Source organism: Novosphingobium sp. SG707 (assembly GCF_012275515.1).
Lineage (GTDB): Bacteria > Pseudomonadota > Alphaproteobacteria > Sphingomonadales > Sphingomonadaceae > Novosphingobium.
This window is the reverse complement of sequence record NZ_JAAZQL010000005.1, coordinates 170,969-226,367: the sequence shown is the minus strand read 5'-3', so window position 1 is coordinate 226,367 and position 55,399 is coordinate 170,969. Positions and strand designations below refer to the sequence as shown.

The 55,399-nt window shown below is 64.5% G+C and carries 60 protein-coding genes (2 of these 60 cut by a window edge); 46 read left to right on the top strand and 14 right to left on the bottom strand.

Annotated elements, in window-relative coordinates; all coding sequences use genetic code 11:
- The 7 genes from FHW92_RS16205 to FHW92_RS16175 all read right to left on the bottom strand — a co-directional run.
- On the bottom strand, positions 1-318 hold the start of the coding sequence (locus tag FHW92_RS16205; RefSeq protein ID WP_168604313.1) for a flagellar biosynthesis protein FlhA. The gene continues 1,818 nt to the left of window position 1, outside the view; 318 of the gene's 2,136 nt are visible here — the first part of the coding sequence; its start codon is at positions 316-318; the stop codon falls past the left edge of the window.
- Between the two features lie 3 nt (positions 319-321).
- Positions 322-1,278 (bottom strand): transglycosylase SLT domain-containing protein, encoded by a 957-nt coding sequence (locus FHW92_RS16200; RefSeq protein ID WP_246870204.1) that lies wholly within the window; start codon positions 1,276-1,278, stop codon positions 322-324.
- 138 nt (positions 1,279-1,416) lie between these two features.
- Complete coding sequence (locus FHW92_RS16195; RefSeq protein WP_168604312.1) at positions 1,417-1,770, bottom strand: flagellar protein FlgN; 354 nt, start codon at positions 1,768-1,770, stop codon at positions 1,417-1,419.
- Between the two features lie 3 nt (positions 1,771-1,773).
- Positions 1,774-2,097, bottom strand: coding sequence for a flagellar biosynthesis anti-sigma factor FlgM (gene flgM, locus FHW92_RS16190; RefSeq protein WP_168604311.1), 324 nt, complete (start codon positions 2,095-2,097; stop codon positions 1,774-1,776).
- Positions 2,098-2,290: 193 nt separating this feature from the next.
- Positions 2,291-2,836: a flagella basal body P-ring formation protein FlgA gene (locus tag FHW92_RS16185; RefSeq protein ID WP_246870203.1), complete on the bottom strand. Its 546-nt coding sequence runs from the start codon at positions 2,834-2,836 to the stop codon at positions 2,291-2,293.
- Positions 2,837-2,916: 80 nt separating this feature from the next.
- Entirely contained in the window at positions 2,917-3,396 is a 480-nt protein-coding gene (locus FHW92_RS16180; protein ID WP_246870202.1) for a hypothetical protein, read from the bottom strand.
- Positions 3,393-4,070: a MotA/TolQ/ExbB proton channel family protein gene (locus FHW92_RS16175; protein ID WP_168604310.1), complete on the bottom strand. Its 678-nt coding sequence runs from the start codon at positions 4,068-4,070 to the stop codon at positions 3,393-3,395. The genes FHW92_RS16180 and FHW92_RS16175 overlap by 4 nt, the downstream gene beginning before the upstream one ends.
- A 258-nt stretch (positions 4,071-4,328) precedes the next feature.
- On the opposite strand from FHW92_RS16175, the gene flgB reads away from it, so the two are divergent.
- The 14 genes from flgB to FHW92_RS16105 all read left to right on the top strand — a co-directional run bounded on the left by flgB (position 4,329) and on the right by FHW92_RS16105 (position 16,586).
- On the top strand, positions 4,329-4,691 hold the full coding sequence (gene flgB, locus FHW92_RS16170) for a flagellar basal body rod protein FlgB (RefSeq protein WP_168604309.1): 363 nt from the start codon (positions 4,329-4,331) through the stop codon (positions 4,689-4,691).
- 2 nt (positions 4,692-4,693) lie between these two features.
- Complete coding sequence (flgC, locus tag FHW92_RS16165) at positions 4,694-5,101, top strand: flagellar basal body rod protein FlgC (RefSeq protein WP_168604308.1); 408 nt, start codon at positions 4,694-4,696, stop codon at positions 5,099-5,101.
- Entirely contained in the window at positions 5,101-5,451 is a 351-nt protein-coding gene (locus FHW92_RS16160) for a flagellar hook capping FlgD N-terminal domain-containing protein (RefSeq protein ID WP_168604307.1), read from the top strand. Before flgC ends, FHW92_RS16160 begins: the two co-directional genes overlap by 1 nt.
- Before the next feature lie 28 nt (positions 5,452-5,479).
- Entirely contained in the window at positions 5,480-6,292 is an 813-nt protein-coding gene (locus FHW92_RS16155; RefSeq protein WP_168604306.1) for a flagellar hook basal-body protein, read from the top strand.
- Between the two features lie 10 nt (positions 6,293-6,302).
- On the top strand, positions 6,303-7,049 hold the full coding sequence (flgF, locus tag FHW92_RS16150; RefSeq protein WP_168604305.1) for a flagellar basal body rod protein FlgF: 747 nt from the start codon (positions 6,303-6,305) through the stop codon (positions 7,047-7,049).
- A 29-nt stretch (positions 7,050-7,078) separates the two neighbouring features.
- Positions 7,079-7,867: a flagellar basal-body rod protein FlgG gene (gene flgG, locus FHW92_RS16145; RefSeq protein ID WP_168604304.1), complete on the top strand. Its 789-nt coding sequence runs from the start codon at positions 7,079-7,081 to the stop codon at positions 7,865-7,867.
- Positions 7,868-7,875: 8 nt separating this feature from the next.
- On the top strand, positions 7,876-8,535 hold the full coding sequence (locus FHW92_RS16140; protein WP_168604303.1) for a flagellar basal body L-ring protein FlgH: 660 nt from the start codon (positions 7,876-7,878) through the stop codon (positions 8,533-8,535).
- A 9-nt stretch (positions 8,536-8,544) separates the two neighbouring features.
- Entirely contained in the window at positions 8,545-9,636 is a 1,092-nt protein-coding gene (locus tag FHW92_RS16135; protein WP_168604302.1) for a flagellar basal body P-ring protein FlgI, read from the top strand.
- A complete protein-coding gene (locus tag FHW92_RS16130; protein WP_168604301.1) occupies positions 9,633-9,938 on the top strand; it encodes a rod-binding protein in 306 nt (101 codons plus the stop codon). The genes FHW92_RS16135 and FHW92_RS16130 overlap by 4 nt, the downstream gene beginning before the upstream one ends.
- A 4-nt stretch (positions 9,939-9,942) precedes the next feature.
- Complete coding sequence (flgK, locus tag FHW92_RS16125) at positions 9,943-11,292, top strand: flagellar hook-associated protein FlgK (protein ID WP_168604300.1); 1,350 nt, start codon at positions 9,943-9,945, stop codon at positions 11,290-11,292.
- 17 nt (positions 11,293-11,309) lie between these two features.
- A complete protein-coding gene (gene flgL, locus FHW92_RS16120; protein WP_168604299.1) occupies positions 11,310-12,233 on the top strand; it encodes a flagellar hook-associated protein FlgL in 924 nt (307 codons plus the stop codon).
- A gap of 75 nt (positions 12,234-12,308) precedes the next feature.
- Positions 12,309-13,172: a flagellar motor stator protein MotA gene (gene motA, locus FHW92_RS16115; RefSeq protein WP_168604298.1), complete on the top strand. Its 864-nt coding sequence runs from the start codon at positions 12,309-12,311 to the stop codon at positions 13,170-13,172.
- 14 nt (positions 13,173-13,186) lie between these two features.
- Positions 13,187-14,032, top strand: coding sequence for a flagellar motor protein MotB (locus FHW92_RS16110; protein WP_168604297.1), 846 nt, complete (start codon positions 13,187-13,189; stop codon positions 14,030-14,032).
- Between the two features lie 127 nt (positions 14,033-14,159).
- Positions 14,160-16,586: an HAD family hydrolase gene (locus FHW92_RS16105; protein WP_168604296.1), complete on the top strand. Its 2,427-nt coding sequence runs from the start codon at positions 14,160-14,162 to the stop codon at positions 16,584-16,586.
- A 161-nt stretch (positions 16,587-16,747) separates the two neighbouring features.
- Here the strand turns inward: FHW92_RS16105 and FHW92_RS16100 are convergent, their stop codons facing one another.
- Complete coding sequence (locus tag FHW92_RS16100) at positions 16,748-17,578, bottom strand: flagellin (protein WP_168604295.1); 831 nt, start codon at positions 17,576-17,578, stop codon at positions 16,748-16,750.
- Positions 17,579-17,983: 405 nt separating this feature from the next.
- Between FHW92_RS16100 and FHW92_RS16095 the strand changes: the two genes are divergently transcribed.
- The 19 genes from FHW92_RS16095 to FHW92_RS16005 all read left to right on the top strand — a co-directional run bounded on the left by FHW92_RS16095 (position 17,984) and on the right by FHW92_RS16005 (position 35,012).
- Entirely contained in the window at positions 17,984-19,327 is a 1,344-nt protein-coding gene (locus tag FHW92_RS16095) for a sigma 54-interacting transcriptional regulator (RefSeq protein ID WP_168604294.1), read from the top strand.
- Positions 19,324-19,704: a flagellar hook-basal body complex protein FliE gene (fliE, locus tag FHW92_RS16090; RefSeq protein WP_168604293.1), complete on the top strand. Its 381-nt coding sequence runs from the start codon at positions 19,324-19,326 to the stop codon at positions 19,702-19,704. The genes FHW92_RS16095 and fliE overlap by 4 nt, the downstream gene beginning before the upstream one ends.
- A 3-nt stretch (positions 19,705-19,707) precedes the next feature.
- Complete coding sequence (fliF, locus tag FHW92_RS16085) at positions 19,708-21,441, top strand: flagellar basal-body MS-ring/collar protein FliF (RefSeq protein ID WP_168604292.1); 1,734 nt, start codon at positions 19,708-19,710, stop codon at positions 21,439-21,441.
- Positions 21,438-22,484: a flagellar motor switch protein FliG gene (fliG, locus tag FHW92_RS16080; protein ID WP_246870201.1), complete on the top strand. Its 1,047-nt coding sequence runs from the start codon at positions 21,438-21,440 to the stop codon at positions 22,482-22,484. The genes fliF and fliG overlap by 4 nt, the downstream gene beginning before the upstream one ends.
- On the top strand, positions 22,477-23,160 hold the full coding sequence (locus FHW92_RS16075; RefSeq protein ID WP_168604291.1) for a FliH/SctL family protein: 684 nt from the start codon (positions 22,477-22,479) through the stop codon (positions 23,158-23,160). Before fliG ends, FHW92_RS16075 begins: the two co-directional genes overlap by 8 nt.
- Complete coding sequence (locus FHW92_RS16070; RefSeq protein ID WP_168604290.1) at positions 23,160-24,485, top strand: FliI/YscN family ATPase; 1,326 nt, start codon at positions 23,160-23,162, stop codon at positions 24,483-24,485. Before FHW92_RS16075 ends, FHW92_RS16070 begins: the two co-directional genes overlap by 1 nt.
- A 2-nt stretch (positions 24,486-24,487) precedes the next feature.
- Positions 24,488-24,922, top strand: a complete 435-nt coding sequence (locus FHW92_RS16065) for a hypothetical protein (RefSeq protein WP_210428542.1) — start codon at positions 24,488-24,490, stop codon at positions 24,920-24,922.
- A gap of 69 nt (positions 24,923-24,991) precedes the next feature.
- Positions 24,992-26,875: a hypothetical protein gene (locus FHW92_RS16060; RefSeq protein WP_168604289.1), complete on the top strand. Its 1,884-nt coding sequence runs from the start codon at positions 24,992-24,994 to the stop codon at positions 26,873-26,875.
- A 33-nt stretch (positions 26,876-26,908) separates the two neighbouring features.
- The gene (locus FHW92_RS16055; protein ID WP_168604288.1) at positions 26,909-27,514 is read left to right on the top strand and encodes a flagellar basal body-associated FliL family protein; all 606 of its coding nucleotides are present in this window, start codon (positions 26,909-26,911) and stop codon (positions 27,512-27,514) included.
- A gap of 28 nt (positions 27,515-27,542) precedes the next feature.
- A complete protein-coding gene (locus FHW92_RS16050; protein ID WP_168604287.1) occupies positions 27,543-28,481 on the top strand; it encodes a FliM/FliN family flagellar motor switch protein in 939 nt (312 codons plus the stop codon).
- Positions 28,478-28,807 carry a flagellar motor switch protein FliN gene (gene fliN, locus FHW92_RS16045; RefSeq protein ID WP_168604286.1) on the top strand — a complete coding sequence of 110 codons (330 nt, stop codon included), beginning with the start codon at positions 28,478-28,480 and terminating at the stop codon, positions 28,805-28,807. Before FHW92_RS16050 ends, fliN begins: the two co-directional genes overlap by 4 nt.
- Positions 28,807-29,133 carry a flagellar biosynthetic protein FliO gene (locus tag FHW92_RS16040; protein ID WP_168604285.1) on the top strand — a complete coding sequence of 109 codons (327 nt, stop codon included), beginning with the start codon at positions 28,807-28,809 and terminating at the stop codon, positions 29,131-29,133. The genes fliN and FHW92_RS16040 overlap by 1 nt, the downstream gene beginning before the upstream one ends.
- A gap of 32 nt (positions 29,134-29,165) precedes the next feature.
- On the top strand, positions 29,166-29,900 hold the full coding sequence (fliP, locus tag FHW92_RS16035; RefSeq protein ID WP_246870221.1) for a flagellar type III secretion system pore protein FliP: 735 nt from the start codon (positions 29,166-29,168) through the stop codon (positions 29,898-29,900).
- Complete coding sequence (locus FHW92_RS16030; RefSeq protein WP_168604284.1) at positions 29,900-30,184, top strand: flagellar biosynthetic protein FliQ; 285 nt, start codon at positions 29,900-29,902, stop codon at positions 30,182-30,184. Before fliP ends, FHW92_RS16030 begins: the two co-directional genes overlap by 1 nt.
- 15 nt (positions 30,185-30,199) lie before the next feature.
- On the top strand, positions 30,200-30,982 hold the full coding sequence (gene fliR / locus FHW92_RS16025) for a flagellar biosynthetic protein FliR (RefSeq protein WP_168604283.1): 783 nt from the start codon (positions 30,200-30,202) through the stop codon (positions 30,980-30,982).
- A 4-nt stretch (positions 30,983-30,986) separates the two neighbouring features.
- Positions 30,987-32,150 carry a flagellar type III secretion system protein FlhB gene (locus tag FHW92_RS16020; protein ID WP_168604282.1) on the top strand — a complete coding sequence of 388 codons (1,164 nt, stop codon included), beginning with the start codon at positions 30,987-30,989 and terminating at the stop codon, positions 32,148-32,150.
- A gap of 30 nt (positions 32,151-32,180) precedes the next feature.
- Positions 32,181-33,698, top strand: coding sequence for a flagellar filament capping protein FliD (fliD, locus tag FHW92_RS16015; RefSeq protein WP_168604281.1), 1,518 nt, complete (start codon positions 32,181-32,183; stop codon positions 33,696-33,698).
- 15 nt (positions 33,699-33,713) lie between these two features.
- On the top strand, positions 33,714-34,091 hold the full coding sequence (locus FHW92_RS16010) for a flagellar protein FliS (RefSeq protein WP_168604280.1): 378 nt from the start codon (positions 33,714-33,716) through the stop codon (positions 34,089-34,091).
- Between the two features lie 318 nt (positions 34,092-34,409).
- The gene (locus tag FHW92_RS16005; RefSeq protein WP_168604279.1) at positions 34,410-35,012 is read left to right on the top strand and encodes a LuxR C-terminal-related transcriptional regulator; all 603 of its coding nucleotides are present in this window, start codon (positions 34,410-34,412) and stop codon (positions 35,010-35,012) included.
- 416 nt (positions 35,013-35,428) lie between these two features.
- Here FHW92_RS16005 and FHW92_RS16000 read toward each other — a convergent pair whose 3' ends face one another.
- On the bottom strand, positions 35,429-36,460 hold the full coding sequence (locus FHW92_RS16000; protein ID WP_168604278.1) for a chemotaxis protein CheB: 1,032 nt from the start codon (positions 36,458-36,460) through the stop codon (positions 35,429-35,431).
- Positions 36,461-36,696: 236 nt separating this feature from the next.
- Between FHW92_RS16000 and FHW92_RS26095 the strand changes: the two genes are divergently transcribed.
- From FHW92_RS26095 to FHW92_RS15950, 10 genes are all read left to right on the top strand, one after another.
- Complete coding sequence (locus FHW92_RS26095) at positions 36,697-38,604, top strand: HAMP domain-containing methyl-accepting chemotaxis protein (protein WP_282599779.1); 1,908 nt, start codon at positions 36,697-36,699, stop codon at positions 38,602-38,604.
- A gap of 143 nt (positions 38,605-38,747) precedes the next feature.
- Entirely contained in the window at positions 38,748-40,241 is a 1,494-nt protein-coding gene (locus FHW92_RS15990) for a methyl-accepting chemotaxis protein (protein ID WP_168604277.1), read from the top strand.
- Between the two features lie 39 nt (positions 40,242-40,280).
- Entirely contained in the window at positions 40,281-40,544 is a 264-nt protein-coding gene (locus FHW92_RS15985; RefSeq protein ID WP_246870200.1) for an STAS domain-containing protein, read from the top strand.
- The gene (locus FHW92_RS15980) at positions 40,541-42,754 is read left to right on the top strand and encodes a chemotaxis protein CheA (RefSeq protein WP_168604276.1); all 2,214 of its coding nucleotides are present in this window, start codon (positions 40,541-40,543) and stop codon (positions 42,752-42,754) included. The genes FHW92_RS15985 and FHW92_RS15980 overlap by 4 nt, the downstream gene beginning before the upstream one ends.
- Positions 42,751-43,632, top strand: coding sequence for a protein-glutamate O-methyltransferase CheR (locus FHW92_RS15975; RefSeq protein ID WP_168604275.1), 882 nt, complete (start codon positions 42,751-42,753; stop codon positions 43,630-43,632). Before FHW92_RS15980 ends, FHW92_RS15975 begins: the two co-directional genes overlap by 4 nt.
- Positions 43,629-44,654, top strand: a complete 1,026-nt coding sequence (locus FHW92_RS15970) for a chemotaxis response regulator protein-glutamate methylesterase (RefSeq protein WP_168604274.1) — start codon at positions 43,629-43,631, stop codon at positions 44,652-44,654. The genes FHW92_RS15975 and FHW92_RS15970 overlap by 4 nt, the downstream gene beginning before the upstream one ends.
- A gap of 17 nt (positions 44,655-44,671) precedes the next feature.
- Complete coding sequence (locus FHW92_RS15965; RefSeq protein ID WP_168604273.1) at positions 44,672-45,223, top strand: chemotaxis protein CheD; 552 nt, start codon at positions 44,672-44,674, stop codon at positions 45,221-45,223.
- An 18-nt stretch (positions 45,224-45,241) separates the two neighbouring features.
- A complete protein-coding gene (locus FHW92_RS15960) occupies positions 45,242-45,613 on the top strand; it encodes a response regulator (protein ID WP_168604272.1) in 372 nt (123 codons plus the stop codon).
- Positions 45,614-45,633: 20 nt separating this feature from the next.
- Positions 45,634-46,074: a chemotaxis protein CheW gene (locus tag FHW92_RS15955; RefSeq protein WP_168604271.1), complete on the top strand. Its 441-nt coding sequence runs from the start codon at positions 45,634-45,636 to the stop codon at positions 46,072-46,074.
- A complete protein-coding gene (locus FHW92_RS15950; protein WP_246870199.1) occupies positions 46,071-46,361 on the top strand; it encodes a hypothetical protein in 291 nt (96 codons plus the stop codon). Before FHW92_RS15955 ends, FHW92_RS15950 begins: the two co-directional genes overlap by 4 nt.
- 30 nt (positions 46,362-46,391) lie before the next feature.
- Here the strand turns inward: FHW92_RS15950 and FHW92_RS15945 are convergent, their stop codons facing one another.
- Positions 46,392-46,943 (bottom strand): hypothetical protein, encoded by a 552-nt coding sequence (locus FHW92_RS15945; protein WP_168604270.1) that lies wholly within the window; start codon positions 46,941-46,943, stop codon positions 46,392-46,394.
- A 419-nt stretch (positions 46,944-47,362) separates the two neighbouring features.
- Between FHW92_RS15945 and FHW92_RS15940 the strand changes: the two genes are divergently transcribed.
- The gene (locus tag FHW92_RS15940; protein ID WP_168604269.1) at positions 47,363-47,533 is read left to right on the top strand and encodes a hypothetical protein; all 171 of its coding nucleotides are present in this window, start codon (positions 47,363-47,365) and stop codon (positions 47,531-47,533) included.
- 444 nt (positions 47,534-47,977) lie between these two features.
- On the opposite strand, the gene FHW92_RS15935 is transcribed toward FHW92_RS15940, so the two are convergent.
- A complete protein-coding gene (locus FHW92_RS15935; protein ID WP_168604268.1) occupies positions 47,978-50,641 on the bottom strand; it encodes a TonB-dependent receptor in 2,664 nt (887 codons plus the stop codon).
- Positions 50,642-50,674: 33 nt separating this feature from the next.
- On the opposite strand from FHW92_RS15935, the gene FHW92_RS15930 reads away from it, so the two are divergent.
- Together FHW92_RS15930 and FHW92_RS15925 are read left to right on the top strand one after the other, a co-directional pair.
- Entirely contained in the window at positions 50,675-50,935 is a 261-nt protein-coding gene (locus FHW92_RS15930; RefSeq protein ID WP_168604267.1) for a hypothetical protein, read from the top strand.
- Between the two features lie 16 nt (positions 50,936-50,951).
- Positions 50,952-51,476, top strand: coding sequence for a Rid family hydrolase (locus FHW92_RS15925; RefSeq protein ID WP_168604266.1), 525 nt, complete (start codon positions 50,952-50,954; stop codon positions 51,474-51,476).
- A 225-nt stretch (positions 51,477-51,701) separates the two neighbouring features.
- Here FHW92_RS15925 and FHW92_RS15920 read toward each other — a convergent pair whose 3' ends face one another.
- The 3 genes from FHW92_RS15920 to FHW92_RS15910 all read right to left on the bottom strand — a co-directional run.
- Positions 51,702-52,616 carry a DNA-binding response regulator gene (locus FHW92_RS15920; protein ID WP_168604265.1) on the bottom strand — a complete coding sequence of 305 codons (915 nt, stop codon included), beginning with the start codon at positions 52,614-52,616 and terminating at the stop codon, positions 51,702-51,704.
- Positions 52,617-52,620: 4 nt separating this feature from the next.
- Positions 52,621-54,318: an ATP-binding protein gene (locus tag FHW92_RS15915; protein ID WP_168604264.1), complete on the bottom strand. Its 1,698-nt coding sequence runs from the start codon at positions 54,316-54,318 to the stop codon at positions 52,621-52,623.
- A gap of 207 nt (positions 54,319-54,525) precedes the next feature.
- Positions 54,526-55,399: the 3' portion of an MFS transporter gene (locus FHW92_RS15910; protein ID WP_168604263.1), read on the bottom strand. The gene runs 395 nt beyond the window's last position; 874 of the gene's 1,269 nt are visible here — the last part of the coding sequence; its start codon lies beyond the right edge, outside the window — the gene reads right to left on this strand; the stop codon is at positions 54,526-54,528.

Genomic DNA, 55,399 nt, shown 5'->3' with positions numbered 1-55,399 from the left:
GCCGAAAGCCTCGATCACATGGCCCGCCGCCTCGGGCCCTTCATGGCCATGGACCAGCACCACGCGGGTGGAGGCCACATTGAGCGCCAGACGCAGCAGCGTGGCAAACAGCAGAACGGTGGGAAAGGAAGAGAAATCCAGCGGTTTTTCCGCATTCATCGAGGCCATCAGCACCGCCACCGACAGCGCGATGTTGAACACGAAAAACACGTCGAGCATAAAGGCCGGGATCGGCACCACCATCAATACGATGATGGTCAAAATGCCAAAGGGCAGCGCCAATTGGCGCGGGCTGGCGATGGTCAGCAGCTTGTCCATAGCCTACATCCCCAACGCGCGCAGGCGCCCATAGGCATTGCGCACAAATTCGGGGGTGGCGCCATTTTCGGCCCCCAGCCCAAAGGCCGATTGCAGCGTATCGGCCATCGAATGCGCGGATGCGGCGGGCGCGGCCGCCTGCATCGCATTGAATTCGCGTGAGAGCGGGCCGCCGGTCTGCGGCGGGGCCGAAGCGGCGCCGGTTGTGGCGGGATCGGAGGGCATGGCCCATGCCATACCCCCAACCCCCATTCCCTCACCGCCATAAGCCGCGCCGCTCGCCATCATCGCATCCGCGCTGATCCCTTCTGCGGCCAGCGCGCCTTCCATCCGCCCCCGGATCAGCCCCATGACCGCCGCCACGCTGCGCGGGTTTCCGGCATCATCGTAAAAGATCGAGCGATTGGCCGATGCCGCCTTGGGCAAGAGTCCCGCCGCCGGTTGATCCGGGCTGGAGCCAAGAGCCGAAAGGAATTTGGCCGCGCCATCCGCGCCCAGAAAATGCGCGACATACAATTCGCTGGCATCGGGCGCGCGGCCCAGAACGGCGGTCAAGGCATCGGCATTGTCGCTGGCCAGACTGGCCGCCATCATCGCCGAGGCATGGGGATCGCCGCGCAGGCCCAGCAGCGCCGTGCGCCGGGCCGGATCGGCCATCGCCGCCCCCGTATTGCCCAGCCCCAGCATATCGCCATGCTTTTGCAGCGTCTGCAGCCAGGTGCTGTTGGTGAACTGATAAAGGCCCGACGCGCTGGAGGCGCCGTTGCGGGCCGCCGGGTTCAACCCCGATTCCAGCCGCGCCTGCGCCGCCAGATAGGAGAAATCCACCCCCGTGGCGCCCGCCGCACGGGCAATCGCGGCGCGGACATTGCCGCCGGGCACGCCATTGGCCGCCCCGCGGGCGGACTGGATCTTGTCGAGGTTGGCCGCCCATGAGGGCGACATATCCGGCTGGCTCAAGCCCAACTCCCAAAGCAAAAGGTTCGGGAGCGGATTTTGCAAAAGCCGTGCCAATTGGAGCGAAAACCGCGCCCATCGGGCAAAGCGGTGCTTTATCGTGCCACAGCCGCGCCAGCGCAGGCCATGGCGGGCCACGCCCTACCCCCGGGCCGCCGCATAGGCATAGGCAGGCGCGTTGACCCGCGCGCGATAGACCGAGGAACCGCCGGTAAAGGCCTCAAGCCGCGCGGCCACGTTGGCTGCGATCAGGTTGCGCACCTGGCGATTGACTTCATTCATCTTTTTGGCCGCTTCGAGCAATCCGCGACATTCATCGTCGATCGCGCTGATCCCGGCCATGTCAATGGCATCGCACATCGTGCTCTTGGCCGAGGCCGAACCCATGATCCCGTCCAGATCGAGCCCGGCCAAGGCCTGCCGCTCCTCTTGCAGGACGGCAACCATTTGCCGCAGCGTGTCACGCAGATCGAAAGGGGAAAGGGCCTGGCTCATGGGTCAAACTCGCAGCATCATGCCAGCGGCGATCATCGCGTCGCTGATCTTGGTGGGGATGATGGGATAATTGCCGTCCGCGATGGCCTTGCGGATCGAGGCCACGCGATCGGTGTCCACAGGGGCATCGCCCGCGCTGATCGCGGTGGTGCTGACCACGGTGGCGCCATCGCCGTTGACGGGCGAACCGGCGGCCGCCTGACCGGCGCTGCGCGTTTCGGTGGAAACCGAAGGCGTGGCAGCCGAAGAGGTGGCGACGGGGCGCACCGCATTCACTTGTAATTTAGGCCCTGAACCAATGCCAGGGCCGGAACCGATGCTGGACATCGAACCGCTCCTTGCTTTCTACAAGGCCAAGAACGGAGAAGGTTTGCCGGTTTTAAGAGATGGCGGCAAAAATTTGCGCGATCTTGCCGGGCGGCGCGAACACGGGCGGCGCAACGTGGCGCCATCCATGACGGCCAAACATGAAAAAGCGCTTAAAACCGCGCATAAGGGGGAAAAAGACCGCATGGGCGCGTCATTCGCGCAATTCGACCTCAACCTCGCCGGGGCGGGTGATGCGCGCACGCACGGCGTCGGTTTGCGAATAGGAGCCCGCCCCGCTGCGCAGGGTCCGCACGCGGATCCAGTCGCCCACCGCGCCCGCATCCAGCGCCTCGCCGGGCTGCGAAACGGCAAAGCCTTCGCCCACCACGGCAATCGTCACCGCCTCGCCGCGGGCAATGGCCGAGGGGGCATTTTCGGCCATGCGGACCGGCACAAAGACGCGCCAGCTGCCCGGATCGGGGCATTGCACCAGCACCGCATCGCGGCGGGTGGTACGCCAGCTGAGCGCAAGGGGGGACATGCAGGCGTTAAGCCGCAGCCGCCGATCCACCGGCATCATCGCGCCGCCGCTCTGGCCGATCGCCTTGCCGGTGAATTCGGCCACCTCGCGGTCGATCGCAACCAGATCGACAAAAGGGCTGGCGGCGGCATGGGCCTGGGGCGGGCTGATCCAGACCAGACCGGCCGTCAGCAACGCCGCACGCAGGGTGAAAGGGGTGAAAGCCTTGTTTCGCATGATCGTCCTTGCCCGATACAATGGGGCCCGGCGCGAAAGGGCGCCGGATACAGGGGCGATCAAAGCATATTCTGTGCCAATCAGGCCGGGCCCTTGTCATAGGCCAGCGCCGCCAGCGCCTCGATGCCCGTAGCCTCCGCGATCGGTTCGATCACGATACGCGCCCGCGCGCCCTTGCCGCCCGCCGCCGCCGCCATTTGCGCGGCAAGGCGCAGCGCCTCGGCCTGTGCGGCAGGGGGATAGCGCAGGGTGATCGAAAGCAACTGGCGACTGTCCGCCTGTTGTTCGGCCAGCCATTGCGCCAGCGTGGGGCCTCCGGGCGCCGGGCGCCAGATGGCCAGAGGCTCGCTGATGGCGGGCGCGGTGGATGCAGGGGCAGCAGCGGGCCGGGATGTGCCTTTGCGATCAGGCACATCGGCCATCGCGGCGGCCGTCACCATGAACAGGATCAGCGACAGATCGGCCAGCATCGTCTGCCAGCCGACCGGCGAGCGGGGCACAAAGACGGCCCCCGCGCGCAGATGGTCGCCGGGGCGTTCGACGGGCCGTGAGCGGATCATGCCGCCACGCCGGGCTGGTGGTGATGGCCGCGTGCCTCATGCTGCGGCACCATGGCCGGGGCGATCTCGGCCTCGAACCACTGGGCCAGAGCATGGCGAGCCGCTTCCTCGGCGCGGGCGTGGCGTTCGACCACACGCGCCAGCGGGGCCAGCAGCAGATTGGCCAGCACCAGACCGTAAAGCGTGGCATGGACCGCCATGCCGATCGCGGCCAGATAGGCCCCGCGATCCACCCCCTGCGCGGGCATTTGCGACAAGGAAATCAGCGTTCCGGCCAGCCCGAAAACCGGGGCCAGTTCGGTGGCCTGCATCAGTGTACGGATGGCCGCCTCGACCGGACCCAACCGCTTTTCGCGCGCATCGGCCAGCGCATCGTCAAAGCGCGCCATCGAGCGATGCGCCAACAGCGCATGAAGCGCATCGTCAAATTCGCCATCGCCGGTGCTGCGCGGATTGGCGCGTAGCGGGCCGTTGCGCTGAAAATCCTGCGCCGCGCGGGCGAGAGAGGCGCGCACCACCTCGCCGTCAAAGCGGCTGGGTGCAAACATCTGGCGCGCGGCAACGCGGATCGTGGCCGCCACATCCGAGCGCCCGCAGCGCAGCACCGTGGCCAGCGCCGTGCCGCCCACAACGATTGCCAGCGTGGTGCCATCATAGAGGGCGGTAAGATCCATGCCTGCCGAAATCCTTTGACCCAAATCCTTTGCGATACACGGCCAAGAACGGCTGCCATCAGCGCAAATTCACCCCACGGCCAGCAATTGCCGCCCCCCGGCAAAGCCTTGCCGCCCAGCATGGGACGCTTGCCGTCCGGCCCCGGCCATCGGTGCTTTCCCAGTGTTTTGCGCATCTCGTCCCGCAATTGGCACGGGCTTTGCAATTCTCATGGTTCGGGCATCCCGCCCCCTCGTTTCAAACCGTGGAGCCACCTGATGAGCGATCCTGCCAGCAATACCGGACTGTTCGGGGTCCATGGCATGGCGCTGGAATTGCGGTCCCAGCGCATGGGGCTGATTGCCAGCAACATCGCCAATGCCGCCACGCCCAATTACAAGGCGCGCGACATTGATTTCAACACCGCGCTCAATGCCCGGATCAAGGGCGCCAGTCAGGATCAGGCCGCCGCGGCCGCCGTGCAATACCGCGTGCCGGTGATGCCCAGCCTGGATGGCAACACGGTGGAAATGGGCAATGAACAGGTCGCCTTTTCCCAGAATGCGGTGGGTTATGCCTCCACCCTCGCCTTCCTTTCCGACGATGTCGGCGAGGTCAAGCGCGCGATCAAGGGAGAATAAGGATGGCCGGAACCGACCTTAACATCTTTTCCGTCGCGGGCCGGGCCATGTCGGCCCAGCAGGTGCGGATGAACACCGCCGCCTCCAATCTGGCCAATGCCAGCGCGGTGTCCAGCAAGGAAGCCGATGCCTATCGCCCGATCAAGGCGGTGTTCGCAACCCAGATGGACAAGGCCACCGGGCTGGCCACCGTCAATGTCAGCAGCGTCGTGCGCGCCGATGCCACGCCCGTGCGCCAGCATGATCCGGGCAACCCCCTGGCCGATGAAAACGGCGATGTCTGGGCCGCGCCTGTCGATGAAAGCGCCGAGATGGTCGAGATGCTCGATTCCTCGCGCCAGTACCAAAACCTCGTCGAAACCCTCTCCACCGCCAAGCAGCTCATGCTCGACACCATAAGGATGAAGTGATGACCACTGTATCTGCAACCGGCACCACCGGCACAAACACCTCGTCTTCCAGCACGGTGTCCAGCAATGGCGCCTCCTCGCTCAGCTTCAAGGATTACATCAGCCTGCTGACCACGCAGCTGAAATATCAGGACCCGACCGCGCCCACCGACAACAGCCAGATGGTGGCCCAGATGGCGCAATTCTCGACCCTTTCGGGGATTTCGCAATTGAACACCACCTCCTCGGCCATTTCGGGCCAGCTTGGCTCGCTCTCGGATCTGGCCACCAGCGTCTCGAGCATCTCGACCAAGCTGGACACGCTGATTTCCGCCCAGAAGGCCGCCGGCACCGGCTCGACCACCGCCTGATCCCCCCTTTTGCCAGACAGGACTTACCATGGCTTTTTCCATCTCTCTTAACGGCCTCAAGAATGCCCAGACCGAACTGGACACGATCTCGAACAATCTGGCCAATGCCGAAACCACCGGCTTCAAAAAGAGCCGCGTGAACTTTTCGGATCTGGTGGCGGGTTCGGCCTATACCAATCCCAAGCTGGTCCACGGCATCGGCTCGATGGTAAAGAGCATCGACCAGAATTTCTCGACCGGCCCGATGCAGTCGACCGGTTCAGCGCTGGACATGGCGATCAATGGCGAAGGTTTCTTTGCCATGAAAAACCCGCTGACCGGCGACATGAGCTTTACCCGCAACGGCAAATTCAGCACCGATGTCAACGGCTATGTCGTCGATGCCAACAACAACCAACTGCAGGTGCTCGCCTATAATTCCACCACCGGCACCTATGCCACCACCCCTTCGAGCGGCCTGCTTGCCCCCACCAGCAGCTCGGGCGCGGCCTTTGCCGGGGTTCAGATCAAGACCGACGGCACTGTCGTGGCCGCCTATGGCGATGGCACGACCAGCACCGTGGGCAAGGTCGCGCTGGCCGCCTTCACCTCGCCCAGCGGCCTGCTGCAAACGGGCAATCAGAACTGGGCAGCCACCGGCCTGTCGGGCGCGCCGACCTATAACCAGCCCACCACCGCCGGTCTGGGCCAGATCCTGTCGGGCGAGCTGGAAGGCTCGAACGTCGACATGGCCGAGGAAATGGTCAGCCTGATTACCGCTCAGCGCTTTTTTCAGGCCAATTCCAAGGCGATCGACACGTCAACGGCGATTGCCGACGCTGTCATCAACCTGCGCTCCTAAGGGCTGAGGGATGGACCGGCTGATCTATACGGCGGTTTCGGGCATGTCCGATTCGATGGTGCGCGAACGCGTCATCGCCTCGAACATGGCCAATTCCAGCACCATCGGCTTCAAGGCCGAAAAGCTCTACACCACGCCCGTCACGCTCAAAGGCCCCGCGCTGGAAGCGCGCGCCATGGCCGAGGGCGAGGTCAAGAGCGCCGATATGTCAGCCGGCAATATCACCCAGACCGGACGCAAGCTGGATATCGCCCTGCTGGGCGATGCGATGATTGCGGTGCAATCGGCCGACGGCACCGAAAGCTATACCAGGCGCGGCGATCTGACGGTTTCCCCCACCGGCGTGCTGGAAAATGGCGACGGGCGCCCGGTGATCGGCAATGGCGGCCCGATCACTGTGCCTCTGGACGCGCAGATCACCATCGGGCCGGACGGCATGGTGCTGGTGGCCAATACGGAAAACCCCAATCTGCCGCCCCAGCCCACCGACCGGATCAAACTGGCCAGCACATCGGGCACCACCATCGCCAAAGGCCTGGACGGCCTGTTTCGCGTGGTGGGCGGAGGCGTCTTGCCCGCCGATGAAAATGCGCGGGCCATTCCGAGCAGTCTGGAACAGTCCAACGTCAACCCTTCGGAGGTTCTGACCCAGATGATCCAGGCCCAGCGCCTCTATGACATCCGCACCAAGCTGATCGCCACGGCCAAGGAGGTGGACCAGTCGGGCACCTCGCTGCTGCGTATCTCCGGCTCCTGACACTCCATCTTTAAAAAAGGAAGCGCCCGATGCCTTCAACCGCTCTTCAAGTCGCCCGCACCGGTCTGGACGCGCAGGACACAAGGATGCGCGTCATTGCCAACAATCTGGCCAATGTCAGCACCACCGCCTACAAGCGCGACCGCGCCAATTTTGCGACGCTCGCCTATCAGGACATGCGCGTGGCGGGTCAGGCCTCGTCGAACCAGACCAATTACGCCACGGGCCTGAACCTTGGCACGGGCGTTGGCGTGCAATCGACCACCCGCGTCGATGAGCAAGGCACGCTCAATTCCACCACCAATGCGCTGGATCTGGCGATTTCGGGCAATGGCTATTTCCAGATCCTGCTGCCCACCGGGCAATTGTCCTATACGCGGGCGGGCAATTTCACCCTCTCGGCCGAAGGGCAACTCGTCACCTCGCAAGGCTATGTGGTGCAGCCGGCGATCACCATCCCCAATGGCGCCACATCCATCACCATTGCCAAGGACGGCACGGTTTCGGCCATGCTGCCCGGCACCACGGCGGCAACGCAGGTGGGCCAGCTCACCATTGCCAGCTTCGTCAACCCGGCCGCGCTGCAGGCCAGCGGCGACAACCTCTATGCCGAAACGCTGGCCAGCGGCCCGGCCCAGATCGGCGCGGCGGGTACAGCCGGGCGCGGCGACATTTCGCAGGGCTATCTGGAAACCTCGAACGTCAACATCGTCACCGAACTGGTCGACATGATCGAATGCCAACGCGCCTATGAAATCAATTCCAAGATGATCTCGGCGGTCGATGACATGCTCAAGAACGCGAACCAGACACTGTGACGCACGCCATGATCCTGCGCCCCCTGCTGCCTGCGCTGGCTGCATCGCTGCTGCTTGCAACGCCCGCGCAGGCCGGACGCCGCCCCGCTCCCGGTTTCGACGCCACGCTGCCCACGCCTCCCGCCATGGCCCCCACCGAGGGCGCGATCTTTATCGCGGCGGCCGGTTATGCCCCGCTGGTGTCGGGCGCGCGGGCGCAAAGGGTGGGCGATGTGTTGACCATCATCCTGAATGAAAACACATCCACCGCGAAAACCAGCACCGCCAAGACCCAGCGCACCGGCAGCGCCAATATCACCCCGCCCACGCTTGGCCCGCTCTCCATGACATCGACGCCCCTTAATGCATCCTCCTCCGGGTCGTTCAATGGTCAGGGCAATGCCACGCAGACCAATTCCTTCAGCGGAATGATCTCTGTGACCATTGCCGAGGTACGCCCGAACGGCACCGCCTTGGTGCGAGGAGAGAAACGCATGCTGCTGGCACAGGGCAAGGAGTGGATCCAGTTTTCCGGCATCGTGCGCCTGGCCGATGTGGATGCGGCCAATCAGATCCAGTCGGGCCAGGTGGCCGATGCCCGGATCGAATATGCGGGCAACGGCACCGTGGCGCAAAGCGCGCGCGAAGGCTGGCTCTCAAAATTCTTCAGCTATATCAGCCCGTTCTGAGGAAGCCTCATGCGTATCATTTCTCTCCTTGCCGCCCTTCTGGCGCTTTGCGCGGCCCCGCTTCATGCCGAACGCGTGCGCGATATCGGCAGCTTTCAGGGCGTCCGCTCAAACCAGCTCACCGGCTATGGCATCGTGGTGGGGCTCGACGGCACGGGCGATGATACGCTCGACTATCTGACCCAGGCGATGAAGGGCGTGTCGGGCCGGATGGGCCTGCAATTGCCGCCGGGCGTCAATCCGGGGCTGAAAAACGCCGCCGCCGTGATGGTGATTGCCGACCTGCCCGCCTTTTCCAAGCCGGGCCAACGCATCGACATCACCGTTTCGGCCATCGGCAAGGCCAAGTCCCTGCGCGGCGGGGCGCTGATCCTGACGCCGATGTATGGCGCCGATGGCCAGATCTATGCGATGGCGCAGGGCAATCTGGCGGTGGGCGGCCTTGGCATTGCCGCGCGCGACGGGTCGCAATTGTCGGTCAATGTGCCCACCACCGGCCGCATTGCCGAAGGGGCCACGGTCGAACGCGCGGTCAGCACCGGTTTCGACAAGGCGCCGATCCTGCGCTACAATCTCAACACTGCCGATTTCCTGACCGCCCAGCGCGTGCGCGATGCGATCAACCTGCGCTATCCCGGCATGGCCAGCGCCGAGGACGCCGTGACCGTGGCGCTGCGCATGCCCGATGGCGCCGATACGCGCGCCTCGATGCTGGCCGCGATCGAGATGATCAATGTCAGCCCCGCCGAGGCCGCCGCCAAGGTCATCGTCAACAGCCGCACCGGCACCGTGGTCATCAACAGCGCGGTGCGCCTCTCGCCCGCCGCTGTCAGCCACGGCAAGCTGACCGTGCGGATCGACGAGAAATCCCGCGTGACCCAGCCCGCGCCCTTTTCCAATGGCCGCACCGCCGTCACGCCCAACAGCAACATCTCCGCCGAGGAGGAGAAGGCTCATGTCGCGCTGCTGAAAAACGGCGCCTCGCTGTCCAAGATCGTCGATGCACTCAATCTGCTGGGCGTCACGCCCTCGGATCTGGTGGCCATCCTCGAAGCGTTGAAAGAGGCAGGCGCCCTCAAGGCCGAGATGGTGGTGATATGAGCGATACGACCATCAGCAGCGCCTCGGCGCCCTCGGCCACCGGCGCTTCGCCCAAGCCCACCAAGGCCCAGATCCACGAGGCGGCGCAAAAGTTCGAGGCGCTGATGCTGCGGCAGATGCTGGCGCAGGCGCGCAAGGTCGATTTCGGCAACACGCTGTTCGACAACAAGGCAGCTGAGAATTTCCGCGACATGCAGGACAGCAAAATGGCCGACACCATGGCGCAGCGCGGCACTTTGGGCTTTGCGCGCATGATCGAGGCCCAACTGGCCCGCCAGAGCGGCGCGGGCAACGGAGAGTGAGCCGATGAGCGCCAACATGATCTCCATCGCGTCGAGCGGCCTGCGGGCCGCGCGCGCCGCGCTGGACGTGACATCGCAGAACATCGCCAATGCCGGCACCGAAGGCTATGTCCGGCGCAGCGTTTCGCAAAACGAATTGTCGGCCAGCAACCTGCACGCCAGCTATGGCGAGATTTCGCAGCTGGGCGTGCGGGTTGCGGGGATCACGCGCAATGTCTCGGGCTTTGATCAGGCCGAGGTGCGCCGCACCACATCGGACGCCACGCGCGCCGACACATTGGTCGACGGATTGACCCAATTGTCGGATACGGCGGACAATTCGGGCGTCTTTACCGCGATCACCAATTTTCAATCCGCCCTGTCGCAAATGACGGCCAGCCCGGCCAATTCCTCGCTGCGCGCCAATGTGGTCGAGGCCGCGCGCACGATGGCGCAAAGCTTCAATGCGGCCAATAACGGGCTGCAATCGGCCGTCACCGGCATGCAGAACGAGGCCGCCGCCGGGGTCAAGGATCTCAATGATCTGGCCACCAATCTGGCGCAGGTCAACATCCGCATCTCGGCCGACACCGACCCGGCCAGCAACAGCGCGGGCCTGCTGGATGAACGCGACACCATCCTGCAAAAGATGGCCGCGATCACCCATATCAACACCACGATCAATGCCGACAACACCGTCACCGTGCAACTGGGCACGGGCACCGGCACCACGCTGGTCGATCATGCTGCGGCGGGCAGCCTGACCATGACGACGGGCAGCGACGGCAACATCTCCTTCACGCTGGCCGACACGACGGGCGCGTCCACGGCGATCACTCCGGCGGGCGGCTCGCTGGCCGGACAGCAGCAGGCGATCAGCGCAGGCGTCACCGCCCTGTCGGGGCTGGACAGCGTGGCCAGCGCCATGATGAGCACCATCAACACCGCACAGGGCCATGGCGTCGATCAGACCGGGGCCATCGGCGCGGCGATGTTTACCGGCAATCGCGCGGCCGACATGACCATGGCGCTGACCAACCCCAACCAATTGGCCGCCGCATCGGCCGGATCGACCGTCAGCAGCCAGAACGGCAGCAATCTGAGCGCGATGATCAGTTCGCTTACCAGCGCCAATGTCTCGGGCCAGATGAATGACTATCTGTTCGGCCTGTCGAGCGCGGTGGCCAGCAACACCACAATGCGCGACGCCTTCGACACGATCGCCACCAATGCCAAGACCTCGCTGGCCGCCGCATCGGGGGTCGATCTCGATACCGAGGCGGCCAATCTGGTACGATACCAACAGGCCTATCAGGCTTCGAGCAAGGTTATTCAGGTAGCATCGACCCTCTTCGACCAATTGCTGAATCTGTAACGGAAAGGCCAAGCACCATGACCAATGTCAGCACCAGCGCCTTTTACCAGAACGCGATCGCGTCGATGACGGATCTGCGCAAGCAGACCGAAAAGCTGCAGGCCCAGATCGACACCGGCAGCACGATCCAGCATTCGCGCGACAATCCGCTGGCCGCGGCCCAGATGCGCGCACTGCAGGCCGCCGACACGCTGGCGAGCGCCGACAAGGCCAATACCAGCGCGGCCAAGACGCAGCTGACCCAGACCGACGACACGCTCAGCCAGTTCACCGACATCCTCTCGCAGATCACCACGCTGACCACGCAGGCCGCCTCTTCGACGCTGAGTGACAGCCAGCGCGCCTCGGTGGGCCAGCAGATCGGCGCCTATTATGACAGCCTGGCCAATCTGGCCAACACCAAGGACGCGCAGGGCAACCCGCTGTTTGGCGGACAGGCCACCGGCAACGCCTATACGTTCGACCCCACCACCGGGGCTCCCACCTATAATGGCACCACCACCGCCTCCACCCTCTCGCTGGGGCCGGGGCTGTCGGTGACCACCGGGGTGACGGGGCCGGAATTTCTGGATTTCCAGTCGGGCGGCGTGTCGAAAAACCTGCTGACCACGGTCAAGACGCTGGCCAACACGCTGCAAAATCCGTCCTCGACGGCGGCGGCCGTGTCGGCGGCGAAAAACGCGCTCGACGATCTGGGCGCGGCCACCGCGTCGGTGTCGGCCAGCCAGACCGTGGTGGGCGCGCGGCTGGACTGGATCATCACCACCACCAATATGCAGACCCAGACCGCCGCCCAGCGCGCCACGCGCGAGGCCGATGTGGGTGGCACCGATCTGGCCGCCACCATCGCCAAGCTCAGCCAGCAGATGACCGTGCTGCAGGCGGCGCAGTCCAGTTTTGTGAAAGTGGCCAATCTTTCGCTCTTTTCGATGCTGAACTGATTGGCGGACCTGAATTTTTTCCGCGTCATGCCGTTCTATGGCCGGGCCCTTTTTGACTGACAAAGGACGTTAACCATGTTTGCCGGTATCGGTATCGTCGTGCTGTTTGCCATGGTGTTTGGCGGCTTTGCCATCACCGGGGGCGCGCTTGGCCCCGTGATGGAGGCGATCCCGCATGAATTGCTGATCATCTGCGGCGCGGCGATCGGCGCGCTGATCACGGGCAATGACATGCACGGATTGAAGGCGCTGGGCGGCGGGTTTGCGCGGGTGTTCAAGGGGCCCAAGCACAACAAGCAGGATCACATCGATGTGATCGCGCTGACCACCAAGCTGATGAAACTGCTGCGCACCGAAGGGCCGGTGGCGATGGAAAGCCATGTGCAGGACCCCAAAAGCTCGGCCATTTTTGCCGAATATCCGCGCCTGCTGGCCAATCAGGAGCTGATCGATCTGATCTGCGACACGCTTACGCTGATCGTGGTCTCCTCGGGCACGCTGGAGGTCCATGCGGTCGAGGATGTGATGGACAATGCGATGAAGACCCATTTCCATTCGCTGCACGCGCCGCAACATGCGATCCAGAACCTGGCCGATGCCTTGCCCGCGCTGGGTATTGTGGCGGCGGTGCTTGGCGTGGTGAAAACCATGGGCTCGATCGACAAGCCTCCCAGCGTGCTGGGCGCGATGATCGGTTCGGCGCTGGTGGGCACGTTCATGGGCGTGCTGCTGGCCTATGGCATGGTGGCGCCGATGGCGGGCCGTCTGCAACAGGTGAACGAGGCCGACGAACAGATCTTTCAGGCGGTCAAGCAGGTCATCATCGCCTCGCTCCATGGCTGGCCGCAACCGCTGGTGGTGGAAAGCGCGCGTTCCGGGCTGGGCCATGATTTCCGCCCCGGCCTGTCCGAACTGCTAGACGCGCTGCGCGGAAGATAAGGGGCGCACAGGCTATGGCTCCGCCGAAAAAACCGGGCAAGAACGAGATCCCTGCCCCCATCATCGTCAAGAAGATCACCGTGGTGGCCGGCGGCCATCATGGCGGCGCGTGGAAAGTGGCCTATGCCGACTTTGTGACCGCAATGATGGCCTTCTTTCTGCTGATGTGGCTGTTGGGCGCGACCACGGAAAAGCAGCGCAAGGGCATCGCCGATTATTTCACCCCCACGCTGGTCAAGACGCGGCAGGGCAGCGCGGGCTCGAACGGGCTGCTGCACGGCAATTCGCTGACCGATGTGGATGATTATCCCAATCGTCAGGGCCAGACCGGCACCCGCGCCATGTCCATCCCGCGCGACGCCACCGGCGGCCCCCGCGAAGGCGGCAGCAAGGTCAAGAAGGTCGCCTCGGTCACGCAGAAATTGCAGCAGCGCCTTTCGGCGACGGAAAAGCTGCAAAAGCTGGCCCGCACGTTGAAGGTGACGGCCACGCCCGAAGGCATCCGGCTCGATCTGGTCGATGACGCCGATTTCTCGATGTTCCAGTTGGGCACGACGATCCTGACCCCCGATGCGGTGCAATTGCTCCATGCCATCGGCGCGGTGCTCAAGGATGAGGATGGCGGGCTGATCATCCGCGGCCATACCGACGGGCTGAAATGGAAACGGGGCGATACGGTCAACAACTGGTCGCTGTCGGCCGGGCGCGCCGAAGCCACGCGGCAGGCGCTGATGCGCGACGGTCTGGGCGAGACGCGGTTTCGCCGGATCGAGGGCGTGGCCGACCGCGAACCATTGATCGCCGACGACCCCAATGACGCCCGCAACCGGCGCATGTCGATCCTGCTCCATTACCAGTAAAGCTGCGTAATTCAGCCAAGACGGCTTCTTCACCTCGCCCATTTACTTCTTGGCAACACAGGAACGGGGCGAGGTCTGGCGCTATATTCGGCCCAAGGCGCGGCTCCGTCAAGTATGGAGCCTTGTCATGTCTGTGCCACTCGACCACGCCACGCTGGCATCCGATCGGGTCACCCCCGCCCGCAGCGAAGTTCTGCCCCATGAACTGCCCGATGTGCTCGATGATTTCCCGATGGCGCGGGTGCTCAGCCTCGACTGTTTCGACACGCTGATCTGGCGCGACACCTATCGGCCGGTCGATGTGTTCAAGGTGCTGCCGGGCATCGCCGGTTCCCAGCGCGCCCGCGCCGAGGAGGCCGCCCGACGCGCCGCCCATCTGATGGTGCGCGGCGAGGATATCACCATTGCCGAGATCTATGACAAGCTGATGCCCGGCGCCGCGCCCGAGACGCGCGAGGCCGCGATCCGCGCCGAACTGGATGCCGAGGCCACCCATTGCTATGCCTTTACCCCCACGGTCGAGCTGATCCGCCGGGCCAAGGCGCGCGGGATGCAGGTGGTGATCGTCTCGGACACCTATCTGAGCGAGGACATGCTGCGCGAACTGATCGCGCGGGTGGGGGGCGAGGAACTCTCGGCCATGATCGACCGGGTCTTCGTCTCCTCGCATTGGCGCCTGCCCAAGGCGCGCGGGCTCTATCGTCATGTGCTGCCCGAACTGGGGGTCGATGCGGCGGCCGTGCTGCATATCGGCGACAATCTGAATGCCGACGTGCGCGGCGTGACGCCCTTTGGCGTGCAGGCGGTCCACCTCAAGCAATTCCATGCCGAAATCGAGCGCCAGTTGCGGCTGGAGGCCTGCCTCGACACGCTGCTGTCCGAGGGCAAGGGCACGCTGGGCGCCCCCCAGCCCCACCGCGCCGCGCTGGCGCAATGGACGCCGCAATTGACCGATACGGCGCAGCATTTCGGCTATGCCGTGCTCGGGCCGGTCTTTGCCGGTTATGACCGCTGGCTGGATGATGAAGCCGAGGCGCTGCGGCAAAGGCATGGCGGCACGGTCCACCGGCTGTTCCTGATGCGCGACGGCCATCTGCCGATGCAGGTCCATCGCCAACGCAGCGGCGACCAGGGCCACGCGGTCGAGATCAGCCGTTTTACCGCCACGGGCGCGATCTTTACCACCGATGCGGCCATCGACGCCTATGTCGAGGACCAGTTGGGCACCGATCCGGCCGTGATCGCCCGCCAGTTGCTGGCCCCGCCCGCCGAGGTCAAGAAACTGGCCGCGATTCCCGACAAGACCAAGGGGACGCAGGCGCTCTATGCCCTGCTCGACCGGCGCGAGATCCGCCGCTTCATCCACAAGGCCGCGCGCCGCATGGCCGACCGGATCATCACCCATATCCGCCATGCCGCCGATCCCCGGCCCGGCGATACGCTGATGCTGGTCGACCTTGGCTATAACGGCTCGGTGCAGAACCGGATCGACGCGCTGCTGGCCGAGGCGATGGGGGTGCATGTCGCGGGGCGCTATCTGCTGCTGCGCGAGGTGGAGGTGAGCGGGCTGGACAAGGCGGGCTATTTCGACGAGCGCCATTATGACCATGATGCGCTGGGCGCCATGGCCAACAATGTCGCGGTGTTCGAGCAGTTCTGCACCAACACCGCAGGCTCGGTGATCGACTATACCGAGCGGGGCGCCCCGATCCGTCGCGCCAATGACATCAAGCAGGCGCAAAGCGCGATCCGCGAGGCGGCCCAGCAGGGATGCCTGCATTTCGCCCGGACCCAGCCCGCCGCCAGCGGGCGCGCCAGCCGCGATCCGGCGATGGAAGCCGAGCACTGGCGCCGCGCCAATGCCGCCACGCTGACCCGGCTGATGTTCCTGCCCATGCCTTATGAATTGGGCGTGTTTGAAAGTTTCGAGCATGACGTCAATCTGGGCACGGATGAAACCATCGCGCTGTTCCACAAGGGTCATGCGCAAAGGGGGCTGCGCCAACAAGGTCTGTTCTATCTGAAGGGCGCGCGGCGGATGTTCCTGCCTGCCGAATTGTCCGAGGAAGGCATGGCCACCCGCCTCGCCTATCTGGCCACCAGCCGTTTCGGCATGATGCTCAACGTGGGCGATTTCGTCGCCGAGGGCAGCTTCCTGGTGCCAACGATCTACAGCAACGGTCAGGAAGTGGTCGAAACCCGCTTCAACGCGCTGCCCACGCATAATGGCTATCACAGCCTGTGCATCCCGATCGGTGATTGCCGCTATACCGCCGCGATCCAGTTCGGCGCACTTTTCGATTGGGTCGAGGTCTATTCGATCACCGCCCTGCCCCAGCATGAACACCTCAACAACACGCATGACACGGCCAGCCGCGAGGTCGCCATGTCGCCGCTGCTGGAGGGGATCGAGGCGGTTTCAGGCAATCTGTGGCAATGCACATCGCCCCATGGCTTTGCGCTGATCAACCCGCCGCCGCGCCGCGATGATACGCCCATGATGTTGCTGGTGGTGTTTCGCCCGGTGACATGGAAGGAAGGTGTGACCGTCTGAACCGCGCCACCGACAACAGCAAAACGCCGCGCCCCCATCGGGACGCGGCGTTTTTCTTTATGGACCGGCATTGGATAATCGGGAGGCAAACGCGGAAAAACCCGGCGCCTCCCTTTGGCGGGAAAGCACCGGGCTTGTTCCGGATTTACCCGGATCGCGGCTTACTTGAGCAGCGAGAGGACATTCTGCTGGCTCTGGTTGGCCTGGGCAATCATCGCGGTCGATGCCTGCGAGAGGATCTGGGCCTTGGCCATCGCGGTCGACTCAGCCGAATAGTCGGTGTCCTGAATGCGGCTGCGGGCGGCCGAGAGGTTGGTCGAGTTGTTGGTCAGGTTGTTGACCGCCGACTGGAGCTGGCTCTGACCGGCGCCGAAACCGGCCGCTGCGGTCGAAACCTGACGGATCAGCGTGTCCATCGTGTCGATGGTGGCCGAGGCCGAACCGCTGGTCGAAACGTCGATGCTGCTGCTTTGCGCGGCCCAGTCGATGCCCTGCGAGGTCAGCGTGATCGTGTCCGAGCTGTTCGCACCGGCCTGGATCGAGAAGGTCGTGGTCGAAGCCGAGCCGGCGCCGGCGGTGTTGAACAGCGCGTTGCCGTTGAACTTGGTGTCCGAGAGGATCGAGCCGATCTGGGTCTTGAGCGAGTCGACTTCCTGCTGCATGTCCTGACGGTCGGTGTCCTGATAGGTGCCCGAGGTGGACTGCACCGACAGTTCGCGGACGCGCTGCATCATGTTGGTCACTTCGGTCAGCGAACCCTGCGCCGTCTGGGCCAGCGAGATGCCGTCATTGGCGTTCTTGATGCCCTGGTTCATACCGTTGATCTGGCTGGTCATCGAGGTCGAGATCGCCAGACCTGCCGCGTCGTCGGCGGCCGAGTTGATGCGCGTGCCGGTCGACAGGCGAGTCATCGCCTTGGCGGTCATGTTGGCGGCGCTGTTCGATGCATTGGTCGCCTGAAGGGCGTTAACGTTGGTGTTGATGACAGTCATGGTTCACTCCCGATTGGTCCCGAAGGTTGCCAGCCCGCCGGTCCATCCGGTACTGGCTGCCAGCCTCTAGAGCGGCCGGGAGAGCGCGGTTTTAAGCCCTTTGCGAAAATTTGTGCGCGCCGCCGGGCTGGGCGTGTTTTATCCAGTCAGGTGATTCGCCCGGTCCTGCCCGCGGTAACGAATCAATCCTGCGGAACGCGCATGCGACGGCCGCTTTCACCCTTTATTAAGCCCCAAAACAAAATTTTTTTGCCGCTTGTTGGGCAAGCATGCCGCCACAGCCGCAAAACAGGGGGGTGAAACCGGCAAACTAGGGATTGTTACGAGGACTTAAATAACGCCGGATTTTGACGTTGGGGTGTCAAAAACAGCCTCGGGAATGGTTAAATCCGGGACTGGGAAGCAATGGACTATATCGAGGTCACCAACAGCACGGCACAGCGGCATGCCCCGCTGGTTCAGCGCGCCGGGGCGGTCATCGCCTCGATGGGCAACACCTGCCGGCTGCGCTTGGTCGAAGGCGATGCCGATGGCAAAGCCTGCGTCCATGGTGACGATCGCACGACAATCTTGCTGTTTCATGGACGGACCAACCGGCTCGACCGGCTGCCCACGCCGCGCGGCGGGCGCAAGCCGCATTTCGCGCTCAACTATGCGGACCCTGCCGGAGAGGACGCGCTGGCCGCGTTAATCTCTTGTGCCACATTGGGTGGTCCGGTCGCGGCCGATCCGGACTCGCTTTCGGTGCTGGCGCTGGCCGAACGTCTGGCGATGAGCGACATTCCCGTGCTCATCGGCGGACCAACCGGCACGGGCAAGGAAGTGCTCAGCCGCTATATTCACGACAGCAGCCCGCGCCGCAACGGCCCCTTCATCGCAGTTAACTGCGCCGCCATGCCCGAAGCCATGCTCGAAGCCCTGCTGTTCGGCCACACCAAGGGCGCCTTTACCGGCGCGACCAGCGCCAACGAGGGTTTCTTCCGCGCGGCCGACGGCGGCACGCTGCTGCTCGACGAAATTGCCGAAATGCCGCTGGCGCTGCAGGCCAAATTGCTGCGCGCGCTTCAGGAAGGCGAAGTGGTGCCGATCGGCGCAACCCAGCCGGTGCGTTTCGATGTCCGCATCATCGCCGCAGCCAACCGCGATCTGCCCACCGAAGTGGCGCAGGGCCGGTTCCGCGCCGATCTGTTCTATCGCCTCAACGTCTTTCCCCTGGCGCTCAAGCCGCTGCGCGAGCGGCCCGAGGATATTGCCCCGCTCGCCTTCGCGCTGGCGATGCGCCACACGCCCGCCCATCGCGCGGTGCCATGGATCGGCGAAGAGGCGCTGCACATGCTGCGCAGCCATGGTTGGCCGGGCAATGTGCGCGAGCTGGAAAATGTCATCCGCCGCGCGCTCCTGCTGGCCGAAGGGCTGGGCGGTTCGCCCAGCGCCGAAATCGGCCCGGAACATATCCGCTTTGACTGCGTGGCCAAGCTGGTCGAGGAACCAGCGGCAAGCGAAACAGCCGCCGTACCCGCACCTGTTGCCTCGATGCCCGAGCCGACCGCAGCCACCGGGCGCAAACTGGCCAACATCGTGCAGGTCAGCGAGGCCAAGGCCATCCTCGAAACGCTGGCGGCCTGTGGCGGCAGCCGGATCGCCGCCGCGCGCCAATTGGGTATTTCCGAGCGCACGCTGCGCTATCGCCTTGCCTCGCTGCGTGAAGCCGGGATGCCGGTGGCCGCAGTGGGCGGAGGCCGCAGATGAGCGCCATCGGGGGCATCGCGGGCGGCGGTAGCGCATGGGGCGGGGCATCGGGCCTGCGCGATATCATGAATCTGCGCGCCCAGATCATCGAAAAATCGCAGATCCTGCAACAGATCCACTCGCCCCAGACCCAGTCTGTCGGCGCCACCTCTGGTCAGGGCCATTTCACCGACCGGCTGAACGACGCGATGCAGTCGGTCAACACCAGCCAGCAGCGCGCGGACCAGCTGACCACCGCCTATGAAACCGGCCAGACGCAGGATGTCGCCAAAGTGATGCTGGCGCGGCAGGAAGCCTCGGTCGGTTTCGAGGCCACGCTTCAGGTGCGCAACAAGCTGCTTTCCGCCTATCAAGACATCATGAAAATGGGGGTCTGATAAATGGCCGACCTCGTTCCGGCCGCCGAAATGGGCGGCCTGCCCGCCGCGTCGCCGGGCTCGATCCTCACCCCGCTGACCGCGCCCGATGCCGGGCCGCCGATGGCCCGCGCCCGTGCGTTTCTGGGGCAAGGCCCGGTCAAAAAGGCGCTGCCGTGGTTTGCCGGCGTGTCCCTGCTGGGCGCGGGCGCTTTGGCATGGGGCATGTTGGCCCAGCCGCCCCAGCGTGTGCTTTATTCGCATCTCGACGACGGCGAGCGCGCCAATGTGGCCGAACAGCTAGACAAGGCCAAGATCACCTATTCGATCGACAATTCTACCGGCACGCTGACGGTGGACGAGAGCAATCTCTACAAGGCGCGCATGGTCGTGGCGCAGAGCGGGACGCTCTCGATGCCCGATACGGCCAATGACAGCCTCGACAAATTGCCGATGGGGGCCAGCCGCGCGCTGGAGGGCGAACGTCTGCGCGCCGCGCGCGAACATGAACTGATGCTCTCGCTCAAAGAGATCGACGGCGTCCAGTCGGTGCGCGTCCATATTGCCGAGGGCGAGAAATCGGTCTTTGTGCGCGATCAGATCGCCCCTTCGGCCTCGGTCATGCTCCGCCTTGCCGATGGGCGCCAGCTTTCGGACAATCAGGTTCAGGCGGTCGTCAATCTGGTGGCGGGCTCGGTGCCCGGCCTTTCGCCCGATGCGGTGCGGGTGGTTGACCAACGCGGCCGCCTGCTGACCGATCGCGGCGGGGCGGACAGCGACCGGCTGGAAATGCAGGCCCGGATGGAGGAAAAGCTGCACGGTCAGGTGGCCGCGCTGCTGACCCCGATGCTGGGCGATGACAATTTCACCAGCGAGATCCAGATCGATCTGGACATGGAACAGGTAACCAGCGCGCGCGAATCCTATGACAAACAGGGCGTGGTGCGCAGCGAAACCAGCCAGCAAAGCCAGCAGGCCGCCACGCCCCAGCCTTCCGGCATCCCCGGCACGCTGTCGAATACGCCGCCGCCCACCACCCAGCCTTCGCCCGGCGCGCCGCAGGGCACGCCCTCCTCCGCCGCCAGCCCCGCCCCCACCGCCAGCGAAACCAGCGCCAGCAAGAATTACGAGCTGGGCCGCGAGGTGGCCGTGACCAATCGCGGGCCGGGCCGGATCCGGCGTCTGTCGGTGGCGGTCGCGCTGTCCTCCAAGGCGATGGCCAAGGCCAAACAGAGCGACATAGACCAGATCAAGTCGCTGGTCTCGGCCGCCGTGGGCGCCGACCCGGCGCGCGGCGATCAGGTGGCCGTGGTGGTGCGCAGTTTCGAGCCTGTCACGGCGGCCCCGGTGCCTTTCTATGAAGCGCCGTGGTTTGCCCGCGCGCTGCATTACGGGGCGATGCTGCTGGGCACGCTGATGGTGCTGCTGCTGGGTGTGCGCCCGCTGATCAAGGCGGTGCGGGGCGACAAGCCGGCCGCGCCCAAAAAGCTCTCCAAGGCCGATAAGGCCAAGGCGCAGGCCGCCGCCGAAGAGGAAAGCGCAGAAGCGGCTGAAACCGTCAATGCCGCCGATCCCCCCGGCCTTGCCGCCATTTCGTCGCGCAGCCGCGATCCCGAACCGCAACCCATCGACGCTGACATGATCGAACGGCAGGTCGGCCTGGCCCAGCAGATCGTCGATACCAAGCCCGACACGGCGGTCATCGCCCTGCGCCAGATGTTGCAGCAGCCCACCCAGGAAGAGGCGCCCACCCCATGAGCGAGATGAATTCCCTCGAAACCGCAGGCGCCCAGGCGCTCGCCGTGCCCTCGCTCTCGGATGCCGAGGCCGCCGCCGTGCTGGTGATGCTGCTGGATGAGGATCAGGCCAGCCGGATGCTGGGGCAATTGAGCCCGGCCGAACTGCAGTTGCTGGGGCAGAAGATGTGCGCGCTGGGCGAAATCGGGCCTGAGGCGATCTGCCGCGCGGTCGATGGTTTTGCCGCGCGCACCGAAAAACTGGGCATCCACGCATGGGGCCGCACCGACCGCGTGCATGGCTTGATGCGCCGCGCGGTGGGCACGATCAAGGCCGACAATCTGATGGAGCGCATCGCACCCGAGGCCCCGCCCGCCAGCCCGCTCGACATCACCAAATGGCTCAATCCGGCCGCCATCGTGCCGCTGGTGCGGGGCGAGCATCCGCAGGCGATTGCCGTGCTGCTGGTCCAGCTTGAACCCGATGTCGCGGCCAAGGTGCTCCATTCGCTGCCCCCCGAACAACAGACGCAGGTGGTTCACCGCGTGGCCACGATGGGGCCGGTCAGCCCCGAGGCGCTGCTGATGCTGGAGGAATTGCTCAGCCGCCGGATCATCGAGTTTCACGGGCGCGGCACGCTGTCGATGGGAGGTGCGAAAAACGCCGCCGAAATCATCAACAACTCGGCCAAGACGGTGGAAAAGCGGGTCATCCCCGAGATCACCAAGATGGACAAGGCGCTGGCCCGCGCGATCGAGAACGAGATGTTCAAATTCGAACATCTCTTCGAACTCGACCCCAAATCCATGGGCGCCCTGCTGCGCGAGGTGGAAAGCGACGTTCTCATCAACGCGCTCAAGGGCATTGCCGAGGATCAGCGCGATGTGTTCTTCGCCGCGATGTCCAGCCGCGCCGCCGATGGCGTCAAGGACGAGATCGCCAGCCGCGGCCGGTTGAAAATGGCCGATTGCGTCGAGGCGCAAAAGCAGATCGTCACCGCCGCGCGCCGTCTGGCGGCCGAGGGCGTGATCTCCTTCGGCGGCGGCGAGGACGATTATGTCTGATCTGGGCGCCATGCTGGGCAGCGGCGGCGGTGGGTTCACCCCCGATGCGCGCTTTGCCGGGCTGCGCGGGATCGAGGAGGATCTGCCCCGCCCGCTCTCGGTCATGCGGATGCGCTTTGCCGCCGATCCTGCCCCGGAGACCGCGCCGCCCCCGGTCATCGTGCCCGAATTTCCCGCCGCGCCCGATCCCATCGAGGAGGCCCGCGCCGATGCCTATGCGCAGGGCTGGGCCGATGCGCAGGAGGCCGCCGAACTGGCCGCCGCCAAGGCGGATGAAACGCGCGGACGAATGGAAACGGTGGTCCGGCGTCTGGACGGCGAACTGGCCGAACAATTCCGCCAGCGCCTGATGGAAACGGTGATCGCGCTATGCGAAAGCTGTCTTGCGCCGCTGGCGCTGGACAAGGACGCGCTGCTGCGCCGGGTCGAGCGCGCCGTCGCGATGTTCAACCGCGCCGATGATGACCGCCTGATCCGGCTGCATCCCGAAGATCTGGCTGCCATCCGCGCCTACCTGCCCAATGACTGGCAAGTGCAGGCCGACCCCACCCTGGCGCGCGGTGCGATCCGCATGGAAAGCCGCAGCGGCGGGGTGGAGACCGGCGGGGCCGAGGACGGTCCCGAACAATGGCGCCGCGCTATTATCGAGGCGCTTGATGTGGGCGGGCTGGACTGATGCTGCGCATTTTCGACGATCTGTTGGGCGATCCGCAACCGATTGATCTGACGGCGCAGCGCTATGGCGTGGTAGCGGCCTGCGATGGCGGCTTGCTGGAGGTTTCGGGCCTGTCGGTGCCGGTGGGAGCGCTGTGCCGGATCAGCCATGGCAACGGCCAATCGTTGCCCGCCGAGGTGATCGGTTTTCGCAATGGCCGCACGCTGATGATGCTGCTGGGCGATACGGTGCTGCTGCGTCCCGGCGCGCGGGTTCGCCCGGTGGGCAAGCCGGGCATGCTGCCGGTGGGCGAGGTGTTTCTGGGCCGCGCGGTCGATGGCGAGGGCAAGCCGATTGACGGCCTTGGGCCTTTGCACCCCCGCGCCCTGTGGCTCGCAGGCGGCGTGCGCGCGGGCGCGCTGGACCGCAGCCCGGTGCGCCAGAGTTTCGATACCGGCATCCGCGCGCTCAACGCCATCACCACCTTTGGCGTGGGCCAGCGTATCGGCATTATGGCCGGGTCGGGCGTGGGCAAATCGGTGCTGCTCGACATGATCGCCCATGGCGCCAGCGCGGAAATCGTCATCGTCGGCCTGATCGGCGAACGCGCGCGCGAAGTCTCCGATTTTGTCGAGCGCCATATGGCGGGCAGCAAACGCGCCACCACCGCCGTCATCGCCGTGCCCGCCGACCATGCGCCCAACCTGCGCATTCGCGGCGCGATGCTGGCCACCTCCATGGCCGAATATTTCCGCGCGCAGGGACGCCGCGTCCTGCTCATCATGGATTCGCTGACCCGCGTGGCCCATGCGGGGCGCGAGATCGGCCTGCTGCTGGGAGAGCCCGGAGCGGCGCGGGGCTATCCGCCCTCGGCGCTGGCCACAATCACCAAGCTGGTCGAACGCGCGGGCAATTCGGCGCAGAGCGGCGGTTCGATCACGGGCCTGTATACCGTGCTGGCCGATGGCGATTCGCAGGATGATCCGGTGGTCGACACCGCCCGCTCGATCCTCGACGGGCATATCGTGCTGTCGCGCGACTTGGCCCAGCGCGGGCAATATCCGGCCATCGACATCGCCGCCTCGCTCTCGCGCGTGATGACCGACATCACCAGCAAGGAACACCAGCGCCTTGCCCGCGCCTTCCGCGCGCTGGTGGCCGCCTATGAGGCCAACCGCGATCTGGTGCTGATGGGCGCCTATCGCGCCGGGGCCGATCCGCAACTGGACCGCGCCATCGCCATGCATCCCGCTCTGGTGCAATTCCTGACGCAGGAGGGCGGCTCGGTGGTCACGCTGGATCAGGCCGTGGCGCAATTGGGGGCGCTATTGGGTCATGAAGGCTGACGATGAAGGCTGAGCGCGACAAGCTGAAGCGTTTGCAAAGGCTTGAGCGCGTGCGCGCCATCGCCAAGCAGACCGTGGCCACCGAGGCCGCCCGCGCCGAGAGCACCTATACGCAGTTGATGCAGTTGGCCGAGCGGACCGGGCAACTGGCCGCCGATTATGCCGCGCGCACCGATATCACCGATGGCGCGGCCCTGCGCGAGATGAACCGTTTCGCCGCCGGATTGCAGGGCATCCGCGCCGCAACACAGGCCGACGCCAACCGCGCGCAGGCCATTGCCGACAAGCGCCAGCAGGAATTGGCCATTGCCGAGCGCCGCCGCGCCGCCGTCGAGGACCGCGCCACCGCCCAAGCCCGGCAAATGGCCGCCCGGCAGTCCTATGCCGCATTGGCCGGAGCGATGCAGGGCGCAAAACGCCGCGATTCCCGGGGGTGATCGGCATTTCGGGAATTGGCACGCAGTTTGCTTAATTCAGTGGTGAAGCCTCAACCGGAGCCAGCATCCATGCCCGAAGCCACCAGTTTCAACATCGGTTCCAGTCCCCTCAATGCCCTGTTCGGCACCGGGGCAGCGAGCGTGGCGGCGCAGGCGGAGGATGGCAACCCCCATGGCTTCCAGGCGACGCTGGCCGCGCAGACAGGCCCGGCCACGGCCCCCGGCATGGAGCAGAACGCGGGCGCGGGCCTGTTTTCCGCGCCGACCTTGGCTTTGTCAGCGGCTCTGCCGCCCTCGGCTTTGACAGCGGCCCCGACGGCATTGGCTTTGTCGGCAGCTCCGCCACCCCCGGCCGCCTCCGATCCGGCGAGCAAAGCCGCGCCCGCGCCGGTGGTGGCGACCATGACGGCCTTGCGCAACAATGGTGCGGCCATGAACGGGGCCGATATCGTGGCGCCGGAAACCGGGGCCGCCGCCGCGAATGCCCCCATCGTGGTTTCAAACGGCAATTTGCCGGTGGGCGGCAAGATCTTGCCGGTGCCCCTTGCTCTCCCGGACAGCGAGCCGGATACAGCCGATCCCTCGGCGGATGCGGCCCCCGCCACCGCGCCGGATACGATCAAACGGATGCTTGCCAAGGCCGCCGCGCCGCGCCCGCGCAAACCCGCCGCCGAACCGGACGAGCAGGATGCCGCCCCGGCCACCGCGCAGGCGGAAAAGGCGCTGGCCGAGACCCGCGACGATACCGGCGATCAGGACGCGCCCGCAGCCATGGCGCAGACCATGACGCCCGACGCACCGATGCCCCCGGCGATCACACCCGATGCCCCTGTTCCGGCCAATGCCGCGCCTGCTGTCATGCTGTCCATCAATCCGCCCGCGCAGCCAGCGCCCACCGCCGGCAATGCCGCGCCCAGGATGGATAAGGCCGCCGGCCAATCCGCCATTTCGGGCGTTTCGGCAATTGCCCCCGCCGCCCTTGCCGCCAGAACGCCCGCGGCAGCGACCATGACAGCCGCCCCGCTTCAGCGCCCTGCGGCACCCGCCGATCCGGCGGCGGCAATGATTGATCCGAGTGCACCGGCCTTGGCGACCGGCGCCGTCTGGCCTGCAGGTCTGCCTCAGACGGGCGAGGCGGTCACGCAAGCCCGCGCGCCGATCGCATCTCTTACCCCGGCCCCTCTTGCATCGGCAAAGACCACCGCCAGGCTGGCGAAACCCGCTGACGCCGACCTGTCGGCATCTACCGAGGATCCCGTGGCGGCGCGACAGGCCGGGACACCGCTGCACCCAACCGCAGCGGCCGCCATGCAGGGCGGCGCATCGCCAGCCGCCGACACCATCACCGACATGACGAACAGCGCGCTGACCGCCACGCAACCGAGCGGCGAGACCACCCGCATTGCCGCGCCCTCCCCGGCGCCCGACACCGGCGTATCCCGCGATATGAGCGCGCTGGTCGACCGGCTGGTCGAGACGCGGGCAGCGATGCGTTCGGGCGCCCCGGCGCAATGGGTGCAGACATCGATCCAGCACGTCGAATTTGGCCGGGTCGCCTTGCAGATCCGGCAGGACGGCGACAATCTCTCGGTGGCGATGGCCAGCAATGATCCCGGCTTTGCACCCGCCGCACAGGCCGCGCTCAACGGCTCGCAAAGCCTGTTGCAACCGGCCGCAGCCAGCCGGAGCAGCGCCGATACGGATCAGAACTCCGGCCAGAATTCGGGTCAGAACCAGGGCCAGAACAGCCACTCCGGCAGCCAGCCGGGCGGGCAATTCACCGGCCAGTTCAATGGTCAGTCCGGCGGCCAGCACCAGCAGCCCGCCACGCGCCAGCAGGCGCCCTTTGCCAATACAACCACGGCCGCACAGCAGGGTCACACCCCCGGCGACACGGCGGGCAGCGCGCCCCAAAGCCGCGCACCCTCAAGCCGCTCGGGCATTCTGGCCTGATACCCTGTTTGAAACAATTCAGAGACCGACATCATGAGCAAAGACAAGACCGAGACCGGCGATAAACCCGCCAAGGGCAAAAGCCCGATTCTGCTGATCGCGATCACGGCGGTGCTGATGCTGGCGGTGGGCGGGGGCGGCGCCTTTGCCCTGGTCAAGATGGGCATTATCGGCGGCGTCAAGGAAGCGCCGCGCAAGGAGGACAACTCGCCCAAGCTGATCCGCAAGGGCCAGGAGGACCCCTATGCCCCCAAACCCGCCGAGGGCGGCAAGGAAGGCGAAGGCGCGGTCAAGGAAGTCGAAGGCGAAGGCGGCAGCCCCTACAAGACCTCGTATTATACGTTTTCGGATGATTTCACCTCCAATCTCAAAAATTCTTCGTCGCTGGTCCAGATCTCGATCGCCTGTTCGACGCATCGCGACGGCCGCGTTCTTATGTGGTTGAAAAAGCACGAATTGGCGATCCGTTCCGAAATGCTCAAAGTGCTGGCCGATACGCCCGAGGAGGACGTTTCGAGCGTGGAAGGTAAGGAAAAACTGCAAAAGCGGCTTACCGGCTCAATTAACCATGTTTTGACAGAGGAAGAGGGCTTCGGCGGCGTCGATGCCGTCTATTTCAAGAGCTTCCTCGTCCAATAATGCGCCTGAGCGACCGGAGATCCGCATCATGAAACCGCAGCGCGAGTTCATCGCCGAGCGTCCCCTGGCCGAGCATTGCCCCGAGCTGCTCAAGCGCGGCCCCGCGCCCGAAGACCTGCTGCATCTGCTGGAAAAGATGGGTCAGCGTTTTGCCCGCCGCCTGTCGGGCGCCTTTGCCCCGCTGATGGGCGGCGAGGCTCCGTTTGTCAGCTGCACCAGCCCGCGCGAAACCAAGCTGGCCAGCCTGAATTCCTCGATTGCCGCTCTGGCCGCCAACAGCCTGCTGGCGGTGGGCGGGCCGCAGACGCCGATGCTGGTGTCGATCGAGGCCGAACCTGTGCTGCGCATCGTTGATCGCGCCTTTGGCGGCAAGGGCGAGGCCCCGGCCCCCCTGCCCAAGCAATTTCCGCCCGCCGCCGATCTGATGATCGCCCGGCTTGAAGTGCTGCTGGCCGAACATCTGATGGCGGCTGTGGCGGCCACGGCCGGGCGCGGCGGCGATGTCGAAATGCCCGAGATCGCCGCCATGCGCCGCAGCGGCAGCCTGATCGACCTGTCACCTTTCGACGACAATCTGCCGCTGGCCATGCTGTCGCTGGAGGTGGACGATGGCGGGGTTCTGCCCTGGCTGATGACGGTGGCGATGCCCTTTGCCACGCTGGGGCGGATCTTTGGCTATGCCGAAAAGCCCGCGCGCCGCGCCGCGCCCTATTATCGCGGCGATCCGATGGCCGCGCCCTTTGGCGATGTGCCGGTCACGCTCAGCGCTGTGCTGGTGGACATGCGCGTGCCGTTTCCCGCGATTGCCACACTGGCGCCCGGCGTCATCCTGCCGGTTTCGGTCTCGCGCCAGATTCCCCTGCGCGTGGGCGAGAGCACCATCGCCCATGGCACCGTGGGCACGATGGACGACCGCGTAGCCGTAAAAATCGACAAAGCCTTTACCGATGAGAGGAATAACCCATGAATTTCGAGACTTCGCAAGGCTTTGGCGCGCGCGGCTTTGACTTCCTCAAGGATGTCGACGTGCGCCTCTCGGTCGAATTGGGCCGCACCGACATGAAGCTGAAAGATGTGCTGGCGCTGGGCGAGGAAAGCGTGGTGCTGCTAGACCGGCTGACCGATGAACTGCTGGACGTGATGGTCAACGGCAAGGTGATCGCCAAGGGCGAGATCGTGGCGCAGGGCAACCGCTTTGGCCTGCGCATCGTGGAAATGGCCGGGGCCGAGGACAGCCCCGAAATGCCCGCCCCCACCGCGCGCGGTCGCGGCAGGGCTGCGGATCCCGAATAATGCTGTGGTATATCGCCAAGCTGTTGATCCTTCTGCCGCTGATCGGCGGCATGATCTGGGGCAGCCTGAAACTCTCGCAGAAATTCCAGTCGCGCTTTATGGCCGCCGGGCAAGGGCGCCGCATCCGCATCGTGGAAACCGTGATGCTCAGCCCGACCCAGAAGCTGGCGGTGATCGCCTTTCACGGGCGCGAAATTCTGGTGGCCAGCACGCGCCACGGCATGACGCGCCTGTCCGAAGTCGAAGTGATCGACGGCGAGGCGTTTGAGGAAAATTTCCGCGACGGGGCCGATTTCGCCCAGACCTTGCGGAGGATCGACAAGTGAAGCGGATGATCCGCGCCCTTTGGGCGATCCCCATGCTGTTGCACGCGGGCGCGGGCATGGCGCAGGCCGCCCCGCCGGGGTCGGCCATTCCGGGCGCGCTGGACCGGGCGTTCACCTCGATGAACGGCGGGCCGGGGGGCGGCATGACGCTCTCGATGCAGATGCTGCTCATCATGGGCCTGCTCTCGATCCTGCCCACGCTGATCCTGATGATGACCAGCTTTACCCGCGTGCTGGTGGTCTTTTCGATCCTCCGGCAGGCGATGGGGTTGCAGCAATCGCCGCCCAATCAGGTGCTGATCGGGCTGGCGCTGTTCCTCTCGCTCTTCATCATGACGCCCACGCTCGACAAGGTGAACGCCAACGCGATTGCCCCCTATTCGGCGGGGCAGATCAACGCCCAGCAGGCGATTGCGGCATCGGGGGTGGAATTTCACGCCTTCATGATCCGCCAGACCCGCCGCGCAGACCTTCAGATGTTTGCCGATATGGCCAAGGCGCCCAAATTCAACCGGCCCGAGGATGTGCCCTTTTCAATCCTTCTGCCCGCCTATGTCACCTCTGAACTGAAGACCGCGTTCCAGATCGGCTTCATGCTCTATCTGCCCTTTCTGGTGATCGACCTTGTGGTCTCGGCGGTGCTGATGAGCCTTGGCATGATGATGCTCAGCCCGGCGATGATTTCCCTGCCGTTCAAGTTGTTGCTTTTCGTGCTGGTCGATGGCTGGGCGCTGCTGATGGGCAGCCTTGCGGCGTCCTTCAACTGATGGACGAGACATCCCCCCTCCTCGCGCTGGCCGACCGGATGCTGTATGTGGTGGCGCTGTGCGGCGCGCCGGTGCTGCTCACCAGCCTTGCCGTCGGCCTTGTCGTCTCGATCTTTCAGGCGGCCACCTCGGTCAACGAACAGACCTTGACCTTCATCCCCAAGGTGGTCGCCACCGGGCTGGTGCTGGTGCTGTTTGGCGCGGGAATGCTGGGGCTGATCGAGGATTTTGCCCGCGAGATCTTTGCCGCCATCGCCCATCTGGGCGCGATGCCCGGTCAATAGAGGGGGCAATAGGCGATGATCGGCCTCGATTTCGGCTTTGGCCCGCTTCAGGATGAATTCTTCCGCTGGATGTTCCTGATGACGCGGATCGGGGCCGCCTTGGTGGCCGCGCCCTTTTTCGGCATGATGAACATTCCGGTGCAGGTCCGCGTGATTACTGCGGGCGCGATTGCCGTGCTGGTAGCGGCCTGGACCGATACGGCGATGCCGGCCCATATCTTCTCGCTCTCCGGGCTGCTCGCGGTGGCGGGCGAGGTGCTGGTGGGCACGGTGATGGGCTTTGTCCTGCAATTCGCCTTTGCCGCCCCGGCGATTGCCGCCGAACTGATCGGTTCTGGCATGGGCCTGTCGATGGCCTCGACGGTGGACCCGCAGAATGGCGCGCATTCGCCCGCGCTGGGGCAATATTTCACCGTGGTGCTGACGCTGGTGTTCTTTGGCCTTGGGTGCCATCTGCAATGGATCGCGCTGGTGGTCAAAAGCTATGAGGTCTTTGCGCCGGGCCACACATGGATCGGGCCGGACCGGATACAGGCGATCCTCTCCTTCGGCTCGGTGCTGTTTGCCACGGCCGTCGCCATGGCGCTGCCGGTGACGCTGCTGTTGCTGCTGGTGCTGGTGGTGGCGGGGGTCTTGTCGCGCTCGGCCCCGGCGCTCAATCTTTTCTCGCTGGGCCTGCCTGCGGCGATTGCGGCCGGGTTTGCCGCCATGCTGGCCACCAGCCCGGTGCTGATAGACCGGATGATCGAATTGTCCGCCGATGCGATACGCGCGGCCGCGCGCATGATCGGGGCCTGAGGCCATGGCAGAGGAAGGCCCCGGCGAAAAGACCCATGCCCCAACCGCCAAGCGGCTGAAAGAGGCTGCGGAAGGCGGCGATGTCCTGCGCTCGCGCGATCTGGGCGTGGCGGTCACGATGCTGCTGGCCGCCGCCTTTTTGCGCACCGCCGGGCCGTGGATGCTCGATGCGCTGACGCAGGTGATGCGGACCGGCTTTACCTGGGACCGCGCCATCATCGAGGATTTCAACCCCGCGCGCATGGCCGCCACGGCGCTGTGGCTGACCGCGCCGCCGGTGTTGGTGCTGGGCCTGTTGATGGCGGTGATGGCGGTGATAACACAGCTTGGCCCCTCGCCGGGCGGACGTTTCATGATGAGCAATGTCGCGCCCAAATTCAGCCGGTTGAACCCCATGTCGGGTTTCAAGCGCATGTTCGGCGTCAATGGCTGGATCGAGGTGGGCAAGGGCCTGCTCAAGCTGGGCCTGCTGGGCGCGATTGCGTGGTTCTGGGCCGGATCGCGGATTGAACCGATGCTTGAACTGGGCGCGGTGGGGCTGGCGGGGCAGTTGAATTTTGCGTGGGGCGCGCTGACCAGCCTGTTGTTTCAATTGGCGGGCGGGCTGATCCTCATCGCTCTGTTCGATTTTCCGGTGCAATGGATCCGCCGGATGCGGCGCTTGCGCATGAGCCTTGAGGAAATCAAGGAAGAGAACAAGCAGCAGGAAGGCAGCCCAGAGGCCAAGGGCGCGCAAAAGCGCCGCCAGCGCCAGATCGCCATGGGCGCCATCGCCACCGCCATGGCCAAGGCGCAATTCGTCGTCACCAACCCCACCCATTTCGCGATCGCGCTGACCTATGATCCCGAAGTGGCCGCCGCGCCCTATGTGCTGGCCAAGGGGCGGGGCGAAAAAGCGCTGGCGATCCGCGAACTGGCGGCCGAACGCGCGCTGCCCTGTCTGGAATTTCCCGGACTTGCCCGCGCAATCTATTACACCACCCGCGAACAGCAGATGATCCGCGAGGAACTCTATATCGCGGTCGCGGCGGTTTTGTCCTTCGTCTATGCGCTGAAACGCGGTGAAAGCCGTCCCGCGCCCACCATCGATGTGCCCGTTGATCTGCGTTTCGACGGCGATGGGCGCCCCGATCCGGCCAATGATTATGATCCCTTCGCAGCCCCTTAAGTCAGGCTCCCAACGGACGTTCTTTCAACCATGACCACCACCAGCGCCACAACCAGCACCAGCACGGCGTCGACCACCACGACGACCACGGCCAGTAGCTCATCGGCCAGCTCGGTCGGCTCCCAGTTGCTCACCTCGCTGGGCGTGGGGACCGGGGTGGACATGACCGCCATGGCGACCAACATCGCCACCGCGCAATATGCCACCCAGACCGACGCGGTGAACACCCGCCTGTCGAACGTGGCGCTCCAAATTTCTCAGGCGTCGCAGTTGAAGAGCGATCTCCTCACGCTCTCCTCGTCCTTTTCCTCGCTGGTCGACAGCGGCAATCTGTTGCCCGCGCCCACCGTCACCAACGCCTCGGTGGCCAGCGCCACGCTGCCCAGCGGCAGCAGCGGCATCACCGGCACCTATGCGCTCGAAGTCACCGCGCTGGCCCAGCCGCAGGTGCTGGCCACGACCAGCTTCTCCGCGAGTGCCGCGACGATGAAGCCGGGCACGCTGACCTTCAATTTCGGCACGAGCAGCGGCAGCACCTTTACCGCCGACGCCAGCCATGCCCCCGCCACCATCACCATCGCCGATGGCGCCACGCTGGCCCAGGTGGCCAGCGCCGTGAACAGCGCGCGGATCGGCGTGACCGCCTATGTGGCCACCAACGCCAATGGATCGCAATTGGTGTTCAAGGGATCGGAAGGGGCCGCCAACGGCTTTACCATCACCGCCAATGACACCTCGACCGGCACCAGCACCGGGGCCAGCAGCCTGAGCACGCTGGCCTATGATCCGGGCGCGGCATCGGCCACCATCACGCGCCAGCAGTCCGCGGGCGATGCCGCCTACAAGCTGGACGGGATCAGCCGCACCAGCACGACCAACACGATCGACAATGCCGCCCCCGGCCTTTCGCTGAAGCTGACGGGCACCAACAGCGGCAATCCCACCACGATCACCTATTCCGATCCGTCCAGCGGCATCACCTCGACCATGAGCAATCTGGTCAGCGCGCTCAACGCGATCATGACCGAGCTGAACACCGATATGTCGGCCGCGACCGGCAATCTGTATAACGATCAGGGCGCCAAGGCCGTCTCGCGCGCCTTTTCGCAACTGGCGGGCACGACGATCATGAAGAATGCCGCCGACAGCGAGCCCAAGACGCTGGCCGATCTGGGCGTTTCGACCAAGAAGGACGGCTCTTTCGCGCTGGACACGACCAAGCTGGCCAAGGCGCTGTCGGACAATCCGGCTGCGGTGGCCGCGATGTTCACCAAGGGCGTCAACGGCATCTACAGCACGGTCTATAAAGTGACCTCGGCGCTGACGACCAGCACCGACACCGGATCGCTGGCCGGATCGATCACGCGCTATACCGCGCAGCAAACCACGCTGACCACGCAGAAGAGCAAGCTGGGCGATCAGCAGGCAGCCCTGCGCGCAAGGCTGATCACGCAATATGCCGCCGCCAACAGCGCGGTGGCCGCCTCCAATTCCACGCTGACCTATCTGAAGAACCAGATCGCGGCGTGGAACAAGACCGGCAATTAAGAAGGATCGCTCGACATGCTAGCCCGCCGCAATCCTGGCGAAGCCTATCGCCGGGTGGATTTTGACGCCCGAGTTTCCGGAGCCACGCCGGGCGAACTGGTGCGCCTTTGCTATGAACAGCTGATCTCCTCGCTGGGCGGCGCGCTGATCGCGGTGCAGCGCGGCGACAACCAGATGAAGAGCCAGATGCTGACCCGCGCGATCTCCGCGCTCAACGCGCTGCATATGGGCGTGGCGGGCGAGGATGGCATCGCGGGGGCGCTGATCCACTTCTATACCGCCACGCGCCGCGCGGTGCTGGACAGTGTGCTGGATTTCGACGCCGATACTATTGCGCAGGTGCGTCAGGACTTTATCGACATCTCCGAAAGCATGAGTCGGGCCGCGAATTGATGGGAATGACCGGCCGGATCGGCATGAGTTGTATAAAAATACGAGCCGATGAAGAAAAATTTCGCATCATTTTTTCATAATCTGAAACGCGGGATAAACAGAAAAATCGTTAGAATACAGCCGTTCGTCAGAAAATTTGGGATCAGGAACCGCAAGTCCTGAAAACCTCGGATTAGCTCTTACGTTCAAATACTTATCATCCCTTGAATGAAACGGTTTCGGATCGAACGCTACGCCGTAACGGAGCCAGTTAACGTCCAATGCCTAGGCAAGTTTTGCTAGGCATTAACCAAGATCACTTCTGGGGGTGAGGTTACATTGAACAACGGGACCAGCCTTTTTCTCGTCGATGGCGATGTCCGCCGTCGTGCCGCCATTTCTCACTGTCTGGCGGGCAGCACGGTGCATGTCGAACCTTTTGAGGATCCATCCGAACTTATCGCACGCTGGCCCAAAAACGGGCTGCTGCTGGTGCATGACGATGGCCGCTCCATCGGCATGCTGCTGGCCCAAATGGGCCGGTTGGGCCAATGGCTGCCCGTCATCGGCTTTGCCCAGGAGCCCAGCACGAGGCAGGTTGTGGGGGCCGTCCTCGAGGGCGCGATCGACTATGTTTCCTGGCCTTTCACGCGTGAGGAAATCATCGGCGTGGTCGAACAGGCCGAAGCCAAGGCCGAAGTCTTTGGCAGCGCCAAGCTGCGCGAGGCGCTGGCCCGCAGCCGGGTGGATCGCCTGACCAAGCGCGAGCGCGAAGTGCTGGCAGGTGTGGCGGGCGGCCTGTCAAACCGGATGATCGGGGAAAAGCTCTCGATCTCGCCGCGCACGGTGGAAATTCACCGCGCCAATATGCTGACCAAGATGGGCGCCAACCACACGTCAGAGGCGATCCGCATCGCGATCGAGGCGGCTCTGGTCAGCTGATTCGGGGGGATCAGCTAACCTATCAGGTTGATGCTTTTGGCAAAAACAAACGGCGCTCGATACGGGCGCCGTTTTTCATTTCGGGAGCAATGGGGGGCAAAACCTGTCCGGAATGGCGGGATCTGCGCTTTCACCAAGGCGGCAGAAAGGGAATAAATTGCCCAATCCAAGAGCAATACCTCCGAACAAGCCCGAATGTCCCTTCCGATAAACAGCTTGCAGGATCGGCACGCCGAGGCGGCATCCCAAGGACAGCCGCCCGGAACAGATTGGCCCGATCCATTCACCCAAATGCCACGCCCCAAAAATGTGGCCATGCTGTTTATCGGCCCTGCCGCCGGGATGCCCGACCTGGCCGCTTTTCTGCCGCCGCCCTGCCGCCGTTCCAATGCGGCGGGGGGCGGCCTCTTTTTGCCTCAGCCCTGATTACAGGACGCCATCAGGGCCACGCCCAGCTCGTCGAGAGAAAGGACTTTTTCAGCGGCATTGGCGGCCACGGCCGCAGCGGGAGTTTCGCCAACCTTGGCGGTGGCGGGGTCCTCGACAAAGGTGCGCGAACCGGCATCGCGCAGCAGGCGCAGCCCCTTGGCCCCGTCGCCGCCCATGCCGGTCAGGATCGCGCCGACCGCCGGCACGCCTGCGCGCGCCATCGTGCCGAACAGCAGCGTGGCCGAAGGGCGCGCGCCATCGACCGGATCGCGCTGGACCATGCGCAGGCGCGGCGGCGAACCGGGCTCGAACACGACATGCTTTTCCGGATCGGCGGCAATATGGATCATGCCGGGCGTCAGCGTCGCGCCATCCTTGGCCATGCCGATCTTGCACTTCAATTCGCCCGCCATGCGGCAGATGAACGTATCGACCAGCGCCGGTTCGCTCTGCAGCACGATCACCGTGGGCGGGCATTCGGCGGGGAAATCGACCAGCATCTGCGTTAACGCATCAATGCCGCCCATCGATGTGGCCATGGCCAAATAGTGACCGTTCCAGGTGAACTGCACTTCGCTGTGGCGCGCCTCGCGATGACCCGTTTTTTGCGCCTTCACATTGGAATTGGCCGCCGCCAGCACGATCTTGCCCAGCTTGCCAACGGTCTTGGCAAATTGCTCGGGCGTGGCCTTGAGCGGCTTGGGGAAACATTCCACCGCGCCCAGCGCATAGGCCTTGAGCGAGGTTTCGGTCCCGCTCTGTGTCAGCGAGGAGAGCATGACCACCGGCAGCGGGTTGGTGGCCATGATCTCTTCGAGAAATTCGATGCCGCTCATGCCCGGCATTTCCACATCCAGCGTGACCACATTGGGCTTGAGCTGGGCGATCTGGTCGCGGGCCTCGTCGGCATTGGCGGCGGTGCCGATCACGGTCACATTGCGCTGCTGCTCCAACACATCGGAAAACAGCGCTCGCATGGCGGCAGAATCGTCCACAACCAGCACACGTGCATCGTTCATTGTCGCAGCTTTCCCGTCTTACGTTGATAAACCGGCCGTATTGGCCTGTGCGGACATGTTTAACCGTGATTCACAAAGCAAATATCCGCCCCTGACTAAGTGGTTAGGCCTAATCCCCGCCTAATCACAATTCAGCGCTGCGCCTGTAGCAACTCATGGTGGAACCGCGCAAACCGGGCGAAATTGGCCCCGGCGCGCCGGTTTTGGGCATTAAGAAAGATAAGGCAGCAGCGCGCATGAAACACCGATCCATTGCCAGGAAGACCCGCATCGGCGCCATGACCATCCTGTTTGTCCTGCTGGTGGCGGGGTTGCTGGCCGGGTGGGGCTTTAACGATATAAGGCTGGGCGGGGCGCTGCATCACCGCAATCAACAGGTCAGCGATTTCGTCGCCGACATCCTGCCCCCGCCCGAATATGTGATCGAAGGCTTTCTCGAAGCCAGCCTGCTGCACAACAATCCTGCGCTTCTGGCCGACAAGCGCAGCCGTCTGGGCGATCTGGAAAGGACCTTTCGGCAAAAGAGCAGCGATTGGGCGGCCTCGGACCTCGATGCCGATCTGAAACAGCAACTGGCCGGTCAGGCCCAGCGCAGCGGGGAACAGTTTTGGGCCGTCCTCGATGAGGACTTTCTGCCCGCCCTGTCGCGCGGCGATGCCCCCGGCGCGCAGGCCGCCTATGACCGATTGAGCGCCATTTACACCACCCATCGGGGCCAAATCGAGGCGCTGACGCAGGCCGCGCTGCTGCGGCAGAAGGACATTGCCGCCTCCAGCGCGACGACGATGTGGGCGATCATGGCGGGGCTTGGCCTGCTGGGCATGGTGGTGCTGGGGCTGATTCTGGGGGCTTTGCGCTGGCAGCGCCGCCATGTGCTCGAACCTCTGGCGCAAACCGCACAGGTGATGAGCCGGATGGCCGCAGGCGACCTGGAGGCAGGGCGCAGCACCCGCCACCGCGAGGATGAGATAGGGGCGATGACCGCCGCCATCGAAGTGTTCCGCGCCGCGGCCCTCGCCGCGCGGGAAGCCGCCGCCCGTCAACAGCGCGTGGTCGATTCGCTCTCGCAGGGTTTGCAGCGTCTGGCCGGGGGGCAATTGCATTACCGGATCCACACTCCGCTGGGCGAAGAATACGAGTCGCTGCGTCAGGACTTCAATGGCGCGATGCAGGAGTTGGGCGAAGCCATCGGCGGCGTGATGGCCACGGCCGCCCGGGTCGAGAAAGGCGCCTCGGAAATTCGCGGCGCCTCCGACGATCTGGCCCGCCGCAATGAAACCCACGCCGGCACGCTGGAGGAAATGGCCGCGACCATGGATCAGGTCACCCACACGATCCGCGAATCGGCCAGCCATGCCACCCATGTTCAGGGCTCGATCGCCCAGACCCATCAGGCCGCCGTGGCCGGGGGCGATGTGGTGGCCCGCGCCACGCAGGCGATGACGGGAATCGAGCGTTCATCCCAGGAAATCAACCAGATCATCAATGTGATCGACGGCATCGCCTTTCAGACCAACCTTCTCGCGCTGAACGCGGGCGTTGAGGCGGCGCGCGCAGGTGACGCGGGCAAGGGCTTTGCGGTCGTGGCCAATGAAGTGCGCGCTCTGGCCCAACGCAGCGCGGGCGCGGCCAAGGATATCAAGGCGCTGATCCACGCCTCGACCGATCAGGTGCTGGGCGGGGTGGCGCTGGTGCGCCAAACAGGGGCCGTGCTGGGCAATATCGTCGAGCAGGTCGGGCTCATCAACGCGCAGGTCAGCGACATGACCAGTTCGACCGAGTTGCAGGCCGCGTATCTGAGCGAAATCAACAAGGCGATCGCCCAGATGGACGGCATCACCCAGCAGAACGCGGCCATGTCCGAGCAGGCCAATGCCGCCGCGCGCAGTCTGGCCCAACAGGCGCAGGCGATGAATGCAATGGTGGGCCGGTTTGAAACGGACGATCCGCACATGCGCGGCTGGAATCAGAACCGGCAACAGGGCTGGAGCCGGGAATGGGATCGCGAGGATGACCGCGGCTGGAGTCGTGATCGGGGCCATGATCGAGGCCGCGAATGGGATCGGGCCGAGCCTGTCCCCTTCACCCGCAGCCGCAGGCGCGAATTCGCGCGCGAACAGGGCCAATTTTCTACCGCTGCGTGAAGATTGCCGCCCAATTTCCCCGCGATTCTACAGATGAGCCCGCAAACATGACGTTGCCAACCAGGGCCTATGATTAACCACAAGGGAAAGCGTGTCTTTCGGGCCTCTCATATTACCCGAAACTGACGCGGAGGGAACAGACAATGCTCGACTGGTTTGCAAAGCAGGCTCCGATCCGGACCAAATTCCATAGTTTGACGGCGCTGGTGGCGCTGATGGGCGCGGCGGGTGTCGCGGCCAATGTGATGCAGGACAATGGATCGCTGTCAGCGGGCGCGGCTCTGGCGGTATCAGCCGCCGCAGCCGTGCTGGCCGTCTTGTCCGTGGCGCTTGCCGGCCGGGTGATCGCCACGCCTTATGTCGCCACGGTCGAACGGATGGAAGGTCTGGCGGCCAATGATCTGACCAGCGCCATCCCCCACACGGAGAATGCCGATTGCGTGGGCCGCATCGCGCGGGCGATGGAAGTGTTCCGCGCCCATGCGCAGGAGCGCGAAGCCCAGCACCAGCAGCAGAAGCAACTGGCCGTTCTGTTCGACCATCTGGGCGAAGCGCTCAAAAAGATGGGGCGCAACCAGCTCGACTGCCAGATCCGCGAACCCTTTCCCGCGCCCTATGACGAGGTGCGCAAGGACTTCAACAATGCGGTGGGCGCTCTGGCCGATGCGATCGCGGCGGTGTCCGCCAGCGCGCGCCATGTGCTGAACGGCGCCAACGAGATCCACTCCGCCTCCAACGACCTGTCGAACCGCAACGAGCAGCAGGCCGCCACACTGGAGGAAACCGCCGCCGCGATGAACCAGGTGACCGAGGGTGTGCGCGAGAGCGCCCGCAGCGCGCATGATGTGCAAAAGTCGATCACCGAGGCGCATGAGGAAGCCACCGAGGGCGGCATCGTCGTCAGCCGCGCGGTGGAGGCCATGGCCGCCATCGAACGCAGCGCGCAGGAGATCAACCAGATCATCGGCGTGATCGACGGCATCGCCTTCCAGACCAACCTGCTTGCACTGAACGCGGGCGTCGAGGCGGCGCGCGCAGGCGATGCGGGCAAGGGCTTTGCCGTGGTCGCCAACGAAGTGCGCGCGCTGGCCCAGCGCAGCGCGGATGCCGCCAAGGAAATCAAGGCGCTGATCACCACGTCGAGCGAGCAGGTGGCCGGAGGCGTCACGCTGGTGCGCGAAACCGGCACCTTGCTGGGCAAGATCGTGCACCGCGTGGGCGAGATCACGGGCCTCGTGGGCGAAATTGCCGAAAACGCCAATATTCAGGCCGACGGTCTGGAAATGGTCAACACCGCCGTGGGCGAGATGGACCGCGTGACCCAGCAGAATGCGGCGATGGTCGAACAGGCCACGGCCGCCGCGCGCAGCCTTGCCGATGAAGCGCGCGAATTGAACACTGTCGTCAGCCGGTTCCAGTCGGACGCGCTTGAGGACGGATACGGCCAGCAAAACCGGCAACAGGGCCATGAAGCTGCGGTTCCCTTTGTCCGCCAGAGCGCCCGCAGCGCGCCCCGCCTTGCCGCCGCCCCGCCTCCGTCCCGCACGGCGGGCTTCGGTCAGGGCGCCATGGTCCAGGGCAATCTGGCCATCAAGCCGCAGGCCGAAGTCTCCACCGATGACTGGTCGGAATTCTAACCCTTCGGGCCCAGCCCCCCACCCAAGACGGGAATTTGCATGATGCGCAAGATTGTCCTGCCCGCCCGATGCGACCGGGCCGCCGCCGAGGCATTGCTGCCCGAATTTCAGGCCGCGCTGGGCGCCGGGCCGCTGTCGATCGACGCCAGCGAAACCAGGCAGATCGGTCAGGCCATGCTGCAACTGTTGCTGAGCGCGCGGCGCACCGGCGACGGCGCGACGATCAATCCTTCCTCCGCCCTGCGCGATGCGGCCCGGCTGACGGGTCTGGAAAATGCGCTGTTTGAAGGGACTATGGTATGAGCCCGGAAGAAATTCAGGGAATTTTCTTCCTCGAATGCGAGGAATCGCTGGTTGCCGCCGAACAGGGACTGGCCGCATGCAAGGCGGGAACCCAGGACAGCGACACCGTCAACGCGATTTTCCGTGCGGTCCATTCGATCAAGGGTGGCGCGGGCGCTTTCGGTTTTGAGGCGCTTCAGGCCTTTACCCATACGTTTGAGACGCTGCTCTCGGATGTGCGCGAAAATCTGGTGCCGATCACGCCCACGCTGATCGATCTGCTGCTGCGCGCGCTCGATGTGCTTTCCGACCATGTGACGGCGGCGCGCGATGGCGGCAGCCCGCCCGAGGACGCCTCGCTGATCCGCGAGATGGAAGGCGCGATGGCGAACGCACAGGGGCAACATGACGCGCCCGGCGAGCCCGAACCGACCGCCCCCACCCATGCCGTCACCTTTGACGAGGACGACCTGACCAGCGACCTCGACCTTGACGATCTGCTCAACGATCTGGCGGGCGGCAGTCCGGCAGGCGAGGATCCGTCGGCAGATGGCCCGGCCGGGGACGCCCCTGCGCCGGAAACCGGGTGGAAGGTCCACCTGCGCCCCCATGCGGGCGCGATGCGCAATGGCGGCGAACCGCTGCTGCTGCTGCGCGAATTGTCGGCACTGGGCGCGGTGGCGTGCGAATGCGATACGACCTCGATCCCGGCTCTTGATGATTTCGATCCGCATCAGGGCTATCTGGGCTGGACCTATCTGGTCCCTCAGGATGTCTCCGAGGCCAGCGTGCGCGATATCTTCGATTTCGTGGGCGACGATTGCCCGATCGCCATCGGCCCGGACGCCACGATCCCGCCGATCCAGATCGAGCCGTCCAGCACCCTGCCCGCGCCCGCCCCTTCGGCGCCCAAGGCGGTGGCCCCCGCGCCCGCTCCGGTTGCAGCGCCGGTCCAGCCGCCCGTCGCGGCCAGCCCGGCCCCTGCCCCCGCCGCGCCCGCACCTGCGCCCGAGGCGGCCACAGGCAGCGCCCCGCCCGCCGCCCCCGCGCCCGGCCAGTCGATCCGCATCGATCTGGTCAAGCTGGACAAGCTGATCGACACGGTGGGCGAACTGGTGATCGCGCAGGCCATGCTGGCCCAGCGTCTGCAGAACGAAAATGTCCAGTCGGTCGAGGAACTGACCCTGCTGGAAAGCCTGACGCGCGACATTCAGGAAAGCGCGATGTCGATCCGCGCCCAGCCCATCGGCAGCGTGTTCAGCCGCGTGCCCCGCATCCTGCGCGAATTGTCGGCCAGCACGGGTAAGCATGTGAACTTGCAGGTCTTTGGTGAAACCACCGAACTGGACAAAACCGTCATCGAACGGCTGGGCGAGCCTTTGACTCACCTGATCCGCAATGCGGTGGACCATGGCATCGAAAGCCCGGAAGACCGTCTGGCCAAGGGCAAGAGCGCCGAGGGCACTCTCACGCTTTCGGCCGAGCATCGCTCGGGCCGCATCCTCATCAAGATCGCCGACGATGGCGCGGGCATCAACCGCGCCCGCGTCTTTGCCAAGGCGGTGGAAAAGGGCATCGTCGCCCCCGATGCGGTGATGTCCAAGGAAGAGATCGAGCAATTGATCTTTGCCGCCGGTTTTTCGACCGCGGCCACCATCACCAATGTCTCGGGCCGGGGCGTGGGCATGGATGTGGTGCGCCAGAACGTCAAGGATCTGGGCGGGCGCATTTCCATCGAATCCGAAGAGGACAAGGGCACGACCTTCATCCTCACCCTGCCGCTGACGCTGGCCATTTCCGATGGCATGATCGTCAAGGTGGGCGACCAGACGCTGGTGGTGCCGCTGACCCATGTGGTGGAAAGCCTGCGCCCCGAACCCAAGGATGTGCAGGGCCTTGGCGCCAGCCGCCAGATGCTCAACGTGCGCGGGCGCTTCATTCCGGTCGTCTCGGTGGCCGAGGCGGTGGGCGCCTATGATGCGGTGGACAATCCTTCGCAGGGCGTGCTGATCGTAGTGGACACCGAAAGCGCAGGGCAGGCAGCCCTGCTGGTCGACAATATCTGGGACCAGCGCCAGTTCGTCATCAAGAGCCTGGACACGCATTACCGCAATGTCGACGGCGTGGCGGGCGCGACCATTCTGGGCGACGGGCGCGTGGCGCTGATCCTCAATGTCGACACGCTGGTTCAGGGCGCCGTCTCGGCCGGTTTCGGGCTTGAAGCGGCATGAGCACCGCGCCCGACCTTGCCAGCACCTTTGCCGATGCCATGCCCGGCATCAGCCCCGGCGTCTATGACGAGCGGGACTTCCGGGCCGTGGCGGCGATCGTGTACCGCGAGGCGGGGATCATGCTGCCCTCGGGCAAGGCGATGCTGGTCTATTCGCGCCTTGCGCCCTTGGTGCGCGCCAGCGGGCTTGGCACCTTTGCCGCCTATATCCGCCATGTCGAGGTCGATGCCGGGGAATTGCGCAAGACGATCAATGCGCTGACCACCAACCACACGTTCTTTTACCGCGAGGCGCATCATTTCGAACATTTCGCCCGCGTGGCGCGCCCGCAATTGCTGGCCGATCTGAACCATGGCGAGGCGGTGCGCATGTGGTCGGCGGGATGCTCGAGCGGCGAGGAAGTGTTTTCGCTGACCATGACCATGCTGGGCCATGATCGCCACGAGGGCGCGCAGATCGCTCGGCGCGACATCCGCATTCTGGCCAGCGACATTGCCGACCACGCGCTGAAAAAGGCCAGCGAAGGGCGCTATGGCGTCAGCGATGGCGACGCCCTGCCCGCCGATCTGCGCCAGAACTGGACCGGCACGCTGGGCAAGGAGATGGTGATCGGGCCGGAGGCGCGTTCGCTGGTACAGTTCAAACGGCTGAATTTACAGGGTGAATGGCCGATGCGTCGTCCGTTTCAGGTGATCTTCTGCCGCAATGTGATGATCTATTTCGACCAGCCGACCAAGGACCGGCTGGTCGCCCGGCTTGCCGAGGCGCTCAGCCCCGGCGGGTTCCTCTATATCGGCCATTCCGAGCGCGTGTCGGGCCCTGCCGAGGCCCTGCTCGAACCGGTCGGTCCCACGATTTACCACAGGAGAGGTCGGTGACGATCCGCGTCTTGATCATTGATGATTCGGCCACGATGCGCGCGGTGCTGGCCGCGCGCCTGTCGGGCAATCCGGATATTCAGGTGGTGGGCCTTGCCAACAATGCCGCCGAGGGGCGCCAGCTTATCAAGGAACTGGAGCCCGATGTCGTGACGCTGGACATCGAGATGCCGGGCATGAACGGCCTCGATTTCCTTGACAAGATCATGACGCTGCGGCCCATGCCGGTCATCATCGTCTCGGGCCTGACGGCGGCGGGCAGCGATGCCACGGCGCGCGCGCTCGCGCTGGGGGCGGTCGATTGCTATTGCAAGACCGACTATTCGGGCGCGGCGATGCAGGATGGCGGCAAGCTGGCCGGGATGGTGCGGCAAGCCGCGCAAGTGACCGTGCGCCGCCGCGCCACCGAAGTGCATCACATGGCCGATCCGGTCCGCGCGATCAGCGCCGGCCATGGCCGCACCAACACGCGGGTCATCGCCATCGGCTCCTCCACCGGCGGGGTCGAGGCGCTGCAGGTGCTGCTGCGCAATTTCCCCGAGGATTGCCCGCCCACGCTGATCGTTCAGCATGTCGATGCGCGCTTTGCCCCAGCCATTGCCCGCACGCTCAATCAGGCCTCGCCCGCCACGGTCCAACTGGCCGAGCCGGACATGCCGCTCAAACGCGGCCATATCTATCTGGCGCCGGGCGATGATCGCCATCTGATGGTGGCGGGCGCCAACAGCCTTCATGCCAAACTGCGTCCGGGCGAACTGATTTCGGGCCATCGCCCCAGCGTGGACGCGCTTTTTGCCTCGGTGGCGCAGCGGATCGGGGCCGATGCCATCGGTATCCTGCTGACCGGCATGGGGGCCGATGGAGCCAAGGGCCTGCTGGCGATGAGCCAGGCAGGCGCGCTGACCATCGCGCAGGACGAGGCCAGTTGCACCGTCTTTGGCATGCCGCGCGTCGCCATTTCTCTGGGCGCGGCACAGGTTGTCGCCCCGCTGGGCCGGATTGCCCAACATGCCTTTTCGTAAATCGGGGGAAACCGAATATGCCTTTTGAATCCTCCCCCGCCTCACCCGTCACGCGGATCAACATCCTTCAGGGGCAGGCCCGCGTCTCGGCGGGCCCGCGCGTGGAATTTTCCACCGTGCTGGGCAGTTGCGTGGCCACATGCCTGTTCGATCCCGACATCGAGGTGGGCGGGATGAACCACTTCCTGCTGGCCGAACCGCCGCCCAACACCCACAGCGGCGATTTCGACGAGCATTACGGCGTCTATCTGATGGAACTGCTGATCAACGAGATGCTGGCGCACGGCGCGGCCAAATCGCGGATGCGCGCCCATCTCTATGGCGGCGCCAATCTGAACAGCGGCTTTGCCCGGATCGGCACCAAGAACGCCGAATTCGCCCGTACCTTTCTGGCCAGCGAGCGCATCACCGTGGTGCGCGAAGATCTGGGCGGGATGAACGCGAGGCGCGTCGATTTCCGCCCGGCGCGCGGCCAGGTGCGCTGTCGGACGGTGGAAAACACGCTGGCCCCCGAACCCAAACCCATCATGCGCCCCGCCGTGTCGCGCGGCGATGTCGAACTGTTTTAACGAAAGCGAGCCTGCCCCATGGATAAGACTACCCGCATTCTGACCGTTGACGACAGCGCAAGCATGCGCGCCCTGCTGAACCATGCGCTGACCAGCCAGGGCTTTGACGTTGCGCAGGCCGAGGACGGCGAAGTCGCCCTCGAATGGCTGGCGCTCAACGAGGTTGACGTGGTGATCACCGACATCAACATGCCGCGTCTGGACGGCTTTGGCCTGATCGAAAAGCTGCGTCAGGGCAACCGCCACCGCGACCGTCCGATTCTGGTGCTGACCACCGAATCGAGCGAGGAAAAGAAGGCCCGCGCCCGCGCCGCCGGCGCCACCGGCTGGATCGTCAAGCCGTTTGACCCGGAAAAGCTGGTCGCCGCCGTGCGCCGCGTTTCTCACTGATATTGGCAAAGGAGCGATCCATGCACCGTGAACTCATCACTTTCGAAGTCGGCGGGCAGGTTTTCGGCATCGACATCATGGCCATCCGCGAAATCCGCGCGTGGAGCCCGGCCACCCGTCTGCCCCGTGTGCCGCATTATGTGGCGGGCGTGGTCAATCTGCGCGGGTCTGTGCTGCCGGTGATCGATCTGGCCGCGCGGCTGGGCTGGGAACCGACCGAGCCGACGCCGCGCCATGCGATCATCGTCACGCAACTGGGCGCGCAGGTGTGCGGGCTGATCGTCGATTCGGTCAGCGACATCGTGACGCTCAACAATGACGCGCTGCAGCCTCCGCCCACCACCGCCAATGACAGCATCATCTCCTTCCTCGAAGGGCTGGCCGCGATTGAGGATCGCATGGTGATGGTGCTCAATCTGGCGGCGCTGGCCGATGGCGACGAGTTTGGCGAGGCCGCATGACCGAGGACAACGCCATGCCCGATCCCGCCCGCATCGCCGCCCATCTGACCACTGTGGCCGATGTGCTGGGCGAACTGGCCGCCGAGATCGAGGAGCTGGGCACCACGCTCTGCCTCGATCCGGCGATCATCGCCCATCATGTGGGCACGCTGCAATCGATCGATCTGATCGCGCAGAAACAGCGCTGGCTGGCCACGCTGCTTCATGCCGATTGCCCGCTGTCGGCGGTCGATACGATCGGGGTCGAGGCGCTCAAGGCGCGCTTTGCCGCGCCCCGCGCGCATTGATGAGACGCCGCGCCCCGCGCGCATGGAGCATCAGTTGAGCAGCGTCCCGGCGGGCCGCTGCCAAAGGTTGTCGGCATAGGCATCGCTGCCCTGCGACCAGGCATCACGCTCGCGCGCGGCGGCGGCAACTGCCCCGTTGCCCTGCGTCACATGGGCCAGCGCGGCCAGCAGCGCCGAGGTCAGCGCCATGGCCAGACTGCCGCCTTCGGAGGTCACCTCTTCCTCCATGCCGGGCAGAAAGACCGAGGCGAGCCAGGCCCCTTCGATCGAGCGCGACATCAGGTAGCTGGCCTCTTCGGGCAGCAGCGCCAGCGCCACGCTGTCGAGCGCGCCCTGTTCGATCAGGCATTCGATGCGCGCCATGGGCGGCAGATGCGCAAGAGCCATGGCCAGATCGAATCCGCCGGCCGCGCCGGGGGTCTCGGGCGCCTGCATCATCAGCGCATGGGCCACTCGCAGGCAATCCCCTTCGTCATCCGAGTCGGTCAGCACACAGTCGCGGCACAATTCAGCCAGTCGCAGGCGCCATTCGCCGATGGTCATCGTCAGGGCCTTGGTGGAGGTGTGGGTGCGTTGGGTCATGTCCATCTCTTCCGCCGCACCGTGGAAGGAATCAACGATAACGGATGTAGTAAACGAGCGCGAACTGTTCCGCTTTGAGACTTAACAGGTAGTTATCCGTATATCATCCCTGCAACGCGTCACAAACTGGGACGGAATTAGCTCGATTTCGCACCTTTCTGCGCCATCGGCCGTGCGGCGGCGGTGCCATCGCGAATCATGATTCCATCACTATTTCGCAAGTGCAGCAATGCATTCTGCCGCAACTTTGCGGCGCAGCATGCAATTCCTGTTGATGAAGGGGGGGATTTGTATTAATTGCCAAGACAAGCCCAAAAAGGGTGGCCAACAGAGGATTTGCCCAGACCTTCGCCTTTGGCACGGGTTTTCGAAAATCACTGCCGGTCAGGAACAGTTAACTGTTCGCAGGAGAAGATGCCATGCGTTTCATGCTCGCCGCACTGTCGGCGGCCGGGGATCTCGACGCCTCGGTTACAGCAAGATACCCGGATCGCATCACCAATGCGAAGGCGGGGCGGCAGGCGGGGATTAACCCGGCTGCGGTGGTTTTTGGTCCGCCTGGTCAAGATGCGGTCAGAAACCCGCTTTAAGGAACAGTGCATGAGCGACCGGGAGGAGGCCCCGGCAAAACGGAAACAACAATCATATTGCCCACGCCCACTGCGTCTGGGGTCGTCAGGATCCAGCCGTTGACGGTTTGCCCCCTGCCAGATCGGCGGCTGAAGGCAGTGGGATCACCGGAAGAGCAGACGCGAGGCGAATGCGTCTTCCGTTCCCGGCATACCGGCATGCCGGATGTGCGAAAAAGGAAAGTTGGCCGTCCCCGCCGGTGGGACCCACAGCTTTCCGAACGCAGCCCCTCGGGGCTGCACCCCCCTTCACTTGCGTTCTTACGCAAGTGAACAAGCCGGCAGCGACGCATCGACCCCATCGCTGCCGGCTTGCTTTCTTTGCCCGCTAAACACCCAAAAGGCCGCCAAGGGGATTGCCCCAAGGCGGCCCTTTTGCATGGCCCTTATGGCCCGCTCAGGCGATCAGAACTTCACGCCCAGCTTGGCATAATAATAGCCGCCGTTGATCCCGACCGAGGAGAAGGAGGGATACTGGCTGACATAGGCGGTGGAGGCGACGTTGAACTGCTCCTGACGGCGCGCCGCGTCGATCTTGTCGGGATAGATGCCGAACAGGTTGTTGGCACCGATCGAGAACTTGACGTCGCGGGTAAAGGCAAAGGTGCCTTCCAGATCGGTCACGAACATCGTACCGACATGCTGGTAGTAGTCCTCAGCCTTCTGCGCCGACTGGGCCAGCAGCTTGGCCGGGCCATAGACCGATTCGCGCAGGTTGACGCTGAACTTGCCGCTTTCCCAATAGGTGTTGAAGGTCGCGCGCCACTTGGGCGTGGTGTCGGTCAGAGCAGACTTGGAATATTTGTCGAAAATGCCCTGAAGCGGGTTGATGTTCGAAGGCGCCGCATTGGTCGCCTTGATCGAGGTTTCGTTGTAATTGGCCGACAGCGAGAAATCGACACGCCCGCCCAGCGCGCGGGTGTTATACGTCGCCAGGAAGTCCACGCCGCGCGTCAGCGTGCTCAGACCGTTCACGAAAGAGTTGATGGTGAGCGAGCCGGACTGGCCACCATTGATCGTGTCGATGATCGAGGTGATCGGCACGCCATTGTTATACAGCGCGGTCAACACCGAGGGCGAAACGATCACATTGCTGGGGCAATTGGCCGCCGTCAGGGCCGCAGACAGGTTGGTCGTGGGCGTATAGCCGCCTGGCAGATATCTGCAGTTGTTCGAATAGCCCAGGAAGCCCGAGGACTGCACGATACGGTCGCGCAGATAGATCGAATAGGCATCGACCGTGATCGTCAGCTTGGGCAGCGGGTTGAGCACCAGACCAAGGCTGAGGTTGGTCGACTTTTCCGGTTTCAGGCCCGAAATGCCCAGCGCCTTGGCGCCCGCCGAATTGGGCGCGAAAATGCCCGAGAGCGAGGCCGGACCCACGTTGATGCCCGAATAGAAACCTTCGGCCAGCGTGGGGGCGCGGAAACCGGTCGAAACCGTGCCGCGCACCGCAATCGCCGGGCTGAAGTCATAGCGGCTGGTCAGTTTGAAGACGGTGGTGTCGCCAAAGTCGGAATAATGTTCATGACGCACCGCGCCATCGACCAGCCACTTTTCCAGCGGCTTCAATGAAATGTCGAAATATTGCGAGAGGTTGGTGCGGCTGTTGTTGCTGGCATTGGCGGGCGAATAGCCGAAGAAGGACTGGATGCCCCCGCCCAGCTTGCCGGTGCCGACATAATAGGAGGCCACTTCGCCCGCGCCCAGCGCATAGGTGTCGCGGCGCCATTCGCCGCCCGCGGCCAAGTGGACCGGTTCGGACAGGCCGACTTCCAGCTCATGGGTGGCATCAAGGTTGACGGTCAATTGCGAGGCGGTGAAAGAGCCGTCGAACACATCGCGCGGGGTATAGCCGGCGCGGGTGGTCGTCGAAGAGTCATAGTAGAGCGCGGCATTGGCCGAGTTCACCACGTAGACCTTGTTGATGTCCTTGCCATAGGCGGCCGACAGGTCGATCGTGGATTTGCCGAAAGTGCCCTTGACCCCGCCGGTCCAGGCAAAGTCGGTTTCCTTCAGCGCTTCAAGCGGCGAGAAACCCAGCGGGAAAGGAATGTCGCCCGAGGCAACCGAACCGGCGGGCGGCGCCACCACCGCGCTTTGCCCATAAACCACGTTAGGCAGGCGGTAGTTCTGATAGGTGCTGCCCGTGCGGGTCGAATAGGAACCGAAAGAGTAGATCTCGATATCCTGAATGCCGGTATAGCCCATGTTATAGAACATGTTGGTGAGCGCCATGCGGCCATCGCCAAAGATGCGGTTCACATAGGGATAATTGGCCGCGCCCGTCAGGCCCGGAAAGCGCGAGAGCAGCGTGGCGCCCTGCGTCGTGCCCGAAACCACGCGCGGATCGACATCGCCGCGGAAGCTGTAATCCTTGACCTTATGCTGCACGGTCAGGTTCAGGTACATGTTCTCGACCGGCGCCATGCCGATATTGCCCGCCAGTTCATAGTTGAACCCGTCCCCGGCATAATACTGGCCCACCGAGCCGCTGATATAGCCGCCCTTGTCCTTCTTTTTCAGGATCAGGTTGACCACGCCCGCCACCGCGTCCGTGCCGTACTGGGCCGCCGCGCCATCCTGCAGCACTTCGACATGCTCGACCGCCTCCATGGGGATAAGGCCCATGTCGGGGGCGGCCGCGCCCGTCCACATCGCATTGGTCACCACCACGTTGGCAGTGCCGTGGCGGCGCTTGCCGTTGATCATCACCAGCGTGTGGTTGGGGTTCAGACCGCGCAGCTTCACCGAGGGGTGGAACGCGGTCATGTCATTCCCGAAGGTCTGGATCTGGATGCTGGGCACCGAGAGCGAAAGCGCCTGGTTGATATCCGAGCGGCCCGCGCGCGCCATCAGGTCGGAGCTGAGCACCTGGACCGGGGCCGGGCTGTCGCCGGCCTTCAGGCCCGTGGTGCGCGTGCCGGTCACAATGATGGCAGTGCCCTCTTCGGGCGCGGCGGCGGCGGCAGGTTCGGCGGCAAAGGCCGAGGTCGCACCCAGAACGGTGCTGGAAAGGAGCGTGGCGAGCGCAGCCTTCTTGATGGCCCGTATGTTAATGGCCTGCATGAAAGTCCCCCTGAACAGGCCGCGCATGCTGCGATGCAGCAAAAGTCCCTCACCAAAAGCGCTTTCGCTTTTGATCTGGTACGCGGCGAAAATTTTAAAGCATTCGTGACGAGGGCAGACGACGCAGTTTCCCTCTACGCCGCAGCCCTTCGCAAATGCACAATTTTCCGTCCTAAATGCCCATACGCCGATTTGCGTACCGGCCTGTCAGGCGGCGAAACTGGACTGTTCAACGCGCAAAATCGCGACAATATGGCCACAGTTCTTCTGCCCGAAATGGCGCGTGTTACGTAAAGTGAGGAAGTCTATTATGCTGCGTAAAATGCTGAAAACCGCCGGCTGTGCCGCTCTGCTGCCGATCCTGATGGCGGCCGCTCCGGCCCAGGCGCAGGTGACTCGCATCAAGACCAACCCGTCCGCCTTCATTCTCGACGGCGTGCGCGTGGCGCCCGGCAATGAAATCTACTTCCTCTCGGGCCAGCTCGCCTCGCCCATCGACCCGGCCAAGGCCACCACGATGGAAGATTTCGGCGACACCAAGACCCAGACCGTCAGCGTGCTGAACAAGATCAAAAAGCAGCTCGAATCGCAGGGCTATTCGATCAAGGACGTGGTCAAGATGACGCTGTTCATCGCGGCCGATCCCAAGCTGGGCAAGATCGACTTTGCCGGGGCCAATGCCGGGTTCAAGGAATTCTTCGGCAGCGCGGAAAACCCCGACACCGTGGCCCGCTCGGCGTTTCAGGTGGCCAATCTGGTGGCCCCGCAATTCCTGATCGAGATCGAGGCGATTGCCGCCAAGAAGCCGGCCCCCGCCGCCAAGGCCAAGAAGTAAACCCGGCATAATTGGGAGAGTTAGCACCGGTTTCGGCGCGATGGTCGAACCGGTGCCTGTCGCCGCGTCATTCTTCGCCATTCAGGTGGCGCGGCGACAGTTTTTGATGTTGGCAAATCGCCTCCGCGATTTGCTTGCGGCGCTGGCCCTCTCCCCCGGCCCAGCCACCCAATAGCTTACCCTGATAGGGTAACAGGGCCGAGGGAGAGGACCGGCGCCGGGATCTTACTGCTCGATAATCCTGATCGCGATGGCGGCAGCAGCCGAACGCTTCTCGACGCCCAGCTTCACATAAATCCGCTCCAGATGCTTCTGAACGGTGCGCGGGCTGATATCCAGCACGTCGGAAATATCATTGCTGGCCTTGCCATAACCCACCCACAGCAGCACCTCGGCCTCGCGCTGGGTCAGGTCTAGACTGTCGCGCAATTTGGCGACGTTCTGTTCGTGGCTGATTTCATTGAGGCGGATCAGCACCTCATTCTCGCGGTAATGGGCGATGACCAGCAATTCGAGCGAACTCTCGCCAAATTCACCCTTCACCGCCGACCCCGGCTTGCCCCCGCGCTGCAACAGCCGTTCGACCAGCACCGATACTGCAGGCGGCAGGCCGCCTTCGCGGCTCCAGTCGGGCACCAGCCGCGCAATCGCCTGTTCGGCGCGCGGGGTGCACCACAGCATCCGCCCCTGCGCATCGGTGGCCATCATCAGGCGGCCGGTGGCGTCCAGGCTGGCCACGCTGGCATGCATCGCGCGGCTCTGCGCCATATGCACCCGCACCCGCGCGATCAGCTCCATCAGGTTGACCGGCTTGCGCACATAATCGGTGCCGCCCACCTCGAAGGCCTCGACCACATGCTCGCTCTCGGTCAGGCCGGTCATGAAGATCACCGGCACATTGGCCAGTTCGGGCCGCGCCTTGATCCGCGCGGTGGTTTCAAACCCGTCGATGCCCGGCATCACCGCATCCATCAGGATCAGATCGGGAAGGATATGACCCAGCAGATCAAGCGCAGCCTGCCCCGAGGTTGCCACCAGAACGCTCAATTCCGCGCCTTCCAACGCGGCGGTGAGCATGCGCAGCGAATCCGGTTCGTCATCGACGACCAGCACGGTCTGCGTATGAACAGGCAGCGACATGCAGTTAGCACTCCTCAAGTATGCGCGTCATGCCGCTCAGATCAAAGCGATCCAGGCATGTAAACAGTTTTCCGGCCAATTCGGCAGTTTCGGGCTGGGCCGCCAATTGGCGGATCTCCTGCTCAAGGCCACGCACATAACCTATTCTGAGCAATTCGCGAAGCCTTGCCGTGCGGTCTGCAATCTCGGTTGTGCCGGAATCTGACACCGGCGCTTCATCGCTTGCCGCAAACAGGGGCAGAGTCGCGCGGGGCGGTTCGGATTCGACCCCCCATGCCAGATCCAGCAACCCGCCGATCGTCTCGATCAGCTGATTGAAGGCGACAGGCTTAACCAGGAATTGATCATGCACGGGCTTGCGCGTTTCGGGCCGGTGGAATTCGCCCGCATTGGCCGAAAGCATGAGGATGCGGATATCCTCGCCAAAGCGTTCGCGGACATGCTGGGCCGTGGTCCACCCATCAATGCCGGGCAGCGAAATGTCCAGAATGGCCAGATCGAAGGCGGGCGCGCTCTCGCTCTCCACCAGCGCCACGGCGGTTTCGCCATTGGGCACCGCCTGCACCACAAAGCCCAGCGAGGTGAGCAATTCGGTCAGGAACTTGCGCTGTTCGGCATCGTCATCACAGATCAGCACATGGCGCCGACGCCCAAGATAGCCGCTGACCTCGCGCTTTTTCGCCGGTTGGCTGGTGGTCTGCGCCACCTCGCCCAGCATGATGGTCAGGCGGAAACAGGTGCCCTCATCCGATGTCCCGGCCAATTCGAGCTGGCCGCCCAGAATGCCCATGATCGCCCGCGCAATCGCCAATCCCAGCCCCACGCCGGGGCGCGAATGCAGCGCATCATTGCCGCCGCGGTCAAAGGGTTCAAAGATCGCGCGCTGGTCTTCCTCGCGGATGCCCGGCCCGGTGTCGCGCACCTCAAAGGTCGCCACCTGCCCCGAATAGCGCAGGAACAGCGTGACCGAACCCTGATCGGTATATTTGACGGCATTGAGCAAGAGGTTGAGCAGAACCTGTTTCAGCCGGCTCTGATCCATCCGCACCACAGCGGGCAGGCGCCCCTTGGTCTCGTAATGGAAATCCAGCCCCTTGGCGCTGGCCGCCGGGCGCACCATGCGAATCAATTGCTCGATGAACTGGTCCAGCCGCACCGGCTCGGGCTTGACCCGGATCACCCCCACCTCAACCTGCGAAATGTCGAGCAGCGCTTCGACAAGGCTGGTGATATGTTCCGAACAACGGCGGATGACGGTGGCCGCCTCCTGCGCGCCCGCGCCATCGTTGCGCTCGACCAATTGGGCATAGCCATAGATCGCGTTCAGGGGCGAGCGGATCTCGTGGCTGACATTGGCCAGATAGCGGCTCTTGGCCTCGTTGGCGGTTTCGGCGGCCTGGCGCGCCTTGACATGCTCGTCGATAGTCGATGCCGCATGGCGCCAACGGGCATGGCATGCCTGCCACCGGCGGAACGTGTAAAGCCCCAGCCCCGCCAGCGCGGGCATAACCGCCAGCGTGACGCCGTGCACCAAATCGAGCGGATTTTGCAAAAGATCGAGGCCCGTCACCGCCTCCACGACCAGAGCGCCCATCAATCCCGCGCCCAGCAGGCGCCTTGCCCCCGTTTCGGCATTGTCGAGATGATCCAAAGCGTCAGTCTTGAGGTCGGTCGAGGTCGATGCTTTGGGATAATGGGGCATGATCAAGCGACACCCCCCATTTTCGGATCCATGCGCAGGGCGCAACGACGGGTCCCTGAAATCAGGGTGCCGCCCAAGGGCAGCAAGGCCGCCACGGCCCGCCCGCACTCCATTCGACCCATTTACAACCCTGCCTTGCGCTTATCTTTCTATGTAACCTTATGTTGCATTTTGGAAACTGACTGGCAAGCTCTCATGAGCTTAACGCTACACTGCCGCAGCGGTCAGACGCGCGCCCTTATCCCCCGTCCGGCCATCGCGAAACATCAGCAGAGCCAGCGTCGCCACCAGCCCGAAACCGCCCGCCACGATGAAGGCGGGGGAATAGCTGCCCCATTCCTGACGCACGAGGCCGCCGCCAAAAGCCGCCACCGCCGCGCCCACCTGATGGCCCACCGCCACCCAGCCGAACACTACCGGCGCCTCGCCCTCGCCAAAGCTGCGATTGGCGATGGCGAGCGTTGGCGGCACCGTGGCGATCCAGTCCAGCCCGTAGAAGATGGCGAAGGCCCCCAGCGAAACCGGCCCGAAATCCATGAAAGGCAAGGCAATCAGCGACAGTCCGCGCAAACCGTAATAGACAGCCAGCAGATAGCGCGGATTATGCCGGTCGGTCAGCCAGCCCGAAGCCGTCGTGCCCACCAGATCGAACAGGCCCATCAGCGAGAGCAGGCCCGCCGCCGCCACAGGCGCAATCCCATGATCCCCGCAAAACGCGATCAGATGCGTCCCCACCAGCCCATTGGTGGTCAGCCCGCAGACAAAGAACGTGCCGAACAGCAGCCAGAACGTGCCATTGCCGCGCACCTTCCACAGGATGTGCAGCGCGAAGAGCGGGCTGCCGCTCTGCTTGCGAGCGGGGTTCGCGCCCGGCTCCTCGCCAAAGCGGCCCACGCCCGCAACAGCCGGGCTTTCCGGCACCAGCCAGGCCACCAGCGGCACCAGCGCCAGACAGGCGATACCCACTGTGCGCACCACGCCCACCCACGCCCCGCCCTGCGTCAGCCAGGCGAGGAAAGGCAGGAAGATCAGCGACCCGGTGGCCGTGCTGGCCGCGAAAATGCCCATCACCAACCCCTGA

Coding starts and splice junctions, on each gene's coding strand:
- FHW92_RS15915 (WP_168604264.1), bottom strand. CDS start 54,318: ATGCCCCATTATCCCAAAGCATCGACCTCGACCGACCTCAAGACTGAC.
- FHW92_RS15975 (WP_168604275.1), top strand. CDS start 42,751: ATGAGCACCGCGCCCGACCTTGCCAGCACCTTTGCCGATGCCATGCCC.
- FHW92_RS16110 (WP_168604297.1), top strand. CDS start 13,187: ATGGCTCCGCCGAAAAAACCGGGCAAGAACGAGATCCCTGCCCCCATC.
- fliR (WP_168604283.1), top strand. CDS start 30,200: ATGATCGGCCTCGATTTCGGCTTTGGCCCGCTTCAGGATGAATTCTTC.
- FHW92_RS15985 (WP_246870200.1), top strand. CDS start 40,281: ATGATGCGCAAGATTGTCCTGCCCGCCCGATGCGACCGGGCCGCCGCC.
- flgG (WP_168604304.1), top strand. CDS start 7,079: ATGCCTTCAACCGCTCTTCAAGTCGCCCGCACCGGTCTGGACGCGCAG.
- fliF (WP_168604292.1), top strand. CDS start 19,708: ATGGCCGACCTCGTTCCGGCCGCCGAAATGGGCGGCCTGCCCGCCGCG.
- flgC (WP_168604308.1), top strand. CDS start 4,694: ATGGCCGGAACCGACCTTAACATCTTTTCCGTCGCGGGCCGGGCCATG.
- FHW92_RS16010 (WP_168604280.1), top strand. CDS start 33,714: ATGCTAGCCCGCCGCAATCCTGGCGAAGCCTATCGCCGGGTGGATTTT.
- FHW92_RS16135 (WP_168604302.1), top strand. CDS start 8,545: ATGCGTATCATTTCTCTCCTTGCCGCCCTTCTGGCGCTTTGCGCGGCC.
- FHW92_RS15965 (WP_168604273.1), top strand. CDS start 44,672: ATGCCTTTTGAATCCTCCCCCGCCTCACCCGTCACGCGGATCAACATC.
- flgF (WP_168604305.1), top strand. CDS start 6,303: ATGGACCGGCTGATCTATACGGCGGTTTCGGGCATGTCCGATTCGATG.
- FHW92_RS15960 (WP_168604272.1), top strand. CDS start 45,242: ATGGATAAGACTACCCGCATTCTGACCGTTGACGACAGCGCAAGCATG.
- FHW92_RS16060 (WP_168604289.1), top strand. CDS start 24,992: ATGCCCGAAGCCACCAGTTTCAACATCGGTTCCAGTCCCCTCAATGCC.
- FHW92_RS16075 (WP_168604291.1), top strand. CDS start 22,477: ATGTCTGATCTGGGCGCCATGCTGGGCAGCGGCGGCGGTGGGTTCACC.
- FHW92_RS15920 (WP_168604265.1), bottom strand. CDS start 52,616: ATGTCGCTGCCTGTTCATACGCAGACCGTGCTGGTCGTCGATGACGAA.
- FHW92_RS15935 (WP_168604268.1), bottom strand. CDS start 50,641: ATGCAGGCCATTAACATACGGGCCATCAAGAAGGCTGCGCTCGCCACG.
- FHW92_RS15950 (WP_246870199.1), top strand. CDS start 46,071: ATGACCGAGGACAACGCCATGCCCGATCCCGCCCGCATCGCCGCCCAT.
- fliP (WP_246870221.1), top strand. CDS start 29,166: ATGCTGTTGCACGCGGGCGCGGGCATGGCGCAGGCCGCCCCGCCGGGG.
- FHW92_RS15945 (WP_168604270.1), bottom strand. CDS start 46,943: ATGACCCAACGCACCCACACCTCCACCAAGGCCCTGACGATGACCATC.
- FHW92_RS16155 (WP_168604306.1), top strand. CDS start 5,480: ATGGCTTTTTCCATCTCTCTTAACGGCCTCAAGAATGCCCAGACCGAA.
- FHW92_RS16030 (WP_168604284.1), top strand. CDS start 29,900: ATGGACGAGACATCCCCCCTCCTCGCGCTGGCCGACCGGATGCTGTAT.
- flgM (WP_168604311.1), bottom strand. CDS start 2,097: ATGTCCAGCATCGGTTCCGGCCCTGGCATTGGTTCAGGGCCTAAATTA.
- FHW92_RS15955 (WP_168604271.1), top strand. CDS start 45,634: ATGCACCGTGAACTCATCACTTTCGAAGTCGGCGGGCAGGTTTTCGGC.
- FHW92_RS16160 (WP_168604307.1), top strand. CDS start 5,101: ATGACCACTGTATCTGCAACCGGCACCACCGGCACAAACACCTCGTCT.
- FHW92_RS15940 (WP_168604269.1), top strand. CDS start 47,363: ATGCGTTTCATGCTCGCCGCACTGTCGGCGGCCGGGGATCTCGACGCC.
- fliD (WP_168604281.1), top strand. CDS start 32,181: ATGACCACCACCAGCGCCACAACCAGCACCAGCACGGCGTCGACCACC.
- FHW92_RS26095 (WP_282599779.1), top strand. CDS start 36,697: ATGAAACACCGATCCATTGCCAGGAAGACCCGCATCGGCGCCATGACC.
- FHW92_RS16130 (WP_168604301.1), top strand. CDS start 9,633: ATGAGCGATACGACCATCAGCAGCGCCTCGGCGCCCTCGGCCACCGGC.
- FHW92_RS15930 (WP_168604267.1), top strand. CDS start 50,675: ATGCAGCAAAAGTCCCTCACCAAAAGCGCTTTCGCTTTTGATCTGGTA.
- FHW92_RS16055 (WP_168604288.1), top strand. CDS start 26,909: ATGAGCAAAGACAAGACCGAGACCGGCGATAAACCCGCCAAGGGCAAA.
- FHW92_RS16100 (WP_168604295.1), bottom strand. CDS start 17,578: ATGACTGTCATCAACACCAACGTTAACGCCCTTCAGGCGACCAATGCA.
- FHW92_RS16180 (WP_246870202.1), bottom strand. CDS start 3,396: ATGATCCGCTCACGGCCCGTCGAACGCCCCGGCGACCATCTGCGCGCG.
- motA (WP_168604298.1), top strand. CDS start 12,309: ATGTTTGCCGGTATCGGTATCGTCGTGCTGTTTGCCATGGTGTTTGGC.
- FHW92_RS15980 (WP_168604276.1), top strand. CDS start 40,541: ATGAGCCCGGAAGAAATTCAGGGAATTTTCTTCCTCGAATGCGAGGAA.
- FHW92_RS16175 (WP_168604310.1), bottom strand. CDS start 4,070: ATGGATCTTACCGCCCTCTATGATGGCACCACGCTGGCAATCGTTGTG.
- FHW92_RS16000 (WP_168604278.1), bottom strand. CDS start 36,460: ATGAACGATGCACGTGTGCTGGTTGTGGACGATTCTGCCGCCATGCGA.
- flgB (WP_168604309.1), top strand. CDS start 4,329: ATGAGCGATCCTGCCAGCAATACCGGACTGTTCGGGGTCCATGGCATG.
- FHW92_RS16140 (WP_168604303.1), top strand. CDS start 7,876: ATGATCCTGCGCCCCCTGCTGCCTGCGCTGGCTGCATCGCTGCTGCTT.
- fliN (WP_168604286.1), top strand. CDS start 28,478: ATGAATTTCGAGACTTCGCAAGGCTTTGGCGCGCGCGGCTTTGACTTC.
- fliE (WP_168604293.1), top strand. CDS start 19,324: ATGAGCGCCATCGGGGGCATCGCGGGCGGCGGTAGCGCATGGGGCGGG.
- flgK (WP_168604300.1), top strand. CDS start 9,943: ATGAGCGCCAACATGATCTCCATCGCGTCGAGCGGCCTGCGGGCCGCG.
- flgL (WP_168604299.1), top strand. CDS start 11,310: ATGACCAATGTCAGCACCAGCGCCTTTTACCAGAACGCGATCGCGTCG.
- FHW92_RS15925 (WP_168604266.1), top strand. CDS start 50,952: ATGCTGCGTAAAATGCTGAAAACCGCCGGCTGTGCCGCTCTGCTGCCG.
- FHW92_RS16185 (WP_246870203.1), bottom strand. CDS start 2,836: ATGCGAAACAAGGCTTTCACCCCTTTCACCCTGCGTGCGGCGTTGCTG.
- fliG (WP_246870201.1), top strand. CDS start 21,438: ATGAGCGAGATGAATTCCCTCGAAACCGCAGGCGCCCAGGCGCTCGCC.
- FHW92_RS16070 (WP_168604290.1), top strand. CDS start 23,160: ATGCTGCGCATTTTCGACGATCTGTTGGGCGATCCGCAACCGATTGAT.
- FHW92_RS16095 (WP_168604294.1), top strand. CDS start 17,984: ATGGACTATATCGAGGTCACCAACAGCACGGCACAGCGGCATGCCCCG.
- FHW92_RS16020 (WP_168604282.1), top strand. CDS start 30,987: ATGGCAGAGGAAGGCCCCGGCGAAAAGACCCATGCCCCAACCGCCAAG.
- FHW92_RS16195 (WP_168604312.1), bottom strand. CDS start 1,770: ATGAGCCAGGCCCTTTCCCCTTTCGATCTGCGTGACACGCTGCGGCAA.
- FHW92_RS16040 (WP_168604285.1), top strand. CDS start 28,807: ATGCTGTGGTATATCGCCAAGCTGTTGATCCTTCTGCCGCTGATCGGC.
- FHW92_RS16105 (WP_168604296.1), top strand. CDS start 14,160: ATGTCTGTGCCACTCGACCACGCCACGCTGGCATCCGATCGGGTCACC.
- FHW92_RS16050 (WP_168604287.1), top strand. CDS start 27,543: ATGAAACCGCAGCGCGAGTTCATCGCCGAGCGTCCCCTGGCCGAGCAT.
- FHW92_RS16065 (WP_210428542.1), top strand. CDS start 24,488: ATGAAGGCTGAGCGCGACAAGCTGAAGCGTTTGCAAAGGCTTGAGCGC.
- FHW92_RS15990 (WP_168604277.1), top strand. CDS start 38,748: ATGCTCGACTGGTTTGCAAAGCAGGCTCCGATCCGGACCAAATTCCAT.